This is a genomic window from Shimia ponticola, assembly GCF_007995215.1.
In the GTDB taxonomy this organism is placed as follows: Bacteria; Pseudomonadota; Alphaproteobacteria; order Rhodobacterales; family Rhodobacteraceae; genus Shimia_B; species Shimia_B ponticola.
This window is the reverse complement of the sequence record NZ_VCDK01000003.1, coordinates 1,024,722-1,080,100: the sequence shown is the minus strand read 5'-3', so window position 1 is coordinate 1,080,100 and position 55,379 is coordinate 1,024,722. Positions and strand designations below refer to the sequence as shown.

Here is a 55,379-nt window from a genome sequence, read left to right as displayed (position 1 = left end):
AAAATCGGCGCCTTTTTGTTGTGCCGCAGCTGATTGCTGGGCTGCGTGACCTGATCGCCGAACACAAGGGCGAAGTCACAGCCGAGGTCGTGTCCGCGAAAGCGTTGACCAAGACCCAGGCCGACAAGCTTGCCAAGGCGCTGAAGGCGCAAATTGGCAAAGACGTAAACGTAGACGCATCCGTTGATGAAAGCCTCATCGGCGGGATGATTGTGAAGGTGGGCTCCAAGATGATCGACACGTCGGTCAAGTCGAAGCTCGCTGCGCTCCAGAACACCATGAAAGAGGTCGGATAATATGGCGATCCAAGCTGCAGAAATCTCTGCGATCCTAAAGGACCAGATCAAGAACTTTGGCCAAGAGGCCGAGGTTGCCGAGGTCGGTCGTGTGCTGAGCGTCGGGGACGGTATCGCGCGCATCTATGGTCTGGACAGCGTTCAGGCCGGTGAGATGGTCGAATTCCCAGGCGGCATTCAGGGCATGGCCCTGAACCTGGAAAACGACAACGTCGGTGTCGTTATCTTCGGGTCCGACCGTGACATTAAAGAAGGTGACACCGTCAAGCGCACGAACTCGATCGTGGACGTTCCGGCCGGTGACGAGCTGCTGGGTCGCGTTGTTGACGGTCTGGGTAACCCGCTGGACGGCAAAGGTCCGATCAAAGCATCGGGTCGTCGCGTTGCAGACGTCAAAGCGCCGGGCATCATCCCGCGTAAATCGGTTCACGAACCAATGGCGACCGGCCTGAAAGCCGTTGACGCCATGATCCCAATCGGCCGTGGCCAGCGTGAGCTGATCATTGGTGACCGCCAGACCGGTAAAACTGCCGTGGCTCTGGACGCGATCCTGAACCAGAAGTCGTACAACGACGCTGCTGGCGACGACGAGTCGAAGAAGCTGTACTGCATCTACGTTGCGGTCGGTCAGAAGCGTTCGACTGTTGCCCAGCTGGTGAAGAAGCTGGAAGAGTCTGGTGCGATTGACTACTCGATCGTTGTTGCCGCGACCGCATCCGACCCGGCTCCAATGCAGTTCCTGGCGCCTTATGCCGCGACCGCGATGGCCGAGCACTTCCGTGACAACGGCCGCCACGCTCTGATCATCTATGATGACCTGTCCAAGCAGGCTGTGTCCTATCGTCAGATGTCGCTGCTGCTGCGCCGCCCACCAGGGCGCGAAGCGTATCCAGGTGACGTTTTCTACCTTCACTCGCGTCTGCTGGAGCGTTCGGCCAAGCTGAACGAAGACAACGGCGCAGGCTCGCTGACGGCTCTGCCGATCATCGAAACCCAAGGTGGCGACGTTTCGGCGTTTATCCCAACCAACGTGATTTCGATCACCGACGGTCAGATCTTCCTTGAAACGGAACTGTTCTACCAAGGTATCCGCCCAGCAGTGAACACCGGTCTGTCGGTTTCGCGTGTGGGTTCGTCGGCGCAAACAGACGCGATGTCGTCGGTTGCGGGTCCGGTGAAACTGTCGCTGGCTCAGTACCGTGAAATGGCTGCGTTCGCGCAGTTTGGTTCCGACCTTGATGCCGCAACTCAGCAGCTGCTGAACCGTGGCGCGCGTCTTACCGAGCTCATGAAGCAACCACAGTATGCGCCTCTGACCAACGCAGAAATCGTCTGTGTGATCTTTGCGGGTACGAACGGTTACCTCGACAACATCGAAGTCAGCGAAGTTGGCAAATTCGAAGCCGGCCTTCTGGCGTTCCTGCGCAACCAGAAAGCAGACTTCCTGAAGTGGATTGCTGACGAAGACCCCAAATTCAAAAAGGGTGAAAACGTCGACAAGATGAAGGCCGTTCTCGACGAGTTCGCTGCGACCTTCGCGTAAGGGGTTCGGGATATGCCAAACCTCAAGGACCTAAAAAACAGGATCGAGTCGGTCAAATCGACCCGCAAGATCACGAAGGCCATGCAGATGGTGGCCGCCGCAAAGCTGCGGCGGGCACAGGAAGCAGCCGAACAGTCGCGTCCCTATGCCGAGCGGTTCAATGCCGTGATGGCGGGTCTGGCTTCGGCGGCTGGTGGATCCGATAGTGCGCCCAAACTGCTGAGCGGTACGGGCAGCGATCAGGTGCACCTGTTGGTCGTGATGACGGCGGAGCGCGGGCTGTGCGGTGGTTTCAACACCAACATCGCAAAGCTGGCCAAGTCCAAAGCAACCGAACTGGTTGCTGCGGGCAAGACCGTGAAAATCTTGACCGTGGGTAAAAAAGGCCGCGATCAGTTGAAGCGTGACTTTGGCGATCATTTCGTCGGCCACGTGGACCTGACCGAGGTCAAGCGGATCGGCTACTCAGATGCGCAAGGTATTGCCAAGGATGTTCTTGGTCGCTTTGACGCCGGCGAGTTCGACGTTGCGACGATCTTCTTCTCGAAGTTCCAGAACGTCGTGACACAGATTCCGACGGCCCAACAAATCATTCCGTTTGCGGTCCCTGAAGGGTTCGAGGCGGACGAAACGCTCTATGACTATGAGCCAGACGAAGAAGCCATCTTGATGGACCTGCTGCCGCGTGCGGTTGCAACGGCCATCTTCTCGGGGCTGCTGGAGAACGGCGCATCCGAGCAAGGCGCACGGATGTCGGCCATGGACAACGCGACACGCAACGCAGGCGAAATGATCGACAAACTTACGATCGAATTCAACCGCTCGCGTCAGGCCGTGATCACGAACGAGCTGATCGAAATTATTTCCGGCGCGGAAGCGCTGTAAGAAAACCGGAGACGAAACATGGCGAATGCTAAAGGGAAAATTACCCAGGTGATCGGGGCCGTCGTTGACGTGCAATTCGACGACCACCTGCCGGAAATTCTGAACGCGCTGGAAACCGACAACAACGGCAACAAGCTGGTGTTGGAAGTTGCTCAGCACTTGGGTGAAAGCACTGTCCGCACGATCGCGATGGACTCGACCGAAGGTCTGGTTCGCGGTCAGGAAGTGTCGGACACCGACGGTCCAATCATGGTTCCAGTGGGGTCCAAAACACTGGGCCGTATCCTGAACGTGGTTGGTGAGCCAGTGGACGAAGGCGGCCCTGTCGAGGCCGAAGAAAAGCGCGCAATTCACGCACCAGCGCCTGAGTTCGCGGAACAGTCGACCGAGTCGGAAATCCTCGTGACAGGCATCAAGGTCGTTGACCTTCTGGCGCCTTACTCGAAGGGTGGTAAAATTGGCCTCTTCGGCGGTGCCGGCGTGGGCAAGACCGTTTTGATCATGGAACTGATCAACAACATCGCAAAAGTGCACTCGGGTTACTCGGTGTTCGCGGGCGTTGGTGAACGGACCCGTGAAGGTAACGACCTGTATCACGAGATGATCGAATCCAACGTGATCAAGCCAGACAACCTCGAGGAGTCGCAGGTGGCTCTGGTTTACGGTCAGATGAACGAACCTCCAGGGGCGCGTGCACGTGTTGCTCTGACGGGTCTGACGCTGGCGGAACAGTTCCGCGACGCATCGGGTACCGACGTTCTGTTCTTCGTCGACAACATCTTCCGCTTTACGCAGGCGGGTTCCGAGGTGTCGGCGCTTCTGGGTCGTATTCCTTCGGCGGTGGGTTACCAGCCAACACTAGCCACCGACATGGGCGCGATGCAGGAACGTATTACGTCGACCAAATCGGGTTCGATTACGTCGATCCAAGCGGTCTACGTCCCTGCGGACGACCTTACCGACCCCGCACCGGCAACCACCTTTGCGCACCTTGACGCCACGACCGTTCTGTCGCGTGCGATCTCGGAACTGGGTATCTACCCAGCTGTGGACCCGCTCGACTCTTCGTCGCGTCTGATGGACCCACAGATTGTGGGCGAAGAGCACTACCAAGTGGCTTCGGACGTTCAGCAAATCCTTCAGCGCTACAAGTCGCTGCAAGACATCATCGCCATTCTCGGGATGGACGAACTGTCGGAAGAGGACAAACTGACCGTGGCACGTGCGCGGAAAATCCAGCGCTTCCTGTCGCAGCCGTTTGACGTGGCGAAGGTCTTTACCGGTTCTGACGGTGTTCAGGTTCCGCTGGAAGACACCATCGCGTCGTTCAAGGCCGTTGTTGCCGGCGAATACGACCACCTGCCAGAAGGCGCCTTCTACATGGTTGGCGGCATCAATGAGGTGATCGCCAAAGCCGAGAAGATGGCAGCTGAGGCAGCGTAACGATGGCCAACGCAATGCAATTTGACCTGGTCAGCCCCGAACGCCTTTTGGCGTCATTCGAGGCGACCGAGGTCCAGATCCCAGGCGCGGATGGCGACCTGACGGCGATGGCGGACCACGCCCCCGTCATCACCGCTCTTCGCCCCGGTGTTCTGGTGGTCAAGGCAGGCGACGGTGACCACAGCTATGCGGTCACCGGCGGCTTTGCCGAGATCACACCTGCAGGCACATCCGTTCTTGCAGAGCGCGCAATGCCAATTGCAGACGTCACCGCATCTGACATGGATGCGATGATTTCCGAAGCGTCGGACGCAGCATCTGCTGCTTCGGGCGACGCCAAGGACGCAGCCGACAAGCTGGTTGCTGATCTGCAGGCCCTGAAAGCGGCCGCTGGCGTCTAAGCCGTGCGCGCCACAATCAGGCAGGAATAGGGCCCCACGCGGGCCCTTTTTCATTTTGTCGGTAAATTCTTGCCATGCTTGGGGTTTATTGATCTGTCCCGATACGGAACAAGACAGCATGAAGCGATTACGAAACCATCTTATCGGTGTGGATCAGGGAGATTTAATCCTGTTCTCCGATTTCGAGAATGGCGGACCCATGTGGACCGGCAGCGGGCCTCGTGTGTCGCGCACCTCTGTCACGTTTTCAGAGTCGTTTCGCACTGTTCCCAATGTGCAGGTTGGTCTGTCGATGTGGGATTTGGACGGTGCATCCAACGTGCGCACCGACATCAGCGCAGAAGACATCACGACAACTGGATTCGAAATCGTGTTTCGAACGTGGGGTGACAGCCGTGTGGCGCGTGTGCGGGCCAATTGGATGGCTATTGGAGAGTTGCGCGACTCCGATGAGTGGGACCTTTATTGATTGTTCCGCTTGTGTGGTGGTCGTCCCCACTGCGCGGTGTGCGCTGCCGCACTGACAAATCCGGCACCTTAGATCAGCCTGATCGCGGTATCAGGAGGGTTTCGCATGTCTTTGGCGCATTTGATTGTCACCGGCACACCTGTGCAAGCTACGGCCGTCGATGACAGCGCTGTTGGCGACGGTGGTAAAGAGATCACCGATATCAAAGCGGTTTTGACCGCGTTCGGCGTTGATCCGACGCAGGCGAAATCCAATCTGCCTACAGTGGTCAAAGGCTCTGTCAGCCATGCGCCCTCTGGCGCAGTGCAAGACCCGGCTGGAAGCGCCGTAGGTGCCAAAGGGTTTGGGGCAGGCGGCGGATCGCGTGCGATCTATGACCATTTCAACAATCTTCCCAACAAGGTCGATCATCTGGAGTTCATTCCGCAGATGGATTTTGGGCAGTCTGTGCAAAATGACAGCCAAGGTGAAGGGAAACGGGTCATCCATACCCATTCGCCAATGCTGGGCGGCAAACCTGACATTGACCTGAACAGGGGACGGCAATTGGCGGCGATTGCCAACGGCTATTTCACTGCCATGGAGGCCTTTAACGCGGCTGATGGATCGGCAGGGGATGTTCTCAACCTTGTCCCGATTTCCTCGGTGATTTTTGCAGGCGAGTTTCGGACGCGGAAGCCGGGTTACCCGGGCAATGGACACTTGCATCCAAGTTATAGCCTAACAGCCATTCTGTTGGCGGCTGACGCCATGGTTCAGGCTGGGGCGACCACACCACCCATGACCATTTACTACTTTGATGCAGGCCCTGCTGCAGACGCGCAGGCGATTGCGGCTGCGTTCTAGGCCCGGTCGCCGACAGACAAGACGTGTCGCTAACCTGACGCCACCTTGCTCGGGGAAGGTGCCGATCAGGGAGGCTGCGCCAATGTCTGACTATGTTGATGACGCCGAAGCGGAGCGTTGGAACCATCACCCGGGCATGGTGAGCTTGAACCCGCTGTTTGCGTGGCCACCCGATCCGATGGCTGTGGTCCGCTGGTATCGCGGTGCGTGGTTTCAAATCACGGCGGTGTCCATTCCGTTTCTTTTGGCGGTCATTGTCTGGTGGGCGCTAATTCCGCCACTGGCCGCGATGGAGACCTTTGCCGTTGGATGGATGGCGCAGGTTTGGCTAGCCAATCTGCTGCCACAGGTCCTCGTCGCGGGTGGGCTGCACTGGTGGCTGTACAGTCGCAAAGGGCAGGGGCAGGTCAAGAAATTCGACAGCCGCGATTTGGCCTATAGCAACGGCACCTTCACCTTCGGCAATCAGCTTTGGGACAACGTGTTCTGGACGCTTGCGTCGGCGATTACCGTCGCGACGGTGTACCAATGGGTGATCTTCTGGGTGATGGCCAATGGCTGGGTGCCGGTGGTGACGTTTGCAGAAAACCCGATCTGGTGTGTGTTTTGGCTTGCGCTGATCCCGCTTTGGTCAGGGCTGCATTACTACTGGGCGCATCGTCTGGAGCATCATCCGATGCTTTATGCCCGCGTGCATGCGTTGCACCATCGCAACGTGAACATCGGACCTTGGTCCGGCATCTCGAACCACTGGTACGAGAACATCCTGTATTTCTCGGGCTATTTCATCCACCTGGTGATCCCGTCGCATCCGTTCCACGTGATGTTCCACGCCATGTTTCAGCAAGTCAGCCCGGTCATGAGCCATTCGGGATTCGAAAAAATCATGGCAGGCGACACCGAGGCCGCGAAGGCGGGGGATTTCTTTCACCAGCTTCACCATCGCTATTTCGAGTGCAACTATGGCACGTCCGAGCTGCCGTTCGATAAATGGTTTGGGACGTTCCATGATGGATCGGCCGAGGCAACGACCCGGACCCGTACGCACAAAAAACAGATGTACACACGGTAAGAAAAGGTGGCGATCGCCATGAAATTGTATTGAGATGTGATGCAAGCTGGCACCCAAGGCCGTTCGCTATGGAGGCTGCGGACAGAAACCGATTTGGAAAGGTACTAGAATGCAGTCGAATTCAATTGCCGCCGCAGCGCTCGCCTGCGCCTTAACGACTGCGCTAGCGCTCCCTGTGGAGGCTGCGCGTGAAAAGAGTTTCGTCGGATCTTGGACGTGTCAGGTCAAGGGTTCAAATGGCACCGCGAATAGTCGATTAGAGGTTTTTGAGGATGGAACCGTTGCGGGATTAACAACGGTGACCATGGTCTCCGCCATAACAGAGACGGAAGTTGTCATTCGCTATCAAACGTCTTGGAGTGTGGATGGAGACACGTTCCTGGAAACGCTTACCCATGCGAATGTGCAAAAAGTGACGGTCGCTGGTGTCAACGCCACGGCAGAGCGCTATGCTCAATTTCGGTCGAGTGTTAAGGAACAGATCGGTGTCCGCGATGTCTACGCCATCAACTCAGTCACCCGTACATCCTATCAACTCACAAACAAGCTGAACGGGAATTCATCAATCTGCACGCGCGCCTGACCAGCTTGGGCTCCGCCCGTTCGCACCTCAAAAGGTCCAATGGACCTTTTGTCAGCAAAGCGGATCCGGTGCTCACTCCCAGTCGTAGAGGCCTTCGTAGATTGGGCCGAGCGTGCTCAGGTCAAAGAGCGAGGAAACCGACGTGCCGTTCCAGATGTTCAGGATGCCCTGAGCAAAGATCGGAGCGGTGGGAACGATGCGGATCTTTTTGCAATTCTTGACCGGCTCGGGGGCCTCGATGGTGTCGGTGATGACCAGAGATTTCATGACCGAATTTGTGATCCGTTCGACGGCGGGACCAGAGAGGACGCCGTGTGTGATGTAGGAATGCACCTCGGTTGCACCGTGCTCCATAAGAACTTCAGCTGCCTTGCAGAGCGTGCCTGCGGTGTCGGCAATGTCGTCCACGATCAGGCATTTCTTGCCTTTTACGTCACCAATCACGGTCATCTCGGCGACTTCGCCGGGCTTGTTACGGCGTTTGTCGACGATGGACAGCCCCGCACCGATGCGTTGCGCCAATTCGCGCGCACGTGCTACGCCGCCGACGTCCGGTGACACGACCATGACGTCGTCCATGTTCTTGAAGTTGTTTTTGACGTCGAGCGCAAAGATTGGCGAGGCATAGAGGTTGTCGACCGGAATATCGAAGAAGCCCTGAATCTGCGCTGCGTGGAGGTCCATGGTCAGGACCCGCTCTACGCCAGCTTCCACCAGCATGTTCGCCACAAGCTTTGCCGTAATCGGCGTGCGTGCCTTGGTCCGGCGGTCCTGACGGGCATAGCCGAAATAGGGGATCACTGCCGTGATCCGCTGAGCCGATGACCGCCGCAAAGCGTCGGCCATGATCAGCAATTCCATCAGGTTGTCATTGGCCGGGTTCGATGTCGGCTGGATGATGAACATGTCTTCGCCACGGACGTTTTCGTAGACCTCGATGAAGATCTCACCATCGTTGAAGCGTTCGACACGTGCATCGAGGAGGCCGATGCCCATGCCCCGATGCATCGACATGCGCCGCGCAACCGCGCGGGCCAGTGTCATGTTTGCGTTGCCGGAAATCAGCTTTGGTTCGACTGATGTCGCCATGTCCCAGGTGTCCTGTTTTGTCCCATGCCAGATGTGACCCGTCATGTCCCCTGAGTCGCTGGCGTTGACACCCCCTAGCACGGGGCTAGGCTCCGCTCCAAGGACACAAAAGGTGCCCCGTTAATTCAGGGAAAACAGCCACCATGGCGCATATCGACTACTACTTCTCGACAATCTCACCCTACACCTACCTCGCAGGCACCCGGATGGAGGAGGTGGCCGCCAAACACGGCGCGACGATCGCTTACAAGCCGCTGGATATCATCGCCTTGTTTTCGCGCACGGGGGGCACGCCGCCAAAGGATCGTCACCCATCGCGGCAGGAATATCGCGCGCAAGAGCTTGTCCGTCAGGCCAAGAAAGTTGGGATGCCGTTTAACCTGAAGCCTGCACATTGGCCGACGAATCCAGCACCGTCCTGCTACGCGTTCATCGCAGCCGCAAAGACCGGCGAAGGCGATCTGGGCGCGCTGGTGGCGTCATTTACGTCCGCCTGCTGGGCCGAAGAGAAGGACATCGCGCAGGATGATGTGATCAAGGACTGTCTGACGCGGGCAGGCTTTGATCCGGGGTTGGCCGACAGTGGGTTGCTCGCTGGGGCTGAGGAATACGCGCGCAATCTGGAAGATGCGGTGAGCGCCGGGGCCTATGGAGCGCCGTTTTATATCACGGATGATGATCAGCGGTTCTGGGGGCAAGATCGCATTGAGGATCTGGACCTCTATCTGTCAGGCAAGCTGTGACGCCAAACCATGTGCGGCGGGGTGATGGGCCGCCGATCCTCTTGATCCATTGCGCTTTGGCGCATCTTGGCGCGTGGGCTGGCGTGATGGCTGGGCTGCGCGATCATCAGGTATTGGCCTATGACCTGCCGGGGCATGGTGGATCACCGGCATGGGACAGGGCGCTGGATTATCAGGCGCAATCTGTGGACTGGGCCGCGTCTTTGCTAAGCGGTCCGTCTCACGTGGTCGGTCATTCCTTTGGAGGAACTGTAGCGCTGAGGTTAGCCGTCGAGAGACCGGATATGGTGGAACGGCTGACCCTGATTGAACCGGTCTACTTTGCAGCAGTGCGGGATCACGATGCAGACGCCTTTTCTGCGCACGAAGCGTCGTTTGAGCCGGTAGTCGCAGCGTATGAAGCTGGTGATCTGCGCGAGATGGCGCGGGCCTTCACCGCGCTTTGGGGGACCGGCAAGCCGCCCTCTGAGGCGGAACTGGATCAGTTGTCCGGGCAAATGCCGATGATCATCGCGCAGGGTGACGGGATCACGGGGGATAGTGGCCGTGTCTTTGCGCCGGGTGTGTTGGAGCAGTTAGACTGCCCGGTCCATCTGGTGCGCGGGTCTGACACGCAGCCGATTGTGCCAGCAATCCACAGCGCGATCATGGCGCGGTTGCCGCAGGCGTTTGAGACCGTGGTTCAGGGCGCAGGGCACATGGCCCCAATTACCCATGCCCGAGATGTGGTGGCCGCTATCCGGCGGTCATGAGCGCGAGGAAGGCGTCGACATCTTCGTCTGTTTTCGACCAATCGCAGACGAGACGGCATAACACCTGTTCGTCGTCTGGCCCATCGGCATCGCCGAAAAGGTAATAGCGTGCGCCAGCGGCATGGAGACGGGTGTGTATCGCGCGCGGGAAACGCGCGAAAAGCAGGTTTGAGCCGGACGTGTAGTCGAGCGATGTGTCAGGGTGATCCGTGATCCCGGCGGCGAGCCGTGCGGCTGCGCCGTTGGCACTCTGCGCCATGTCGATCCAAAGCCCATCGCTCATGTAGGCATCCATCTGGGCGCTGAGAAACCGGTGTTTGGACCAAAGATGCGCGCCGCGTTTTCGGCGCAGCTCGAACTCCCACGCGTGTTTCGGGTCAAAGAAGATTGCGGCCTCGACACCAAGACACCCGTTCTTGGTGCCGCCGAAAGACACCGTGTCGATACCTGATTTCCAGGTCATCTCGGCCGCGGTGCAGTCGAGATGGACCATCGCGTTGGTAAAGCGCGCGCCATCCATATGCGTGGACAGACCGTGGTCATGGGCGACCTGCGTCAGCGCGCGGATTTCCCCTAGCGTGTGTGCGGTGCCTTTTTCGGTGGCTTGCGTGATTGAGACAGGGCCGCGTTGTGCCGTGTGAACGTCCCCACCCGGGCTTTGTGCGATAGCGGCACGCAGGGCCTCTGGCGTCATTTTGCCATCCGGGCCATCGACAAGGCGCAGTTTCGCGCCGCCTGCGTAGAATTCGGGCGCGTTGCATTCGTCGTCTTCGATATGGGATGTCCGGTGTCCGTAGATGGCGTCCCAAGGGTTTGCCAGCGTCGCGAGGATCAGGGCATTGGCTGCGGTGCCAGTCGCGACGAAATAGACGGCGGCGTCTGGGGCCTCGAACACCTCACGGATGCGGGTCACGGCACGGGCGTTCAGCTCATCGGCGCCATAGGGCATGGCAGGGCCTGTATTGGCATCAACCACGGCTTGCATGATGCGCGTGTGGGCTGGTCCGGTGTTGTCAGAGGCGAAGGTGAGGTTTGGCATGAGGCGCATTGAAAGCGGTGGGCGGCGATTGTCAAATGTACTGAGGGGAGCACATCGACCAGCCGTTAAAGATGCTGTTCCGCTCTAGACCCTAAGTTAAGACCAGCGGGTCACTCATCCGGGATAATGTGATCTTCCCATTCTTCTTCAGGAACCTCAAACTCTGGCACCGTCCACCCCTGCACGGAGATGCCGGCGTCATGCACCGTCTGTGCGGTGCCACTGATCAGCGGGTGCCAATCGTGGAGCTCGCCTCCGTAAAACAAAATCCTGTAGGCACAGGTTTTGGGTAGCCAATAGGCGTGCTGTTCAATCGTGGCGGGGGTCATGCGAATGCATTCGGGCACGAATTGGTGGCGGATGTCGTATTGCGCGCAGCGGCAGGTTTCCCCGTCCAGCAGGCGGCAAGCGACGCGTGTCAGGGCGACCTCGCCAGTATCGGGATCTTCCAATTTGTTGAGGCAGCAGCGTCCGCAGCCATCGCAGAGTGCTTCCCACTCCTTAGGCGTCATGTTTTTCAGCGGGACGCGTTCCCAATAGCGGTCGCGCAGCCCCGCGCGGTCGATGGGGTCGCTCATAGCGCGCTCAGAATATCTCGGGCGGAGTCGCAATCGGCGGACATCTGGGTGATCAGTGCGTCGAGGCTGTCGAATTTCTCTTCGCCGCGGAGATAGGACACAAGACCGACCGATAGGTTTGCACCGTAAAGGTCACCTTTGAAATCGAAGATAAAGGTTTCGCAGTTCGGGATGTTTTCGCCAAACATGGGGCGCACTCCGATAGAGGCGGCTCCGTGATAAGTGCCCGCATGGGTGCCATCCAACACATCAACGACCACAGCATAGACGCCAAAGGCCGGTGGGTGCAGGCCCGCAATGGACATGTTGGCCGTGGGATATCCCAGCTCTCGTCCGCGTTTTTCGCCGTGGATAACCGGGCCTACGATCCGGTGCCAGTGGCCCAACATCTTGGCCGCATCCGCCGGGCGTCCTTCGCCAAGTGCCTTGCGGATGTTGGTGCTGCTGACCTCAGTTTCACCAAGCCCGACAAGAGGGGCAACGGTGACGTCGATGCCTGCGGCCCTGCCAAGTTCGACAAGGGTGTCGGCGTTGCCCGCACGGTTTTTTCCAAAGAAAAAGTCCTGACCGACCACAACATGGCGCGCCCCGATGCCGTCGAGCAGGATGTCGTTTACAAAGGCCTCGGGCGTCAGCGCGGCAAGATTGGCGGTGAAGGGCATCTCGAACAACAGATCGACGCCCAGTTTCTCGAGCCGGTTTGCGCGGGCTTGTGCATCTGTCAGACGAAAAGGCGGCAAATCCATTTGCCGATGCTCGGCAAAAAACTGGCGCGGGTGGGGTTCGAACGTGACCACGCCCAGCGGCGCATCCGGCTGGCGCGCGATGTCGATGACCGCTTGGTGGCCCAGATGCACACCGTCAAAGTTGCCCACGGCGACACTCGCGCCACGGGCATCTGATGGGATCGAAGAAAGGCTTGTATAGCGCTGCATCACCGGTGACGTATCCCGCCGCATCGGGCGGGACAAGACCGGGAAGCGGTTTGGTTAGTCGAACTTGCGCGACGGGGCCAGAACGGTGGCTTCCCCCTTGAGGACCTTCTTGCCGTCCACCTCGCAATAGGTGTCCATGGTGACTCGGCGCTTGGCATAGTCGATGGCGGTCACTTCGACCTCTGCCTTGACCAAATCGCCTGGGCGCACCGGTGCCATGAATTTAAGCGTCTGGCCCAAATAAACGGTGCCGTGTCCTGGCAACTGTTCTCCGATCACAGCGCTGATCAGACCGGCGGTCAGCATTCCGTGGGCAATGCGGCCCTCAAAAATGGTGTCATGCGCATAGTCATCATCGAGGTGGACCGGATTGTGGTCTGTCGAGACCTCGGCAAACATCTCGATATCTTTATCGGAGACGATCTTGTGCAGGTGGCGTTTCATGCCGACCTCAAGGTCTTCGATAACGATGGTCCCGCGGGGCATGTTGTCCAGCATCTGTTGATTCCTACACGTAACAAAAAGTCAGTGAGGAACGTATAGGCGAAATATTATTACTTTGCAAACGCAGAAAAACGTCTTGCGACTATCGTAGGTAGCCAATTGAGTAAGTTGGCGCGAAACCTGTGTCGGAAAGGTAACGGTTCAGGGCTTCGGTATCCGGCTGTGTACCGGTTTTCGTTTCCTTGGCGGCCAATCCGCCTGTGATAAACAGGCTGTCGAGGTCTTCACCCACCGCGCCCTGCACATCGGTATTGATTCCATCGCCGATGCAGAGCGTTAGTCCGTCGGAGATATCCTTGCCCATTGCTGCGGTGCGGCGTCGCGCCAGATCATAGATCGGTGGGTGCGGTTTTCCAAAATACAGGCTCTCACCGCCCATCTTGGTGTAAAGCCGCGCTAGAGCCCCCGCGCACCATTCCCGGCTTTCGCCACGGTCTACAACGATATCCGGATTGGCGCAGAGCAATTTCATCCCCTTTTGCTTAGCGTAAAGAAAATCGGCACGGTTCACCTCGGGGTCCGCGTGCGGGTCGAACGGACCGCAGCACACGATCCCTTCAGCCTCATCCAACGGGACCTGCGTAATGGTGACCGGGTTCTCTTCGAGTGCGAGTGGCTCGAAAAACGCCTGATCATGGTCTTCGCCAATGAAATAGACCTTTTCGCCGACGGCCCCTCGGAACATCGCCGAACGGGCGCTGTCGCCAGAGGTGGCGATGTCATCATAGCTGTCACGCGGCAGGCCCATGCGGTCGAGCTGTTTTTGAACAGACCCGCGTGGACGCGGGGCGTTCGTCACCAATATCACGGTTCCGCCTTTTGCACGAAACGCCTGAAGCGCGGCCACGGCATCGGGGAAAGGTTCGTAGCCGTTATGGACACATCCCCAGAGGTCGCAAAACAACAGGTCATAGCGGTCTGACACTTCGGACAGGTTTGTGATGATCTGCGTCATGGGTTGGCCTCACGTTGTCTATGCAATGGGTAGACCCAATCCCTGCCAAAGGCGCAAGGGTGCAAGGCGGCACAAAAAAAGGGCGCTGAAATCAGCGCCCTTGATCTTGTTGACGTTGATCTGCCGATCAGACTGCCAGGTTCGGGATGATCTGCTTCTTGCGGCTCATGACACCGGGAAGGACGACGGTGTCGCCATCGACGGTTGCGTCGAACGATTTCTCGGCAACGGTCTTGGTCAGGTCGTTCGGGATCAGCATGGTCGCTTCTTCGTTCAGGATATCCACGACGAAAAGAAGAACCTGATCAACGCCGTCCTCGGACGCGACGGTTTTCATCGATTCCATCAGGCTGTCTTTGCGGTCCAGCACCATTTTCGGCGCGGTGGTTTCCAGAACCGAAACACGGAATTTGGTGTCGCCCACGGCGTATTCCTTAGAGTCCATGCGCAACAGTTCCGCATCGGAAAACGCACTGACGTCGGATTTGGCTTCGAACATCTCTGACGCGTATTCGGAAATCTCGACGCCCAGATCCTGAGCCAGGTCCCATGCAATGGCTTTGTCTTCTTGCGTCGTGGTGGGCGAGCGGAATTCGAGCGTGTCGGACAGGATGCAGGACAGCATCGCGCCTTTGATCTCGGTTGGCATTTGCGCCATGTCCTTGCCGATCATCTTCCACATGATCGTGGCCGTGCAGGCAACGGGCTCGATGCGGATTTCGATAGGGCCCTTGGTTTCAATTCCGCCAACCAATTTGTGGTGGTCGATGATGCCCTGAATGTCGGCGCCATTGATATTCGCAGGCAACTCAGCAGGGTTGTTCGTATCGACGATGACAACTGCTTCGTCGTCGGCCACGTCTTCGATGATTTCTGGCTTATCAAGGTTCCAACGCTTCAGCATGAATGCGGCTTCGGTGTTGGGTTCACCCAAAAGAACTGGCTTGGCTTCGGTGCCTTTGATCTGGTTGAGGTACCACGCCCAAATGATAGGCGAGCCAGTCGAGTCCGTGTCAGGCGATTTGTGGCCGAAAACTTTGATGGTCATGGGGATGAGTCCGTCGAGTTGGGAGAAATATTGAAATCGCGTGCCTCATAGCCCCAGCGTTCAAAGATGTCACGAGGGGGCGCGGTGAGGGCGCGGGATTGACGCATTCCGACAATGATCCTAGGCTGCATGCACCTTAGAGGAGTGCTCTGCACATGGACAAGCTGGCCTGAGACCGCCCAATCCTGAAGCCGCGTGATCGCGGCGTCCCCTCTGAAGGAGTGCCTGGCAATGGACCTGCATCGCTGACCGCAATGCCCGGGGTTTTCTGATCCCATTTCAATTCTGTCCAAGAGGCCAATCATGCCTGATACATCTAATAGAACCGCCAAGGCGGACCAATCCTATGTTGCGCAACGCCCGTTGCCAGACGTCCTGAAGCGCAAATCCGAGCGTCCACGTTTTGATCCGCGGGTCTTGCCGCGCGGCAAGGGCGATCCGGCTGGCAAGCAACGCGGTGGGCGTCCGCCGCGCTTTCCCGGACGGACGGGCGGGCGGTAAAACCGCTTGAAACAGGGTTGCGCGTGGGGTTCCCTTGCGCAGCCCCATTGTGACGGATCACGCATGCGCGAAGCTGACCTTTACCCACCGATCAAGGCCTACCTGCAAAGGCAGGGCTATGAGGTGAAAGGAGAGGTGGGTGCCGCGGATATCGTGGCGCTGCGCGGGGGTGAGCCGCCGGTCATCGTTGAGCTCAAGATCGGGTTTTCGCTGACCCTGTTTCATCAGGCGATTGCACGGTTGGCGGTGTCGGATCAGGTCTATATCGGCGTGCCGCGACCCAAAGGGCGCAAGGCGCTTCGAGACAATCTCGGGCTATGCCGCAGACTTGGTCTGGGGCTTTTGACCGTGCGCGATGACGGGATGGTCGAAGTGCAGGCCGACCCGGGTCCTTATGCGCCCCGCAAAAACAAAAAGAAGTCGGCGCGTTTACTCCGCGAATTTGCCCGACTGGAAGGTGACCCTAACGCCGGGGGTGCAACGCGACACGGCATTGTCACGGGCTATCGGCAAGATGCGGTGAAATGCGCGGCCTATCTCGCGAATACCGGACCAGAGAAAGGCGCAATCGTCGCCAAGGCCACGGGCGTTAAGCAAGCCACAACGCTGATGCGGGATAACCACTATGGTTGGTTCTCCAAGGTCGAAACCGGCGTTTATGCCCTGACCGATGCGGGCCAAAAGGGGCTTGCTGATTGGGGGGATGTGCTGCCGTCCGAGGATTGAAGTGCATTGATTTCAAGAGCTTGCCGTGGCCTTGGAAATCCGTGCTAGGCGTTTTGCATGGTATTTGTTAGACTTACGAAAAAATGGGCAAAAAGCCCGCATAACAATTGAGGCGGACAGAAAATGCATGATTATTCCTCGATGTTCGAGGCCCATGATAAGGGCCGCGAACGCCGAACCCGCGTGGCACGGAACCTTGCTTCGCTTTTGATCAAATATCACCAACCCAAGAGCGTTATCGACCTTGGCTGCGGCATGGGGTTCTTTCTGTCGGCGATGAAGGTGCATGGTGCCGATATTCACGGTGTCGACGGACCTTGGGTGGCGGATCTGGACTGTGCTGTCGACGACAGCGTGTACACCATTCATGATCTGAACGCGCCATACCGCACGGAAAAGCGGTACGAGATGGCCAGCTCGCTCGAGGTGGCGGAGCATCTGAACGCAGAACGGTCAGACGACTTTGTGGCGGAGCTTACCGCGTTGTCAGATTACGTGCTGTTTTCCGCTGCAATCCCGGGTCAAAAGGGCGCTGGCCACATCAACTGCCAATGGCAGGGAAACTGGGCGGAACGCTTTGCCTCTCACGGGTATCGCTGTTTTGATCCGTTCCGCCGTCAGCTTTTTGCGATGGAAGAAATGGCGATCTGGTTCAAACAAAACCTGCTCTTCTTCGTGAAAGACGGCGCTCCAGTCAGTGATCTGCTTGCGGAACATGAGATCATGCCAGAGGCGGCCACCTATGTGCTTCCCAAATTCTACAACAAACGTGTGAACCATCTGGTCAAACAACTGGCCCGCACGCGTGGCGAATTGCGAACTACCCAAAAGGCATTGTCAGAGGCTGAGGACAGGCTTGCCGAACAGGGACCTCTAAGCAAAGGCATTGCCGCCGAATAGCGCGTTAGCGAAACGCCGCAGAAAACAGCGATAGATCAAAGAGCGGCGCAGTGCGCGCTGCGCCGACCGCGTAGCGAAAGGTGATACCCGCCGACGCACTGTCTTCACCTGCGCCGATAAACGCATGCGCTGTGCGCCCTGCAGAAAGCGAATAATCCGCCCCAACACGCAATTCATTCGTGTGGCCGTATTGGTCATCATGCGTCAGCGCAGCGCTGAGGGCCCAGTTGGGCGAATAGGAATGCCTCAGACCAATTTGCGCACTCTCACGGTCAAGGTCTGCGCCATCTATATGATCAACGGCGGCAAAGAAGTCTGTGTCAGGCATGCCGGCCAAAGGAGTGGTCGTGGTCAACCCCAGATAGGTTGCGGTGTCGATGGGGGACTCGAAAGCCTCTGCAATCGCTTCGACCCGCGTGGCGCTGTCGTCCCACAAAAAATGCAGGCCAAGGCTGTCGGTCTCTTCGCGTTCGATCTTGATGTAGCTCGCGGATGCGCCCAGCGTCAGGTCTGGCGACATGCGGACGGCAGTCAGCAAGCGCAGGTTCTTGAACCCGTCTGTGTCATCGACGCCGTCAATGCGATCATCGTTCCCGAAAAAGCCCCAGTCGAATTGAAGCGACACGCCCCGTCCGAAATCAAACGCGGAAGCACCGCGCAATTCGACGATGGATGCGCTGTTGTCGCCCACGTCGGCAACGGTTGTCCCGAAGGTTAATTGTGTTCCCGAAAGCCCCTGTGGATGGGCGTCAAAGCCATGGGCCAATACCTGAAAGGGAAGAGCGGAGAATATAAGGGGAAGGATAAGTCTGTTCATTGGGTCGCAACCTTGGGTAGTCGAGATCGACCTAGGTATGGAAGCAACATTGTGCAACTGCAGCATTTTCGCTGTTGATTGCGTCGGCGGGGAATGGCGCATGGGCGAAGGCGCGCGTCTGGGTGGGACTGCTGCAGCGAAAAGCAAGAATTCTTCCTAGAAGTTTGCAGGCAGATGTTGACTCACCGCTGCGTGATCCATACTTCCCCGTCCGTTAGCACTCACCATGAGGGAGTGCTAAAGGGAGAAACTTTGATCTAAGGAGCATCAAAGATGGCATTGAAGCCGCTTCACGATCGCGTTCTGGTGGAACGTGTTGAGAGCGAGGAAAAGACCGCTGGTGGTCTGATCATCCCCGATACCGCGAAAGAAAAGCCTGCTGAAGGCCTGATCGTCGCTGCTGGCGAAGGCGCTCGCAAAGACTCGGGTGAACTGATCCCGATGTCTGTCAAAGAAGGCGACAAGGTTCTGTTCGGCAAATGGTCGGGCACCGAGGTCACCGTCGACGGCAAAGAGCTGCTGATCATGAAAGAAAGCGACATCCTGGGCATCCTGTCGTAATCGACAGTCCATCCCCAACGCTTTCCCGAAAACTCAAATTCATAGGAGCTGAATAATGGCTGCTAAAGACGTCAAATTTGACACCGCCGCCCGCGATAAGATGCTGAAAGGCGTCAACATCCTGGCCGACGCTGTCAAGGTCACGCTGGGCCCGAAAGGCCGCAACGTGGTTCTGGACAAATCCTTCGGCGCACCACGCATCACCAAAGACGGTGTGTCGGTTGCCAAGGAAATCGAACTCGAAGACAAGTTCGAAAACATGGGCGCACAGATGGTGAAGGAAGTTGCTTCCCGCACCAACGACGAGGCGGGTGACGGTACAACGACCGCAACCGTTCTGGCGCAAGCGCTGGTCAAAGAAGGCATGAAGTCGGTTGCGGCTGGCATGAACCCGATGGACCTGAAGCGTGGCATGGACATGGCGACCGCCGCCGTTGTCGAAGCCATCAAAGGCGCAGCACGTGAAGTCAAAGATTCTGACGAAGTTGCACAGGTCGGCACCATCTCGGCCAACGGCGAAGCTGAAATCGGTCAGCAAATCGCTGGCGCGATGCAGAAAGTCGGCAACGAAGGCGTGATCACCGTAGAAGAGAACAAAGGTCTGGAAACCGAGACCGATGTCGTCGAAGGCATGCAGTTCGACCGTGGCTACCTCTCGCCATACTTCGTGACCAACCCGGACAAGATGACTGCAGATCTCGAAGACTGCATGATCCTGCTGCACGAAAAGAAACTGTCGTCGCTGCAGCCAATGGTTCCACTGCTGGAAGCCGTGATCCAGTCGGGCAAGCCTCTGCTGATCATCGCAGAAGACGTCGAAGGCGAAGCGCTGGCGACCCTCGTGGTCAACAAACTGCGCGGCGGCCTGAAAATCGCAGCTGTCAAAGCACCTGGTTTCGGCGACCGCCGCAAAGCCATGCTGCAAGACATCGCGATCCTGACCGGTGGCCAGGTGATCTCGGACGATCTGGGCATGAAGCTTGAGAACGTCACGATGGACATGCTGGGTAACGCCAAGCGCGTCGGCATCACCAAAGACGAGACAACCATCGTCGACGGTGCAGGCGAAAAAGCCGAGATCGAAGCACGCGTGACGCAAATCCGTCAGCAAGCTGAAGAAACCACTTCGGATTACGACAAAGAAAAGCTGCAAGAGCGTGTTGCGAAACTCGCCGGCGGCGTTGCAGTCATCCGCGTTGGCGGCATGACCGAAGTCGAAGTGAAAGAGCGTAAAGACCGCGTTGATGACGCACTGAACGCAACCCGCGCAGCCGTCCAAGAGGGCGTTGTTGTGGGCGGTGGTGTTGCTCTGGTCCAAGGTGCAAAAGCACTGGACGGCATGGAAGGCGCCAACAGCGACCAGAACGTCGGCATCAGCATCGTGCGCCGCGCGATCGAAGCGCCTCTGCGTCAGATCGCCGAAAACTCGGGCGTCGACGGTGCAGTCGTGGCGGGCAAAATCCGCGAGAGCGACGATGTGACCTTCGGCTTCAACGCGCAAACCGAAGAGTACGGCAACATGTTCGACTTCGGTGTCATCGACCCCGCGAAAGTGGTCCGCACCGCGCTGCAAGACGCAGCATCGGTTGCAGGTCTGCTGATCACCACCGAGGCGATGGTTGCTGACAAGCCAGCCAAAGAAGGCGCAGCTGCCGGTGGCGGCATGCCCGACATGGGCGGCATGGGCGGCATGATGTAAGACGGTTTTTCGCAGTCGCGAAAAACCTGTGTGTTGGTGACAGGCGATTTTGTTCGCAAAATCGGCCAAGAACCACACCGTCAGTCAAAAAAGAGGGCCTCGCGGAAACGCGGGGCCCTTTTCGTTTGATGTGGTCGCCTCGGCGATTTGTTTGGCTTAGGACCAGCGCGACCTGAAAGGGGATGCCATGCCACGCGATTCTGTTTTTCCTGCCGGTATCGAAGGTTTTCTAAGCCAGTTCGATGGGTTTCAGGTGCGCCCCGGAATTGTTGACCTGCATGGTGACGGTTTCGAACGTCACCTCGCCCCCAGACGCGGCGCATTAAAGGATCTGCGACAAGGGTTTTATGCCTTGGACGCAGAGCTTGCCGCGTCCGGGGTGACGACCGCCTATCTTGCCCAATTCTGGTCCTGGGAAGGCGGTATGAGGGGGCCTGATTTCGCCAAGCGCATGATCGCGACGCTGGCAGACATCCGAGATGAATTGCGAACAGACATGCGCATCCAATTGCGCGTGGAAATCAGTCTGATTGACCAGTTTGATGACATCCTAAATTTGGTCGAGTCCGCGGGGATTGGCTATGTCGTGTTGAACGATCATTTGCCGCACAACGCCTTGGCGAAAGGGAAACGCCCACCGCGCCTGACAGGGCAGGCTCTGAAATCCGGCCGCTCACCCGAGGCGCATCTGGCGCTTTTGCAAGACCTGCATGCGCGGCAGGCGTCGGTTCCAGATGCGGTAAAGCAGTTTGTGTCCGACCTGCGCGCGCGCCGTGTTCGCGTAGGCAGCCATGATGATGCAAGCGCAACGGCGCGGGCGTGGTATGCTGATGCTGGGGCAGATATCGCCGAGTTTCCAGTGACGTCAGAGGCTGTCGATGCGGCGCGTGACGGCAACGCCCCAGTGATCTTGGGCGCGCCCAATATCGTGCGGGGCGGCAGCCATGGTGGCGGTTTGGTCGCGCGGGACCATGTCATCCGCGGTGCCTGCGATGTGTTGGTTTCTGATTATCATTATCCGGCCTTGGCCAACGCCGCGCTGGCCTTGGACGCGGACATGCCGTCTGGGCGCGCGTGGGACCTGATCTCGGCAAAGCCTGCGGCCGTCATGGGATTGGCGGATCGCGGCGTGATTGCCCCCGGCTACCGCGCCGATATCGTCGTAATGACCCCAGATAACCGGATTGTCGGCACCATGGTCGCGGGGCGGTGGAGTTTCATTGCCGGCGAATTGGCTGATCACCTTGGAGTGTGATAGCTTTTCATTTCCCGCGCGCCGCGTCATGCAGGACGCATGAAGGTCTTTTTGCTGACAGCGGTGACGATGGTCGCATTCGCCTCGAATTCTGTTCTGGGGCGGGTTGGATTGATTGACGGCGAGACCGGGCCAATTGCCTTTGCCGCGATCCGGATCGCCGCGGGGGCGTTGATGCTCTCTGTTTTGATGACCCTCCGTGGGCAATCACAAAGACGGTCGGTTGAGGCGCGCGCAAAGGGGGCAGGGTCACTCCTGCTTTACGTGCTGGCGTTTTCTCTGGCTTACGTGACTTTGCCCGCCGGTCTGGGGGCGCTGATCCTGTTTGGTGTCGTGCAGCTAACCATGTTTGCAGGTGCGCTTTATACCCGCGAGGTGATCCCTTTGGCCCGCTGGTTGGGAATGGCGATGGCCTTTGGTGGGTTGGTTCTCTTGTTGTGGCCTTCGGGCGGAGGTGCGCCTGATCTGGTTGGGTCGCTCCTTATGGCAGTATCCGGTATTGGATGGGGGCTTTATTCCCTGTTTGGGCGGGGGCAGTCTGATCCGCTTGGTGCGACGGCTGGAAACTTTCTGTGGACAGTGCCTGCGACGCTGTTGGCGTGGGCGCTTGTGCAGGATGGGGTTACGCCAATGGGCGCGGTCTGGGCGATCATCTCGGGGGCGATCACTTCGGCGCTGGGCTATGCGCTGTGGTACACTGTCTTGCCGCAGTTGAAATCAACCAGCGCAGCGGTGGCGCAACTGACTGTCCCCGTTATCGCCACAGCGGGCGGGGTTCTGTTTCTGGGCGAAGACCTGACCCTTCGATTCATGATCGCGACACTGATCGTTTTGGGCGGCATCGCGGTTGCGTTGACGGCCTCGGCCAAGCGTGCGTGACGTAACGGTGTGTTTTGGGTCCAAGCGGGTGATGTCTACATGAGTTTTATGAAACGACTATTGCTGAGTTTTTGGGTTTTGATCGCTCCTGCCGCTGCGGCGGCGGATTGCGTGGTGTTGTTGCATGGCCTCGCGCGGACGGACGCATCGCTCTGGGTCATGGATATGGCGCTGAGCCGTGACGGTTATGAGACCGTGCGCCCAACCTATCCATCGACCGAACGCCCGATTGAAGACTTGATCTCGGCCGTCCCACAAGCGGCTGCGATGTGTCAGAGCACGCCCGTGCATTTCGTGACCCATTCCATGGGCGGCATTCTTGTTCGCGCGTGGCTTGCCCAAGGCCCGCATGAGAACGTCGGACGGATCGTGATGCTGGCCCCGCCGCACCAAGGATCGGAACTGGTGGATGAACTGGGTGAGATCGCCCTTTTTGACTGGATCAACGGTCCAGCGGGACAACAACTTGGGACCGGTGATGGGTCTGTGCCAAACCAACTGCCGCCACTCGCTGGCGAGGTGGGGATCATTGCGGGCAATCGCTCTGCCAACCCGGTCTATTCAGGCCTGATTGATGGGCCTGACGATGGCAAGGTGTCTGTGTCATCGACCCGGATTGCCGGGATGGATGATCACATCGTTTTGCCCGTCACGCATACCTACATGATGGTGAACCCGCTAGTGATTGATCAGGTCGAGGCGTTCCTTGAAACCGGGCAATTTGATCGAACACTGACCTATTCCGAGGCTTTGTTCGGCCAATGAGCCGGTGGCTTAACCAGCCGGGCCAGTGATGAAATTCACATGAGCCATCTTGCGGCCGGGGCGGGCCTCGGCCTTGCCATACAGGTGCAGTGCAGCCCCTTTGGCGGCAAGATCAGGAACGCGGTCGATATCGTCGCCGATCAGGTTTTCCATCCTTACATTCGAATGCCGTGAGCCGTCGCCGAGCGGCCACCCTGCGATGGCGCGAATGTGCTGCTCGAACTGGTCGATGGCGCATCCGTTTTGGGTCCAGTGGCCCGAATTGTGGACCCGGGGCGCGATTTCATTGACCACCAACCCTGATGGCGTGACGAAGAATTCGACCCCGATCACGCCGACATAATCCAGCGCGTTCAAGATGCGCCCAGCGGTCAGAACAGCGTCCGATTTCAACCGATTAGGCACATTGGCCGGGACCGTGGTTGTATCTAGAATGCCGTCCTTGTGCACATTCTCGCCCGGGTCAAAGGCTGCAACCGCGCCGTCGGTGGCACGGGCAGCGATGACCGATATTTCGGACATCAGTGGCACCATGCCTTCGAGAATAGCAGGCGCGCCGTTTAGTTGGGCAAAGGCCTCTTCGGCCTCGTCCGCGGTCTTTAGCCGGACCTGTCCTTTGCCGTCATAGCCAAAGCGGCGGGTTTTCAGGATGCCAGCGGTTCCCATGTCCGCCATGGCGGTGCGAATATCGTCGGCGCTGGTGATATCTGCGTAAGGCGCGACGTGAAGCCCAAGGCCGGACAGGAACTCTTTCTCTGTCAGCCGATCCTGAGATGTCGCAAGCGCCTTGCGTCCCGGGTGGATCGGGCAGGCGCCTTCGATGGCGTCGAGCGCAGCGGTTGGGATGTTTTCAAATTCATAGGTGACGACGGCGCAGCCTTGGGCAAAGGCGGTCAGGGCGGCGATGTCGTCATACGGCGCGGCGGTGTGCGCATCAGAGACCTGCGCAGCGGGGGCATCTACCGCCGGGTCATAGGTATGGCATTTCAAGCCAAGCCGTGCCGCCGCAAGGGCCAGCATGCGGCCCAATTGACCGCCCCCGAGGATACCTATCGTTGCACCGGGTGCGAGCGGTTTAGTCATCTGTTGGGACCTCTGGGATGCTGGCGGCGAGGTCGCTGCGCCAAGTGTCGAGGCGCTCGCCCAAGTCCGGGTCATGCGTCGCAAGGATACCGGCGGCCATCAAACCAGCATTGGCCGCGCCTGCCTCGCCGATTGCCATGGTTGCAACGGGAAAGCCGCGTGGCATTTGCACGATGGAATAAAGGCTATCGACGCCAGAGAGCGCGCGCGTCTGAATGGGAACGCCGACTACCGGAACACGTGTCTTGGACGCCATCATGCCGGGCAGGTGGGCGGCACCGCCCGCGCCCGCGATGATCACTTTCAATCCACGTTCTACGGCTGTCTTGCCGTAGTCCCAAAGCCGGTCCGGGGTCCGGTGGGCAGAGACGATGCGCGTTTCATAGTCGATCCCCAAGGCGTCCAAGATCTCTGCCGCTTTCTTCATCGTGGGCCAGTCTGACTGGCTTCCCATGATGATCCCAACCTGTGCCATCGGTCCCTCCGCACGCCGGTTTTTGTAAGCGGCGGACTATAGCCAAGCGCGCGGGTAGCGCAATTCGGCTTAGGCGATAATGTCGGGAGTAATCTTGTCTTCGAGACGCGCAATGCGGTCTTTGAGATGCAATTTCTGCTTTTTCAGGCGCCTCAGGGTCAGTTGGTCTGATGTTGCCTTCTCTTCCAGAGCCTGAATCGCGTCGTCCAGATCGCGGTGTTCGCGCCGCAGAACTTCGAGTTCCACGCGCATGACCTCTTTTGGGTCCATTTCAGGCGATGTCATCGGCGGTCCTTGCGAAGTGAGGCTGAGACTGATGTCCTTTCTTTACCAGACCTTTGGCCCAGGGTGCAAAGACTTGCAGCCAGGGAAAGGCCACACCATATTCATATCAAAGGTTGCTGCACGGGCAGGGCCTTACTGACGGCTTGTCGCTTGGTTGAAAGGACATGGAGCCATGACAAAACTGACGCTTGGCGCGCATCCCTACCTGTTGGGGTTTGATCAGCTGGAACGTCTGGTTGAGCGCACCGCGAAGAGCGGAAACGACGGATATCCGCCGTACAACATTGAACAGACATCTGAGCATTCCTATCGGATCACACTCGCGCTTGCGGGGTTTGCGGAACAGGATCTGTCGATCACCGTTGAAGATCAGCAGTTGATGATCCGTGGTCGACAATCTGATGACGGAGACGGACGCATCTTTCTGCATCGCGGGATCGCGGCGCGGCAATTCCAACGGTCATTCGTATTGGCCGATGGGGTCGAAGTTGGCGATGCGACGATGGAAAACGGTCTGCTGCATGTGGATCTGACGCGTGCCGTGCCAGACCGTGTGGTGCAGACAATCCAGATCAAGAAAGGCTAAGCGATGAATACGAAATATGCATTTCCCGAAAGCGCACAGGCCCTGGTCTATGTGAAGGCTGTGAATGTCTCTGACTTGCCCCAAGAGGTGCAGGAAGAGGCTGATGGCCGGGACCAGTTGTTTGCCGTGCACAATGCCGATGGTGAACAACTCGCATTGGTCGCGGATCGGCGGATGGCCTTTGTCTTGGCCCGTCAAAATGATCTGAGCCCGGTTACGGTTCACTGATGGGCACCTATGCCGTCGATTGGGTCGATGCGTTCACGGATCGACCCTTTGGCGGCAACGGCTGTGCGGTTGTGCATGACGCCGCCGGCTTGGACGACGCCACTTGCATGGCGTTTGTCAAAGAGACGTCTTTGGTCGAATGCACCTTTGTTGAAGCCTCGGACATCGCGGACGTCAAAGTCCGCTATTTCATCGCCAGCAAGGAAATCCCATTTGCCGGTCATCCGACCGTTGCAACCGCTGCGGCGTTGCGCTCACGCGGTGTTCTGACCGGGCCGAAAATGCGGTTCGAAACGAAAGCCGGAGTTATCCACATTGACGTGATCGAAGCCGACGGCGGTCCGACCTATACAATGACACAGGCCCCGCCGGACTTTGGCGCGCAGAGTGACCCGGCATCGATTGCCGCTATCTATGGATTGCGGGCTTCGGACGTCGTTGGAACGCCGCAGTTCGTGTCCACTGGGTTGGGGTTTACCATTACTGTGCTGGCGTCACAGGACGCGCTGCGCAGGGCGGTCTTGGACTCTGACTTACTTAGACAACACTGTGCCACCCTTGGCGCGCCCGATGGGCATATGGCTGAACCCTACCTCGTGACACTGAGGGGTGCGACCAAGGTCGGCAGCACCTTTGCGCGGCTCTTGATGCTTCCACCATCGCCGCCCGAAGATCCCTTTACTGGCTCGGCCACGGGGGCGACGGCGGCGTATCTCTGGAAACACAAACTGATCGACACGCCCCGCTATGTTGCTGAGCAAGGCCACGACATGGGCCGCCCGGGTCAGGCACAGGTCGAGATCACGGGGCCGCATGGCGCGCCCGAGCGCATCCGCGTCGGCGGTCAGGCGCACGTGCTGATGTCTGGCACTCTGGCATTGTAACATCGCTTGTACCCCGCAGGTTGCCTGCTGCGCCGGAACAGGCGTAGCGTCTGGCCAGTCCTGTCTTGGGGGTGCGTATGGCGCGGGTTTTGTTCGTTACCTATGGGTCACTGGGCGATACGTTGCCCTTTGTCGCAATTGCAGAGGTGCTCCGCGCACGGGGTGTGACCTGCGATTTTGTCACCAACACGCGCAATGCCGACGCCGTGCGCGCGCGCGGATTTCAATGCCTGAGCCTGACAACCGACGCCTCGGTCCTGTACGAACGGGCGGGCTATGACGCCGAGGCAGCGGTGAAGGCCACGCGTGATAACGTGGACATCTTTTGGAAACTGGTGATGCCCGAATACGGGGGCTATTGCGCAGAGCTTGAGGCCCACGCTGCAGGTGCGGATGTGATCGTCTCGACGCCTTGGGCCTTTAATGCGCAGTCGGTCGCGGAGAAGACCGGCACAGCCTATGTCGGGGCGCATCTATGGCCCTTGGGGCTTATGCTGCCCCACGATCCGCCGGTCGTGCCGCAATTGCCGATATTGGTGAAGGCGCCGACGTCGCAGCTTGCGATCTGGTGGAACGCCCTTTTGGTGAAGGCGGCACATGCCAAGATGCGGTACGCCTATGCCCGTATTCTGAACGCGCCGCGCCTCGAATGCGGTCTTCCACCGCTCAGCCGAACGCCTGTCTTGAATTTTCTGACGCAGCCCATAGCCGAAATGGCGCTTTATTCACCGTCTTTTGCATCGGCTACACCGCATGAACGATCAGTGACGATGACCGGGTTTCCGGTTCCAAAAACGGACGCGGCAAATGAAGATGCTGAACTGACAGCGATTCTGCAGGACGAACCCATCGTGTTTTCTTTGGGAAGCATTCTTTCGCAGACCCCCGGTCAGTTTTACGTACAGTCGGTGGCCGCAGCGCGGGCTGTTGGCCGCAAAGCGCTGCTACTGACGCAGGATACCCACGGTATTCCCCACGGGTCAGATGTGCTGGTTCGGGGATTTGTGCCGCATGGTGACGTGTTTCCCCACGCTTCGGTGATTGTGCATCACGGAGGGATCGGAACGACAGGGCAGGCGCTGATGGCAGGCAAGCCGCAGCTTGTGGTGCCACATTTCGGGGATCAACCCGACAACGCAGCGCGGCTCGTCAGGCTGGGCGTCGCGCGCTCGCTATCATCGACCAAATATAGCGACCAATCCGCAGGGCGGGCGTTGAAAGAGCTTTTGGGATCACCTTCGTTCGCAATCACAGCACGTGACCTTGCCGATCAGATCCATCGCGAAGACGGCGCAGCCACCGGTGCGGACGTGATCGAACGGGTTCTTGCCGAGCAGCACAGCCCAAATTGAAAAAGCCCCGCGCTGGGCGGGGCCTTTTTAAGTTCAGTTGGCGTAGGCGACACTCGGTAGCCATGTGGTCAGCCATGGGAATTCAAAAACGATGAACAGACCCAAAAGCTGCAACATCACGAACGGGATAATGCCGCGATAGATGTGCCCCAAGGTGACACCCGGCGGGCAAACACCCTTGAGGTAAAAGAGCGCGAAGCCAACCGGTGGTGTCAGGAACGAGGTTTGCAAGGTCACCGCCACGAGGATTGCGAACCACACCACCTGCGCGTCTTGGATCGTCCCGTAATCCGGTACGGCCAGTGTCAGACCCTGAATGATCGGCAGCATCAGCGGCATGATGATCAGCGTGATTTCGATCCAATCGAGCAGGAAGCCCAACAGGAACACGATGAACAGGATGAACGCCACAATGAGGTAAGGATTCTCAAAGATACCAGCGACCATGTGTTCGACAACCTCGTCGCCGCCGTAAAGGCGCAGGACATATGCAAAGAAGTTGGCCGCGAGGAAGATACCCAGGATGTAGCCTGCGGTGTTCAACGTTGACCGCGAGACCTCGCGCAGAACTTTCCAGCTGAACTTACCGTAGGCAACAGCGAGCAGCGTGGCGCCCAATGCGCCGAGGCCGGACGCCTCTGTTGGTGTTGCAAGGCCTGCAAAGATCGAGCCGAGAACGAGCAGGATCAGCAGCATGGGCGGCAGGACCGAGAGGATCACCTCTTTGACGACAGGCCAGCCAACCTCTTCTGTCCGTTCCGGTGCCGGCATCGCGGATGGGTTGATGATGCCGTAGATCACGATGAACACGATATAAAGCGCGCCAAGGATCAGGCCGGGGAAGAGCGCCCCCATGAACAGGTCACCCAGAGAGATCGCCAACTGGTCCGACATGATCACAAGCATGATCGACGGCGGGATCAGAATGCCCAATGTGCCCGACGCCGCGATGGTGCCGGTCGCGATGGGTTTGGAATAATTCTGCGCCATCATCGCCGGAAGCGCCATCACACCGAGAAGCGTGACCGATGCACCGATCACACCGGTGGACGCAGCAAGGATGATACCGATCAAAAGAACGGTCAGGGACAAACCGCCCTTGAGGCCGCCGAACAGACGCTGCATCGATTGCATCATGCGCTGAGCGACGCCCGATTGATCCAGCATCAGGCCCATGAAGATGAACATCGGCAGGGCCACAAGAACCGGGTTCTGGACGATCGATCCAAAGAGACGCGAGGGCAGGGTGCCCAGTTTTCTCCAATCTACACCGATGCGGTCGAATTCGATGACATCTCGGAATTCGCTCCGAAACGGATCAAGGAAGATCAACGCAAAGATGTAGAAAATCAGCGCGACACCAACCAACGCCATGGCAACGGGTACACCGCGGAACAAAAGCACGATGAACGTGCCAAAGATCACCGCGACAAGCAGTTCGTTCAGGGTCAGAATTTGCCCGATTGCTTCGAGGATAAACATCAGCGCTCTCTCCGAACGTAAAGGACAGCGCCAAGAATGGCGGTCAGGACAAGAGCCACGATGACAGTCAATTTAGTCTCGTAAGGCCCGTATTCGATTTCAGCCATCAGCAGGCCGTTGCGCCCGATTGAGCGGGGATTCATCTCGGGGTCGGTGATACGCGTCAGCCACCATGCCGCGTAGAACACGATCAGGTTCAGCGCCAACGCGACGGAGGGCAGCGTCCAAACGAACTTGGCCCATCCGCTGGTATCACCCTGCTGTTCCAACAGGCGGAAGAGCCGTGAGACGATGGCGAATGCCAGAACAATCAGACAGACATTCACCAGACATTTCAGGATCCAGAGATTGTGCAATCCGTTGGGGCTGGACGATCCCTCCCATGCGACGACAGAGGTCACCGCATAGTGGAATGTTACGTCCCATGTCAGAAGCGAGAAGGGCAGGAACAGCCAGCCCAACGCGAACATATCAACGCGCCGCTGCTTGGGCTTTGGGTAGTTGTCGTAAAGGATATCGACACGGACGTGGCTGTTCGTGGTGACCGCATAGGCAATCCCCACAAGGCAGGCGATGCCATAAAGCCACCACTGCATGTCATCAAGCCAAGCTTGGTTGCCGGGGCCAATGTCTGCGCGACCAAAGTTGCGCAGGAAAACCTGTGCAACGATCACCAGCATCAGGGTCGGAAACAGCCAGGCAATCAGATTGCCCAGACCGATGATGGCCCGGTCGCCCGAATTGTGCGTGTCACGGTCAATCTCTCCGGGGTCGGATACTGAATTGACCTGCCCTAACTCTTGGACGGGGTCTTGCATGGCCCTCTCCTTTTGGCTGGTTGGCGCTTTGATTTGGCTAAAGCGCGCGGTGTGATGCGCTTGAGGCAAACCAAGTCTGTTGGGGTGTCTTGAAAAAACCGGGGCGACATCAGGCGCCCCGGTTTGATCTCAGCTTCTGTCAGCCGCGCTTATTTGCGTGGGCGTGGCAGATAGATGTTCGAGTTCCAGACGTTGTAACCTTCGCGGAATTCCTGAAGGTCGGCCCATGTTTTTGCGAACATTTCGTCTTCGGCTGCCAATTCAGCGGCAACTTCGTTCCAGGTGGATTCGAAGACGTCCAGTTGCTCTGGGGTCCAGTTTTTGATGATCACGCCGTTTTGCTCGGTGTTCTCGACCATCGCCTGGAAGTTGGTGCCTTCACCCTCTGCGAGGTTGGTGGTCACGTTGGCAAGGCAGGCGACTTCGATCTGCTTCTGAGCGCGCTCGTCCAGATCGTCCCAGCGATCTTTGTTGATCAGCAGTTCGAACATGGTCGCAGGCTGGTGCCAACCTGGGAAGTAGTTGTACGAAGCGATCTTGTAGAAGCCCAGACGCGCGTCGATGCGGGGCATCGAGAATTCAGTCGCGTCGATTGCGCCACGCTCAAGCGCTGGGAAGATGTCGCCACCGGCCAGAAGCGAAGTCGACACGCCCAGACGCTGCATGACTTCGGCACCCAGACCGAAGAAGCGCATGTTCAGACCCTGCAGGTCTTCCAGCGAGGTGATTTCTTCTTTGAACCAGCCCGAGGTTTCAGGCGCGATGATACCGCATGGCATGACGTGCACGTTGAAGCCGTTTTCTTCGTACATCTCACGCATCAGCGTCAGGCCGTCATCATAGAGCATCCACGCCATGAATTCGCCAGCTTCTGGGCCGAATGGCACGGCAGCAAACAGCGATGCGGCGGTCATTTTACCCTGCCAGTAGCCCGACGTGGTGTAGGCCGCGTCAACAGACCCGTTCGAGACAGCGTCCAGCGCTTCAAGCGTTGGGACCAGTTCACCGGGATCGAAGTGTTCGAATTCGACCTCGGTCGAGATGCCGTTGATCTTTTCGACAAAGTCGGTCGCAGCCGTACCAAGGATCGGCAGGTTCTTACCGAACGCCGAAGTCATCTCCAGCGTTTCTTGTGCTTGCGCAGCACCCGATGTCAGCGCGGCAACAGCCAGCGCGGCGAATGTCTTTTTCATGGTGTCCTCCCATAGTCGTGTTTTGGTCAACAAATGTTACCAAAATCATGCGCAGAATGACGCACCATCCTGCGCTGGGCAACAGCAAACACCGGAAAAAAGCATATTGCAACAATGTATACGTTAACGCGTGCGTTAGCGTATGTGTTAAGTCCGTTTCGCACCCATGTTAGCGCTTAGCCTACCACCTTTGGTGGAGTCCTGCGGGTTAGTGGGTATGGCAATATGCGCGCCGGAAACTCAGCGGGTCGGTATGCACAGGTGTGCGAATCTGTCCTGAGCGTCGATTATTGCGCTGCGAGCGCCTGATCGATTTCGGATCGCGTGGGCATGGATGCGGCGGCTCCGGGCCGTGTGACGGACAGCCCGGCCGTTGCGCAGCCAAATTTCACGGCGTCCTCGATGGGCTGGCCTTGCGCGAGGGCAGTGGCAAAGCCACCGTTGAAGGCATCGCCAGCCCCTGTTGTTTCGACCACGTCACCCAAGGCCATCGCCGGGACATGTAGCGACCGGGTGTCATCGACCAACAAGGCACCGCGCTCACCAAGTGTGAGGATGACCGTACCGATCCCTTTCTTCCTCAGGATTGCGGCAGCCTTCTCCGCGTCTTCAAGGGTTTTGACGGATTGGCCCGTGAGCATTTCCGCCTCGGTTTCGTTCGGCGTGATGATATCGCAGAGGGCCAGCATTTCGTCGGGCAGATCCGCTGCAGGGGCCGGGTTCAAAAGCGTCGTGACACCCGCCTCTTTGGCAAGTTTCAGACCGCACATCGCGGCGTCCAGCGGTTGTTCCAATTGGGTCATGAAGATATCGGCCCCAGCGATCAGGTCGCGCCGCGCGTCGATATCTGCCGGGGTGATCGTGCCTGAGGCGCCGGGTGTGATGATGATCGCATTATCGCCCGTGGCATCGTCGATGAAAATAAAGGCACAGCCGGTTGCCTCGGTCTCCATCCGGGTGACGGCAGGGGTGACACCGGAGCGATCCCACAGCGCCATGGCCATATCGCCAAAGGCATCCTCGCCAATTTTGGTGATCATGTGTGCATCGGCACCGGCCCGTCCAGCGGCGACCGCTTGATTGGAGCCTTTGCCCCCTGGCCCTAGGGCAAAGGATTTCCCTAGGAGTGTTTCGCCCATGCGTGGCATACGATCAGCCCGGTGCGTCGTGTCCGCAACGAAAACACCAAGGACGACAATCTTACCCTGACCCGGCATCGCATACCCCCTTCTGCCATTGGCTCAGGGCTAGCACGCGATCAGGCGCGGCCCAAGCGGGGAATGCGAGCTGGTCTCAGAGGCCAAGAAACGCGCGCGTTTCTTCTGGCGTCGGGGGATTGCACCCGGCGCGGGTGCAGTTCACCGCAGCAGCCCCCATCGAGAACGTCAGGAGTTCCTTGATCGTGTCGGCATCCAACGCCGCGACCGAGGCTTTATCAGTCAGACCGCGCGCTGCGAGTTGCGCCAACAGGGTGCCGGTGACCGTATCGCCTGCACCCACCGCATCAACGATGTCGATGCGGTGTCCTTCGACCGTTGCCCGCGCGTTTTGCGAACGTCCGATTGCGCCATCGGGGCCTTGGGTCATGACAACGAGGCCGACGCCAAGGCCGAGGATTTCTTCGGCAAAGTCATCAAAGTCGCGCCCCGGAGCCAATTCGGCAAGGTCTTCATCGCTGAGTTTTACGACACCTGCCAAGTTGATCAGTCGCATAACACGTGCGCGCCAATCGGCTGGGTCGTGTGTCACGACAGGACGTGCGTTAGGGTCGACGGACAAAAGCGCGTGATTTGCCTGAGCCATCGCATAACGCTCGGTATTGTCCGCGCCGGGTTGGTCAACCAGCCCCAATGAACCGACATGAAGGATATCACCAGCGGCTAGGTTCTGTACCGGATCGACCATCCGCGCGGCAGTGCCTTCGGAATAAAACGCATATCGCGGTTCGCCGTTTTCCAGCTGAACGAATGCCAACATCGTCGGGTTGTCGAGCCGTGGCGTGGCAGATGTATCGACACCTTCCGCATCGAGTTCCGACCAAAGCCGTTCACCGAACATGTCCATGGACAACGCTCCGAGAAAGCCGACCTCAGAGCCCTGCCGACGCGCTGCCTTGGCTGCATTGAAAGGCGAACCGCCGTTAACCGGATGAAACGGAGCGTCGGCTCCATCCTCACGCTGGACAAAATCAATGAGCGCTTCGCCCAGAACCCAAATTTTCGCCATTGTCTGTCCCTCTCGCTGGCTGCGGTAGGGAGCTTATACCGATTTCTTTACGCGCGAAAAGATAGCGCTAACAAAATCTAGGCGTAATGCTTGTGTTTCGACATCTTGCCGATGCCAGGGTTCAGCGAGTTGGTGGGATCGCAGCACTTGTAGAACTCGGCCTGCTCTTCACCAGCCTTATAAAGATGGCCGACGTTATGCTCAGCAGGGTATTTGGCTCCGCGTTGCTCAAGGATATCGAGCATCTTGGCCTTGATCTCTTTTGGATCATGTCCAGCCTTCACCACGTAGTCCTGATGCAGAACATGGCAGAAGAAGTGGCCGTAATAGAGTTTGTGGCTGATCGCCGAGTCGATTTCCGGTGGCAGGACCTCAAACCAGTCTTCGTCATTGCGCCGCAACGCAATGTCGAGCGCGAGGATATCCGCGACCTTGCCTTCGTTGACGGCCATATACCGGACAGCGGCCCCAGCGGCCGCAAAACGGTGCAGACCAGCGATTTTGCCTTCGCGCGATGTACAAGCAAACCAATCGCCGCTTTCGCCGTCGAGCGCTGATTTCAGGTAGGCTTCCACCTCTTCAATCCCGCCGTCACGCGTTTTGAGGATCAGATGGTGGTCAAAGCGTTTGCGAAACGCCTCCATCCGTTTTGGCAGAGCGTTGGGCCAGACGGTCGCCAGCACCTGCATGAAACGGTCCGTCATGTTCTTGGGCAGAAGCGGCAGCTTGTTCAGGCGCGCGTCGACCCAGCCTTTGAGCGCAAAGATCGCAGGTAGCCGGTCGGTGCCCAGTTTGTCGATCATGACCAGCGTGTCTTTGCCGTAGCGTTTCGAGATGTCGTAGCAGTCGGCATGCATGTATTCGGCGGATACGGGCAGCGTTGTGAAATCGCGCAGCATGTCGCGGCGCAGTTTCGTTAAGACATCAGTGTTCTTCGTGCCGATATAGAAAACCTGCTCGCGGTCGTTCTTCGGGTAGGTATCGAGACGGACGGCAAAAACAGCCAACTTGCCTGCGCAGCCGGACGCCTCGTGCAGGCGGCGGGGATCGGCATTGAAACGGGCAGGCGTGTCGGCGTCTACATCGCGGACGCGTTGAATATAGTCTGTGTCAGATGCCTTGGCGTTGGTCGGCTCCATGTCGGTGGCAGTGAAGTCGCCCGTTTCCAGACGCGTCAGTATGGTTTCGGGATCATCGCCCAAGTCGATGCCCAGATGGTTCACGAGGTGCAGGTGTCCGTCGGCATCAATCTGCGCGAATACAGACAGCTCTGTGTAGGACGGCCCGCGTTCGATCAGCGACCCGCCTGAATTGTTGCAGACCCCGCCCATGACGGATGCGCCGATGCAGGACGAACCGATCACCGAATGGGGCAGGCGGCCCAAAGGCTCTAGCATCTTTTCCAGTTTGAACAGGGTGGAGCCCGGAAAACTTATGACCTGCTTGCCGCCGTCCAAGAGCTGGATGTCATCCATGCGATTGGTGCTGAGGACCACGCATTCGCGGTCATAGGTGCCGTTCGGAGTCGAGCCTTCGGTCAGGCCGGTATTGGCGGCCTGCATGATGACGATTTTATCCGCAGCCACGCAGGCCTGAAGAACTTTCCACTGTTCCAGCAGGGTGCCGGGACGGACGACGGCGATGGCTTTGCCTTCCCCTGACCGGTAACCCTTGCAGAACCTTTCCATGGATTTCTGGTTGGTGATCACGTGGCGCGCTCCAACGATAGAGCGGAAGGTGTCGATAAGGGCAGTTTGGGTCATTCTGGGCCGTCGTCCTTTTGGCCGGATTTATAGTGTTTACGCCGCTTTGGTGCGGTACCGCAGGTTGTCGCGCGACAGTTGGTCAAGCTTGGTGATCCCCATCAGCTTCATGTCGCGTTCGATTTCGGTGCGGAAGTTGCCGAGGGACCGTTCAACGCCCGCCTGACCCGCAGCCGCGAGAGCATAAAGATAGAGACGTCCGCCGCTGACCGCTTTGGCACCAACCGACAGAGCCTTGAGCACGTGGGTCCCGCGCTGCACGCCGCCTTCGCAGATGACGTCGATCTTGTCGCCGACTGCATCGCAGATCTCAGCCAATTGGTCGAATGGCGCGCGCGAGCCATCAAGCTGGCGACCGCCATGGTTCGACACCATGATGCCGGTGCAGCCGATATCGACGGCGCGTTTGGCGTCTTCAACGCTCATGATGCCTTTGAGCGCAAACTGGCCGTTCCACTGGGCACAGAGCTTTTCTGCGTCTTTCCAGTTCATGGACTGGTCCAGCATGGTCGAGAAATAGTCGCCGACCGACACGGCCAGGTTTGTGCCTGCCTGCACGTGGCCTGACAGGTGCGGCATGTCGAACTTTTCCTTGGTCAGGAAATTCCACGCCCACATCGGGTGGGTGGCAAAGGACATAAGCGAAGATGGCGTCAGTTTTGGTGGCGATGTGAAACCGGTGCGCAGGTCACGTTCACGGTTGCCGCCGGTGATCGTGTCCACCGTCAGCGCCATGACGTTGAAGTTGGCCGCGCGCGCGCGTTCCAGCAGCGCGTCGTTCAGCCCGCGATCCTTGTGGAAATAGAATTGGAACATCTTGGGGCCGGGGGCGAGCTTTTCGATCTCTTCGACCGTGACAGTTGCCAAAGACGACACACCAAACATCGTTCCGTATTTCGTCGCGGCCTTCGCCACTGCACGTTCACCTTCGTGGTGGAACAGGCGCTGCAATGCGGTCGGTGCGCAATAGAGCGGCATGTCGAGCTTTTGGCCCATGACCTCAACGCTCATGTCGACCTCTTCCACGCCAGCTAGGACGTTGGGCACCAGATCTACATCGTCAAAAGAGGACGTGTTGCGGGCATAGGTGATTTCGTCATCCGCCGCGCCGTCGATATAGTGAAAGATCGGACCGGGCAGACGGCGCTTGGCCAGTTTCCGGAAGTCCTGAAAGTTATGGCAGTTCGCAAGTCCCATCGTGTCCTCCGACTCACATTGGTCATTTTGGTAAGATTTCTTTACCAATTTTGCGATTAATTGCGGGAAAGCGTCTATCAAGTCAAGCGGACAGTCACCAAACGCCAAAAAACCCGCGCAACGCACAGGCTAAGCCACTGTGAACAGTAGTTAACTTTAGATTTTCAAGATGAAGTGGCTGGGATGGTAGGATTCGAACCTACGGTACACTGTACCAAAAACAGTTGCCTTACCACTTGGCTACATCCCAACGTGGGCGACTAGGTACGGCGAACGCGGGCGGCTTTCAAGCCCCAAAAGCAGGGAAATTCACCCGACGTGCAGGAACGTGGCGTTGGGTGAATCCGCGTGCTCGTCAAGAACGCCGTATCGTCATTCATGGGGGGCTTCGGGCCGCAGAAGGTCAGGGTTTTCTGCGTCGTCACGTTCGTCTTCGATCATCTTATCGAGCGCACCCGGCGCGCTGGAGGTAACAGTGTCATCTGACGTAAGCCCTTCTACGACGGCGTTTGCGGTGCCATCCGTGGGCGCAGAAGGGCGGGGTGCCGGAAGGACGGCATCATCTGACTCGGAGCCCTGCAACAGCTGCACACGGTACGTCGTGTCTGGCACCTCGACGCCAGCGGCTTCGATAGCTGCCTTAACCTTTCGCAAAGCTTCGCCGCGCGCCAAGACCAACGTCGTGTCGTTTTGGTTGATCCAGCCTGTCACCGTCAGAAACACAGCGCCATCGCCGATATCCTTGGTCCAGACCATCGGCGCCGGGTTGGCCAGTGTGAAGGGAAGGCCAGATACCACCTCTTCTGCCAGACGGCGCATTTGGGCGAGGTCGGCATCCGGGGCAATGCCGATATCAAACATGAACCTGCGTTCGGGATTCGTTGAATAGTTGACGATCCGGCTTTTGAACACGGTCGCATTGGGGATGCGGATATGGTTGCCATCAAAGCTCAGCAGGATCGTCGCCCGCGATGTCAAGCGGATCACCTTGCCTTCGTCACCGTTGATCTCGACTGCATCATTGGGTCGAAACGGTTGCCGGATGGACAACATGACTGACGCGATAAAGTTCTCGACCGTGTCGCGGACGGCAAAACCAACCGCCAGACCGATCAGACCCGCCGCCCCAAGGATCGTCGACAAAAGCGCAGTCGCATCCAGAATATCCAGCGCGAGAACGATCCCGATCACCAAAAAGGCAAGCCGGATCAGCATCCGGTAGATGTCAGAGATAAAGGCGTTCGGCGCCAGCCGCGACCACATCGGCAATCGGGCCACCAGCCAGCCAACCGACCAAACAACCGCAAACACGATGCCAGCAATCGCCAACAAGGGTGTCAGCGTCCAAAGCTGTGACACCCGTGCGGCAATCCGGTCCCGGATCGGATCAAGACGGCGCACGACATCCGATGTTGCTGTGGCTTCGTTTTGGATTGCGACCACACCCTCGACGCGGCCCGCGATTTCATCGAGCCTTTGGACATCCGCCTCGCCCAGCGTGGTCCCGCGCAACGTCACGATGCCAGAGGAAACCGTTACGGTGATGTCGTCAAAGCCGCCCAATTCGCCCAGGATCGCGCGTAGGCGCTCGGCGATGGCTGCGTCTTGAGACGCGCTGTCTTCAACAGCAATCGCTCCGGTTGGTTGGTCACTTTGGGCCAGCAAGGGGGAGGCGGACACCACCAGGCTGTGCAAGGCCAGCAGGGCCACAACGAATAGAACGCGCATGCAAATCTCCAAACCAATGGAGGCAGGATAGGCCGTGCTGCGCGGTTGGAAAAGCCGTTAGAGCGTGACCGGGTGAGCCTTAGCAACATGATCCAGCGCCATCAGCACCTCGATCGTGGCTGCCATGTCATCAAGACGGATCATGTTTGGCCCATCTGAGGGGGCGTTGTCCGGATCCTGATGGCTTTCAAGAAAGACGCCCGCGATGCCCGTTGCAACGGCTGCCCGCGCCAGAACCGGCGCGAATTCCCGCTGCCCGCCCGATGACCCGCCAAGCCCGCCCGGTTGGGCCACGGCATGGGTCGCATCCATGATAACCGGGTATCCGGTCTTGGCCATTTCGGGCAGGGACCGCATGTCAGCCACAAGCGCGTTATAGCCGAATGACACGCCCCGTTCCGTCAGCAGGATGTTTTCATTGCCCGTGCTGGCCACCTTTTCGGCCACATTCGACATATCCCATGGCGCAAGGAACTGCCCCTTTTTCACGTTGATCACCGCACCTGTCTCGCCCGCAGCGAGCAAGAGGTCCGTCTGGCGGCAAAGGAACGCGGGAATTTGAAGTATATCGCAGACTTCTGCGACAGGGGCGCATTGTTCCGGGCTGTGAACGTCGGTCAGAACGGGAATGCCGGACTTCCGGATTTCGGCATGGATGGCGAGACCTTCGTCCATCCCCAACCCGCGCTTACCCTTGAGGCTGGTGCGGTTGGCTTTGTCATAGCTGCCTTTGAACACGAATTGCGCACCGAACTTGGCACAGACCTCAGCCATATGACCGGCGATCATCTGAGCGTGATCGAGGCTTTCCAATTGGCAAGGACCCGCAATCACCGTGAGTGGTGCAGCGTTCGAGACGGCAAGCGACCCGATAGAGACAGTTTTCATCAGCTTGAGACCTGTTCGCGAAGGATGGACGCAGTAAGCGAGATCATCAGGTAAATGCCAGCGAAGATCAGGAAGGCCAAGACCGTGTTTTCAAACACCTTCGGATAGCTTGGTTTGTCCGGCGCGGTTGGCGGAGTGGCAATCGCAACGTAGCGCACCTGGCGTTCGGCTGAAATGCGTGCCGTTTCCATGGCCTGCAGAGCCTGTTGCAGCATCGCGTCGCGCGTCTGCAAGTCAATTTGGGCGATGTTGATCTGGGCCTGTACGGCGGCCAGTGAGTCGCCCGTTTCAGACGCCTGCGTCAGACGCTCTTTCTGCTGTTCGATCGACGATGTGAGATTGCGAATTTCACTGCGCAAGCCATCGACGCGCGCCTGATTGGGGCGGCGGTTGGCCAGTTGGGCATCAAGCTCCAACCGCTTTTCTTCGAGGATCGTTTCAAATTGCGCGATCCGCGCCTGAGCGGCGGCAACTTCGCCCTGCGGGTCAACGGTACCCAGCTGCGTTTGCAGCTCGACCAGCCGGCGAGCGGCCTCGGTGCGTTTGGCTTCGGCGTCGGCAAAGCTCTCGCGTGCGCCGCGCATCTGGTCCGTCCGCAGACGTTGTGACAGGTCGCCCACCTGTTCCTCTGCATAGGAAATCAGCGCTGATGCAAAGGCGGCAGAAGCCTCTGGATTGGCGGCGATCACCTCCATGTTGATGATGCCTTCGGTGGGGTCGTAGCCAATTTTCACGTTTCGCTTGTAGACCTTGTAGGCGTCTTCATTCGTGGCATCCGGATCAAGCCGCGTGATGGCATCGAGGGTGTCGTCCTGAAAATGGCTCTTGAAGCCTTCTTCTTCTTCCAGACGGATCATCGCTTCGCGTGATGTGAGATAACCCTGAACGGCAATCGAGTCCTGCACTGTGGCGAGTTGGTTGTTGCCAAATGCAGAGGCCAGACCACCGGCAGCCGAGCTGGACGCCTCGGCCTGTTGAATAAGAAAGGCCGTGTGGGTCGAATACATCGGCGTCGCGATGAACGCGAAATAGTATCCCATGGCCAATGTCGGCAGGCCGACAAACACGGCAAGGCGTGCAAACAAGAGCGTCAGCTTCCGGCGACGCCGCGAGGCGATGTCCTCTTGGATGCGGCGGATTTCCATGGCCCGCTGTTCGGCCATGTTTACCTCTTTTGACGGCAGGTTCTTGCCCGGTTTCTCCTGCGGGACCGTTTGCGGCAGCTTCACCTCTTCGGTCTTGGCGAGTTGCTGCTTGTTCGCGCGTGGGTCTACCAGCTCAAGCGCGTTTGAGCGTTCGAACGGATCAATGCCGCGTTCGCGCAAAAGCTTGACCGCTTCGAAATCAGATGTTGCTGCGATGCCGTTCTTTTGCGCCACGCGGCGCGCCATGCGCAATTGACGCCCTGTCAGGCCTTCTTTGCGGATAGCGTCGATATCGGTTTCGCCGCGGACTTGGGCGGCGCTGGCAACCTGACCCTGAGCAGGTGGCCTTGCGGCGGCTTGACGTGGAGGCTCGTCTGGTTCCTGCAGCATGGTTGGACGCGTCGGATCGGGCAAGGGTGTGTCTTCGACGGCGGGTTGCGGGGCAGGGCGGCGCTGTTGCGAGGGCGCGGGTTTGGCTGCCGCGCTGTTACCGGCACCTTCTGCATTCAGTTTCAGAGGCACCGGGCGACGCACGACCTGTGGCGCGTTTTTGGCAGGCTGCACCTGCCGCGGTGCCTGATCCGCGCCAGCCGCTGGCACGCTGTCCTGACCGGTCGCGGCAGAACCTTCCTGACCGGGTGTGCGCCGGATGCGGAATTTCTTAGCTCTTGGTTTGGTAGTCATAGAGCTGCTTAGCCTCTTCCAGGGTGTCAAACAGGCGGAACTGACCGTCCACAAGGACGGCTGCCTGCCGAACAAATTTCTCAAGAACTTCTGCTTGGTGCGACACGATGATGACCGTTGTCGTTTGCAGTCGTTCCTTCAGGATGGCGCCCGCCTTGCGGTTGAATTCGACATCCGTTGTTTGCGGCATGCCCTCATCGATCAGATAAAAATCGAAATCGAGCGCCAAAAGCAGGGCAAAGGTAAAGCGTGCCTTCATCCCCTGCGAATAGGTGCCGACGGGCATGTCAAAATACTCTTCAATCCCGCACAGCCACCGGCAGAACGCCTCAACGTAGTCGGGATCCAGACCGTAGAGCCGCGCGATGTAGCGGCTGTTTTCCATGGCCGAGTGTTTGTTCACAACACCGCCCATAAAACCCAGCGGGAACGAAATCTTGGCGTTCCGATTGATGACGCCCTCATCCGGTTTCTCAAGTCCCGCCATCATGTTGATGACAGTGGTCTTGCCAGTGCCATTTGGGGCCAGAATTCCGAGAGACTGACCCAGTTCGACGCGGAACGAGGCGCGATCAAGGATCACCTTGCGCTGTTTGCCAGTCCAAAAGGACTTGCTGACGTTCACGAACTCAATCACCCGTTCAGCCTCTGGTTTGCTCTAGTGCCCATACCGGCACCGCTGCCCCGTCTTAGCGCGGGATCATTAATGCGTGTTCAACCCTTAAGAGGACAAACCGCCGCCAAAAGTATAGTTAACAGCGAAATGTGGCAAAACCAAGTTTCGCGGCCTCACGCGGCCGCGAAAACGTGGTGATACGGGTCTGATTGCGCCTACAACGTTGCGTTCGCGATGAACCCGGCAATCATCGCGCCGATGACGCCAAAGCCGATATAGGCGGTGAACACCCGCAGTTTCACCAGTGGCCAGACAGCAACCGCCGCCGGAATACAGCTGACGCCACCTGCAATGATGAACGACATCGCAGCTCCGACGGCCATGCCCTGGTTCATCAATTCGCCCACCAGCGGGACAGCGGCATAGCCGTTCAGATAGGCCGGGCCACCGATCAGCGCGCCAAGGATCACCGGGCCTGCGCCGTCGCCACCAAGCAGCGTTGCGATGCTTTCAGCCGGGACATAGGCCAGCATCACGCTTTCCAGCACATAGGCCAGCGTCAACCACTTGAAGAGGAAAAGCGCGTTTTCAATCGCGGTGCTTCGGAACGTGTCGACGCGCTTGGAGTCGCTCCAGAACTGCCAGACGGGTTTGCCGGAAAATGGTGCCGGTCCGCAGCCGCATCCACCAACCGCAGTGTTTGGACGTAGCGGGTCGTCAAAGACGGCGCTGGCGCGGAACGCCATGGTGGCGTAGCCGCCCATCAGCCCCAGACCCACGGCAAAGACCGCCTTTGCCACCGCAAATTCCCAAGAAATCGCACCCGCCGTGATGGCAAACATCATCGGGTCCATCAGCGGGGACGACAGCCAAAATGCCATAACAGCCGAAAGCGGCGCGCCAACGGCCAAGAGGCCTGCGATGAACGGAATGACCTCGCACGAGCAGAAGGGCGATAGACCGCCCGCCAGAGCCGCAAGCGCAACCATCTGCACTTGGTTGCCCTCGAACACCTTGGCCAGCATCGATTCAGCGCCGGACGCCTTGATATAGGCCACGGCAATCACGGCGAAGGCAATGAAGGGTGCGGTCCCGATCAACGCGTCTGCGGTGAAGACCAACGTTTCAGGCAGTTGCTGTGTGTCAAAGATCGCAAGCAAGGCAAGGATAAGCAGCGAGGCCAGCCAACCCTTGGGGATGGATTTCAACGTGGCAGGCAGGTTCTGCGTCAGGTCAGTCATGGGGACGGTCCGTATGCGGGAATGCTGCATCGGCGCAGCATTCGGAAAGAAGAAATCTGGACAGGCTTTCGACCTGATCATAGGCAACAGCGGCGCAGATGATCGAGCGTCCCTGTCGCTGTTGCTGAACAAGGCCTGCTTGTGTCAGGATTTTCATGTGATGCGTGAGCGTTGAACCCGTCACACCCGCCCGCGCGCCCAACTCACCGATCGTCAGGCCATCATTGCCCGCGCGGACAAGAGTGCGTAGCACGCTCAATCGTTGCTCGGACCCTAAGGCGGCAAATGTGGACGCAGCGTGTGCGAGTGAGTCGTCATCTGAATGCGGCTTCATATTTTTATATTTCTAGAAATGTAGAAATAAAGTCAAGCGCCGCGATCCATGCTTGTCAGTCGGGGCGCAGCCGATACATCCGCTGCATGGATGACCTTCACGACTACGGTGAAACATATGATGCGCTGTCGGCCTGCCGTATTTGTGCCGACCGGTTTGCCGCCACAGCTACGCGCCATCGTCCGCGACCGGTGACATGGTTTCGCCCCGGCGCGCGGGTCCTGATCGCCAGTCAGGCTCCGGGCATGCGCGCCCACAAGGCCGAGCGCCCCTTTACCGATCCCTCCGGCGTCCGGCTGCGGTCGTGGATGAACCTGGGCGAGGACGTGTTTTACGATCAGTCCAAGATCGCGATCGTGCCGATGGCGTTTTGCTTTCCGGGCTATGACCCCAAAGGCAGTGACTTGCCTCCGCCGCCTGTTTGCGCGCGAACATGGCGAGATCGGGTGTTGCGCCTGTTTCCGGATGTGGCGGTCACCTTGCTGATCGGGGGCTATTCGCAGGAATGGCATCTGGGCAAAGGCAAGGTGACAGAGCGCGTCTTGGGGTGGCGCGACCATGCGCCGTCGGTCTTTCCCTTGCCGCACCCGTCATGGCGCAATAACGCTTGGATCGCGCGCAACCCTTGGTTTGAGGCCGATCTGATCCCGGCCCTGCGTGCCAGACTGAGCGAGGTACTATGACGCCACTCGACACGGCCCACGCCGCGATGGAGGCTGCTCCGGAAGATGATGCTGCGCGCCTGCGCTTTTACGAGCGGCTGGCAGATGCAGAGCTTTTCCTGCTTTTGGGCAAAGAGGCGACCGCCGAGAGCATCGAACCGAATGTGTTCCGGACCGACGACGGCGACTTTGTCCTGGTCTTTGATCTGGAAGAGCGGCTGGCTGAATTTGTAGGAGATCAAGCCCCATATGCGGCCCTGTCAGGGCGCGCGCTGATCCATATGCTGCAAGGTCAGAACCTTGGTCTTGGCGTGAACCTTGAAGTTGCTCCTTCGGCCTACCTGATGGATGCGCAGGCCGTGGATTGGTTGGCAGGAACGCTGAGCGAAGCGCCGCAAGAGGCGCAAGCACGACCCAAAGTGATCGAGCGCCCTGGTGGCTTGCCGGAACTGCTCTTGTCAGCGCTCGACGCCAAACTTGCGTTGATGGGCGCGGCCGCGCGTACGGCGTATTTGGCGTTGGTCACATATGAAGATGGCTCCAAGGGCCACATGCTTGCCTTTATCGATGCGGCACCGGGCGCAGAGCGCGCCTTGTCGCAAGCCGCGAATGAGGCACTGACTTTTTCCGGCATTGATGCCGGACAGTTGGACGTGGCGTTTTTTGCGGCCTCCGATGGCGTGTCGGCCAAATTGTCCAAGGTGGGTCTTCGGTTTGATCTGCCAGAACCAACAGCGCCTGCAGCCACGGGACCTTCCGCACCGGGTATGAACCCGGACAAGCCACCCAAGCTGCGCTAGTCAAACGCAGCGCTGTCTCCGACGGAAGATTGCCTCCGGCGGAAGTATTTTTGGCAAGAAGATTGAGACGGGCTAGTAGCCCGCTTCGCGATCCACGAGACCGATAAGCGGTTCGCCGTTTTCGCTGCGTTGAATGTTTGCGGCGATCTGTCGAGAAGCGGTTTTCGGGCGCGTGAACGAGGCGACATGCGGTGTCACCGTCACGCGTGGGTCGTTCCAGAACGGGTGATTGGGCGGCAGCGGTTCTTCGCGGAACACATCCAAGGTCGCATGTGAAATCTGGCAGTCATCCAGCGCATTCAGCAAGGCATCATCGTCGATCAATGGACCGCGCCCCGGATTGATGATCACCGCGCCCTCCGCCAGCAGCGAGAGAGCATTCGCGTCGATGATGTTTTCCGTGTCGTCGGTCAAAGGCGTGAGAAGGACGAGGATTTCTGTCCCCGGCAGCGCCTCTGCCAGACCTGGCCCCGCCGAAAAGGTTGCCACGCCGTCGATTGACTTCTGGGACCGGCTCCAGCCACGGACCTGAAAGCCAAGGCTGGCCAAGGTCGTTGCACAGGCCCCACCAAGTGCGCCAAGGCCAAGGATGGTCACCACCCGATCCTCTGCCAGCTTGGGCATCTTCGGTTCCCAGAGCGGCTCGGTCAGTTTGATATAGCGATCAAGATCAAGATGATGGCGCATGACATGTGCGGTGACATATTCGACCATGCCTGCCGTCATGCCGGGATCAACCATGCGCGCCAGTGGCTGTGTCAGGCTCTCGTTGCCGACAACGTTTTCGACGCCAGCCCAAAGATTCAAGACAGCCTTGCAGGAGGTGTAAAGCGTGAAATCCTGAAGTTCGGAGTCAGGCGCATAGATGATGTAGTCGACGGTGTCGGGCTCGGCCTCGAGCACGAGGTCGGCATTCAGTTCCGCCTCTGAAAACGCTGCTGTCAGCGCGGCTTCATAGACCGACCAGCTCTCGGACTTGGCGGCGAACAAAACGGTCAGGGTCATGTGGCGGTCACCTTCGTCATATCGGCAAACCCCTTCAACTCGATCGGGTTCCCGCAGGGGTCGTGGAAAAACATGGTCCATTGCTCGCCGGGTTCACCGGCAAAGCGTTGGGTCGGTGGAAGGACAAAGTCGATCCCAGCTTGCTCCAGACGTCTTGCCGTTTCCTGCCATGCAGTCAGGGGAAGAACCGCGCCGAAATGCGGCATCGGGACCATGTGATCGCCGACTTTACCAGTCGGGGCATGCGGCAAGGGCGGTCCGAGATGGAGCGAAAGCTGATGCCCGAAAAAGTCGAAGTCGACCCAAGTGTCGGTGCTGCGCCCCTCCGGGCAATCCAGAATGCCGCCGTAAAAAGCGCGCGCCTTATCAAGATCGGTGACGTTGATGGCCAGATGAAACATGGATCCTCCGCTTCGCGGTGACCCTAGCCCTATGAACGCGGGCGTAAAGCGGAAAGGTCAGGCCTGACGCGGCCGATGGACATGCGCGCTCTGCACCAGACCAAAGGCAATCAGCAGCACCAACATGGCCGAGCCACCATAGCTGACCAGCGGCAGCGGCACACCGACAACCGGTGCAAGACCCATCACCATCGCCATGTTCACGGCAAAGAAGAAAAAGAAGGTCGCGGCGATCCCGAAGGTCAAAAGTGAGGCAAAGCGATCCTTGTTCGACAAGGCCGAGACGACGCAGAAAAAGATCACAAGCGCATAAAGTATCAAAAGTGAGAACGCGCCGATGAACCCGAACTCTTCGGCCAGTGTCGTGAAGATGAAGTCAGTATGTTTTTCGGGTAGGAAGTTCAGGCGAGATTGAGTGCCTTGCATGAAGCCGCGACCGCTCCAACCGCCAGAGCCCAGAGCGATCTTGGCCTGCGTGATGTGGTAGCCTGCACCAAGCGGATCCTGCGACGGATCAAGGAACGTATCGATGCGTCTGTACTGATAGTCCTTGAGCAACTGCCAATCCTGTCCGCGCGACTGGAACACGGCGACAACAGCGGCCACGGCTGTGCCGATGACGGTCGCAAAGTAGGCCCAATGCACGCCTGCGATGAACATGATGGTCCCGCCGCCAGCCATCAACAGGATGGAGGTCCCAAGGTCCGGTTGTCTCAAGACAAGCAAGACCGGCAGCATGATCAGGATCACAGGAACAAGCACCCAGACCGGGCGCGACGTTTTCTCGATCGGTAGCCAGTCGTAATAGGCCGCCAGAAACATGACCATTGTGATCTTCATCAACTCAGACGGCTGCAGCCGCATGAAGCCAAGATCAATCCAGCGCTGCGCGCCCATGCCCGTGGCACCAGCGAATTCGACATAGACCAACAGCAAAAGGGTCAGGACGTAACCGACTGTGGACATGTTGCGCCAGAACCAGATGGGCACCATCGCCACGACAAAGAGAAGAAACATCCCCATGGCAAAGCGTTTCATCTGCGGCTCGGCCCAGACAGACAGGCTGCCACCGGCCACGGAGTACAGCATCAGGAACCCAACCGACGCGATGGCGCAGATCAGAAGGATCAACGGCCAGTTCAGATGCAGAACCTTTCGCAGCCCCGTCGGAACGGTTTGCAGGCGATATTCAAGATAGCTCATGGATCACGCCTGCGTCGGGGATTTCGGCGTGGCCTCGGACCACTGGGGAAAGGTTTCCTGCCGTTGCCGGATCAGTTCGCGATCCTTGGCCGGATAAGCATCCAGCGGAGGGGTGTCGCCATAAAGCGCCTGAAGCGTGATGTCGCGCGCAATTGGCGCGGCAGCGCGGCTGCCCGATCCGCCATGTTCGACGACCACTGCGACAGCAATCCTTGGATTGTCGAAGGGGGCAAAGTTCACAAAGAGCGCGTGGTCGCGGTGCTCCCACTTGCGGTCTTCGTTCTTGGTGATACCCGCTGCGCGCTCTTCTGCCGTGATCCGACGCACCTGCGTGGTACCGGTTTTGCCCGCCATGCGGAAATCTTCGGCGATGATGCGGCTGCCATAGGCTGTGCCTTTGCGCGCGTTGGTTGCCGAATACATCGCCTTGCGGATGCGTCGCAGGATGTTTTCGTTCAGGCCCAAGTCTTCGCCTGCGCCGGACGGTTCCGCCACCCCATTGCGGCGCGCGACCAGACGCGGCGTGACCGAACGGCCCGTTGCCAGACGCGCCGACATGACGGCAAGCTGAAGCGGCGATGCGAGCACGTAACCCTGTCCGATCGAGGCGTTTACGGTGTCACCGATGCGCCAGTCCGCGTCACGAACACGCCGTTTCCATTCCTTGTCAGGAGCCAGACCAGACGCGACCGCCGACATCGGCAGGTCATATTTGATACCCAACCCAAGTTTGCGCGCCGTCTCCGCTATGCGGTCAATGCCGACGCGCTGGGCGATGTCGTAGTAATAGATATCGCAAGATTCAGTCAGTGACTTGTGGAGGTCGGTATGTCCGTGCCCGCCGCGTTTCCAACAGTGAAAACGGTTCCCGGCAATATCTGAGTGCCCACCGCACCAAACCGTCTCTTCGCTGTCGACGACGCCAGCCTCAAGCGCGGCAATGGCCGTGACCATCTTGAAGGTCGAACCAGGCGGGTAGGCCCCCTGTGCCGCCTTGTTCCGAAGCGGCCGGTATTTGTTTTCGGTCAGCGCGCTGTAGTCGCTTACGGAAATCCCGCGCACAAAGAGATTGGGATCAAAGCTGGGCGCTGAGCCGATCGCGAGAAGATCACCGGTTTCACAGTCGATCACGACGGCGCTTGCGCTTTCACCGCCCAACCGGGTCTGCACATAGTTCTGCAGCTTGCTGTCGATGGTCAGTTGGATGTCATCGCCCGGCAGGCCTTCTTCTCGGTCTAACTCGCGCATGACACGGCCGACGGCATTTACCTCGATCCGGCGGATCCCGGCAGAGCCGCGCAGGCTGCGCTCAAGCTTGTTCTCGACGCCGGTCTTGCCGATCTGAAACTTGGGGATCTGCAAGAGCGGATCCTGATCGTCGATCCGGCTCAGGTCATAGTCGCTGACCGGGCCGACATAGCCCAGGATATGTGCTGTATCCTGGGCGCGGGGGTAATAACGGCTCAGGCCCACCTCGGCGCTGATGCCGGGCAGGGCAGGCGCGTTGGCTGACACGCGCGCGATGGCATCCCATGACAGGCGGTCGGCCACAGTGACCGGCACAAAAGAGCGATGCTTGAAGATGTCTTCGCGGGCGCGCTCCAACCGCTCGGGCGGCATATCGATCAGCTGCGCCAGATATGACAGAACGGCATCTACATCGCCTGCGTCTTCGCGCACGATCACAATGCGATAGTTCTGCTCATTCTCGGCCAGAGGCCGGCCTTGGCGGTCAAAAACCAGACCGCGTGAGGGTGGCAGCAAGCGGATGTTGATACGGTTTTCTTCGGCCAGAAGCCGGAATTCTTCGGCCTGCTCCAATTGCAGGGCGCGCATGCGGTATCCCAGAATGCCAAGCACGCCCACTTGCGCCGCGCCAAAGATAAGCGCCCGGCGGCTGAATTTCGCATGCCCGTCTGCCAATGTCTTTGGGTTCTGCTTCATAGCCTGCGCCCCCTGTCATCGACTTCGCCCTGCGCGGCGATCTTGATGCCGAATATGGCCTGCGACAGCCCCACAACCAAGGGGTATACCAAAATTGTGAGCAACGCCTGCATCAGCAAAAGGCCGGTCGCCACTGGGATCGGAGACACGATTCCGGTCACGATCAGATAGAGCAAGAAGACCGCTGTGATCAGAGCCGTTGCCGTGAACCATTCGGCAGCAAAGACGGTTTCGCGGACGTCGTCATGGCGCGCGCGCGCAACCTCGGACGCGACGACCACGAGCGCTGTATACAGACCGGGCGGGCGTTGCAGAAGAAAGTCAGCCAACAGGAAAACAGCGGCAACCAAGGCGACCGGCACGATGTCTGGTCGGCGCAAGGTCCATGCCAGCGTAAACGCCAGCAACAGGTCAGGTGCCACCCAACGCCGCGGCGTGGTCTCAAGCGGCAACAGCTGTGCCAGAAGGATGAACACAGTGATTGCTGCGAAAACACCCCGCATTGTCCATATATAGGCGGGTCCGGCGCTACCCATCGGCCTGATCCTGAACCAAGGCTGCGGGACCTACCGGTGACAGCGGTGGCGTGACCAGCGTTCCGGGGTCTTCGATCACTTCGATCTCTCGCGCGCGGATCACGCGCAAGAATTCAAGCCTCTCATAATCAGCGGCAAGCCGTAGGCGCAGCCTTCGATCCGTGCTCTGAGTGACCTCACCGACAAGAATGCCTGCCGGAAATACTGAGCCATCGCCCGAGCTAAAGACGCGGTCACCGGGGCGCACGCTGTCAGGATCATCCAAGAGTTCGATCAGCGGGCGCGCGGTGTTTGTCCCGGCCAAAATGGCCCGTTGCCCGGACGGTTGGATTACGATCGGCACGCGCGACGAAGTATCCGTCAGCAGGATAACGCGTGAGGTTTCACGTCCCACGCCAGAAATGCGCCCGACAAGCCCGATGCCGTCCATCGTGGCCCAGCCATCCTTGACCCCGTCGCGCGCGCCGACATTCAAAAGCACCGATTGTCGGAACGGGCTTCCGCTATCGGCCATGACCACGCCGGTGATATGCGTGAACTTCGGATCGAGACGCACTTTGTTCAGGTCGAGCAAGCGCGCGTTCTCCTGCTCAAGCTGCAACGCGGCTTCCTTCCACGCCTTCATCTGCTGCAACTCGCGCTTCAGCTCCTGATTTTGGTCATAGATGCGCTGATAGCTGCGGAAATCGGCCACGATATGCGCCAACCCGGTAACGGGCGCAGATACCCACGAAAACGACGGTACGACCCGGTCCGTGATCTCGGCACGGAGGCGCTCGACACGCGGGCTGTCGATCCGCCACAAAAGAAAGACAGCGAACAGCACAAGCACAAGCAGCGCCACCAAAAGGCGGCGCAGCGGCGCGGCATAGTCAATCTGTGGCGTCCGGTCTTTGGCCAATGCGGTCCCTCAACTGGAACGGTTGGCTGCGTGTGAGCGGCGGCGTTTAGCTGTCGTAGTCGATCACGTGCAGCAGTTGTTTTTCGAATTCTAGCGCTTTTCCGGTGCCCAAGGCCACACAGTTGAGGCTTTCATCTGCGACCGACACGGCAAGGCCGGTCTGTTCACGCAAAGCGAGGTCCAGATCACCCAAAAGCGCGCCGCCGCCGGTCAGCATCACACCGCGGTCTACGATGTCGGCTGCCAAATCGGGTGGCGTCGCCTCTAGTGCGGTCATCACCGAGTCGCAGATTTGCTGAACCGGCTCGGCCAGCGCCTCGGCCACCTGGGCCTGCGTGATCTCGGTTTCTTTGGGCACGCCGTTCAAAAGATCGCGTCCCCGGATCGGCAAGGCTGTGCCGCGCCCATCATCAGGCATACGAGCCGTGCCGATAGATGTCTTGATACGCTCGGCGGTCGCCTCACCAATCAGCAGGTTATGCTGACGGCGCAGGTAGCTGATAATCGCTTCGTCCATGCGGTCGCCGCCCACGCGCACCGAACGGGCGTACACGATGTCGGCCAGCGACAGAACCGCAACCTCGGTCGTTCCGCCGCCGATATCGACAACCATCGACCCGGTTGGATCGGTGATCGGCATACCTGCGCCAATTGCTGCTGCAATGGGTTCTGCAATCAGGCCCGCACGACGCGCGCCCGCCGACAGAACCGACTGACGGATCGCACGCTTTTCAACGGGTGTCGCGCCATGGGGAACGCAGACAATGATCTTGGGCTTGGTAAAGGTCGTGCGCTTGTGGACCTTGCGGATGAAGTGTTTGATCATCTCTTCGGCGACGTCAAAGTCGGCAATCACACCGTCACGCATCGGACGGATGGCGCTGATCGTGCCGGGGGTCCGACCGAGCATCAGCTTTGCGTCCTCGCCAAAGGCCAGCGCTTTCTTGACGCCGTCTTTGATCTGATAGGCCACAACGGATGGCTCGTTCAGGATCACACCCTTGCCTTTGACGTAGACAAGCGTGTTTGCCGTGCCGAGGTCGATCGCCATATCCGACGAAAACAGACCACCAAATCCTGCCATGTAACCAAGCCCCATAGTCTTATGGCCCCGCGACTCTCACGGTCCGAGGCTGGCCTTCTATACGCCTGCCGCCAAAGGTGTGAAAGGGCGCTTTTGCATTGTGATCGGCAGGGTCTTGCGCAGTCTGGAAGAAGCTCGCTTTTAAACGTGCTGGCCGCACGTGTCCGCTGGGCGCCGATGCGCATTGACCTTGGCCGCTTATCCGCGCTTGGCTGTTCGCGTGGCGCATTTGGGCATTGGTGGTGCACGCAGCGCTCGCTGTTCGTCCAAAGTCATTTTCGGAGAATTCATCATGGCCCTATTTGACCGGCTGTTATTTGCGACTGTGAATTGGGTCTTTTGGCGCAGAAATGGACGTTTGCGCCGTTGGACCGCGAAGCGCGCAAAAGAGTTTCCTGTGCGCCCACATGTGGGTTTGCCCAGGTCGGCCAATGACAAGATGACATGGCGCAAGGCTTTTGATCGCGACCCGTGCTTCGTTACCTTGTCTGACAAGATTGCCCTGCGCGACTGGTTGAGCGAACAGGACCTTGATCTGAATTGTCCGGAACTTGTCTGGCAGGGTTCTCAGGTGTCCGAGATTCCTGATTGGGTCTGGGACGGCGATCACGTGATCAAGACGAACCACGCCAGCGGCACCAACGTCTACACCAAGGATCCCGGTCTTGATCGGGCGGCGAGCGAAGAGATGCTGGGCGCAGCCTTGGCCACGACCTATGGCGCGCACAAAATGGAATGGGGCTATCAGGACATCGTTCCCAAGGTTTTCGCAGAAGTTTGCTTGCCGCGTGAGCCCCTTGAGGAAATCAAGATCTACACATTTGGCGCGACCTGCTGGCGGATCTATCGCACCCGTTTGGTGGATGGCGCTTTGGCGGCCCAGATATGGGAACTGCAGCCCAACGGACAGATTGAATTTGAACCCGATACCGAGGCCTCGGCAACATCGAGGGGCTTCGATGATCCGCCGCTGCCAAGTTGGGAGCGTATCCAGCGGATCGCGTCCCGGATCGGGTCAGAGTTCGACCATGTGCGCGTGGACTTTCTGGCCCATGACGAAAACATCTGGCTCAGCGAGCTGACGTTTTACAATCAAGGCGGCTACATCGCCCGATCTGGTCACAAGACCAGCGGTATGCCGACCGAGCTTTGGGACCTGTCCCAAAGCCACGCGATGCGTCATCCGCCCACCTTTGGGTGGAGGGCCTTCTACTTGAAACGTCTCAGGCGTTACGTCTGAACGGTCGCAGATGATTGGTTTTGATCGCGCGCCGATAGTGGCGCGCGAAATCCTGAAGACCAAAAGAGTTGGCTTAATTGTCGATCGGATCGCCTGCGAGCATGCCGTCAATCCGAGCCTTGGTTTCGGGCGTCTTGGCCAGCCTCAGGAAGGCCGCCCGCTCCCGGTCCATCATGTCCTGTTCGGTCACGGTCAGCGGTTTGTCCTCGTCGGTGTTCACGACGATCGTGGCGATTTCCATCGCTGCGGTTTTGTTGTGCTGGGTAAACCAGCCTTTGGACAGGCCCTGATCCATGAACTCTTCCATCTGGGTCAGGATGCCCCGGCCCGGCAGGGTAAAGGACGGCTTTGCTGGCGGCGTATAGGTGCCCCAATCCCGGATGCGCTGGGTCGCAGTTGCGACCAGCTTGTCCCGGTTCATCACGCTTTGGTCGCGTTCCGGCAGGAAGTACTTGAGCGGCTCGGCCTGTTCGGGGCTTGGCCCCGTCTTGCCGTAGCCGACTTGCATCCACGTTTCCCAAGCGGCCTTTTCGGCGTCGCCTGTGGCCGTGAACCAGCGGTTGTAGGTCTCCTTCACTCCGCCTCCGGATGGGACAAGGCCAACGCCTGCCTCCACCAGTCCCAGAACAGAGTTAGCATGGGTGACAAGCGCATCACAGTGAAGCAGCACCTCGTAGCCGCCGCCGAGCGCGAGGCCTGATGGCGCGCCAATGACGGGGACGGGGCTGTATTTCAGCTTCATCACCGCCTGTTGGAAATCATCGAGGAAGGCATCCATGCCGTCCCAATCGCCGGCCTCAATGAACGCCTGAAAGCGGTTGAGGTCGACACCCGCTGAATAATGCTGCGCGTCGTTGTGGATCAGGATACCTTGGCCCGGGTCTTCGGCTGCGGCGTGGACGATGGCCATGCTGTCGCCGGTCAATGCGTTGGCCTTGGAGTGGAATTCGACCAGTCGAATGCCGTCGAGGTCCCAGAGGCTCGCTGCCTTGTTCGTGGCCATTGGCGACAGCGTCTTGCGTGTGAGCGAGAAGCGGATGGTGCCTTCTGGCAATTGGACCGGCTGATACCCTTCGGTCGTGCGGACCTGCAGCACGTCACCCGGTTTGTAGAACGGGTCCGTGTTTTCCAGTGCGGGTGGCACCTCTGCGCCAGCTTCGCGTGCCAGCGTCGCGACTGTTTCGATGCCTAGGGCATCTATCATCTCGAACGGGCCACGGATCCAGTTGAAGCCCATCTTCATCGCGTCGTCGATGTCCTGCGGGGTCTTGGTGACGTCTGGCAGCAGATGCGCGGCATAGGCCAGCACGCGACCGAGGAAGTTGCGCGCGAACCGGGTAGCGGCGTCATCCCCCTCAATCAGGGTTGTCAGGGTCTCTTCGCTGTTGGCCAGTTGGTCGGCAGCGACCTGCGCCTTAAGCGGCAGGGTTGTAACGCGTGGGCGCAAGGTGCCGTCGAGGTTCGAGGCCATATCATCGCGGTAGAATCCACCTTTACCGGATTTCTCACCGGTGAAGCCGTCCGCGATCATCTGGTTGATCAAACCATTCGCCGGGTTGTTCGACCGGCCCACGGCGTGGAACGCATCGCCGTCCGGTAGGATATCACCCAGCGTGTCGACGACGTCAGACATCAGGTCGACGCCGATCAGGTCATAAAGGCCGAAGACGCCGGTTTTCGGAATGCCCATCGGGCGGCCCATGATGGCGTCTGCCTCTTCAATGGTCAGGCCCTGTTTGAACGCCTCGTCCATGCCGACCTGCAGGGCGAAGACACCGACGCGGTTGCCGAGGAACCCGGGTGTGTCGTTGCAGGGCACCACGCCTTTACCGAGAATGCGGTCATTATAATCCGCCAGCCTGTCCATGATGTCAGGGCGTGTATGTTCACCGCGCACCAATTCCAGCAAGCGCATGTAACGGACCGGGTTGAAGTAGTGCGTGATCGCAAAGCGTTCCTGAAATGCCTTGGAGCGGCCTTCAACCAAGAGGCTGATCGGGATCGTGGATGTGTTCGAGGTGACAACGCAGTCCGGCTTGGTCGTTTCCTCAAGCCGCGCATAGAGGTCACGTTTGAGGTCAAGACGTTCGACAATGGCCTCAACGATCCAG

Annotated in this window: 58 protein-coding genes and 1 tRNA gene (2 of these 59 cut by a window edge); 26 read left to right on the top strand and 33 right to left on the bottom strand. The window is 58.7% G+C overall.

All coding sequences use genetic code 11. The features are described from left to right. The 9 genes from FE702_RS08695 to FE702_RS18775 all read left to right on the top strand — a co-directional run. A protein-coding gene (locus tag FE702_RS08695) for a F0F1 ATP synthase subunit delta (RefSeq protein WP_147125850.1) crosses the window boundary here: on the top strand, positions 1-296 show its 3' portion. The gene continues 265 nt to the left of window position 1, outside the view; 296 of the gene's 561 nt are visible here — the last part of the coding sequence; its start codon lies off the left edge, out of view; its stop codon occupies positions 294-296. Between the two features lies 1 nt (position 297). Next, positions 298-1,839, top strand: a complete 1,542-nt coding sequence (atpA, locus tag FE702_RS08690) for a F0F1 ATP synthase subunit alpha (RefSeq protein ID WP_147125849.1) — start codon at positions 298-300, stop codon at positions 1,837-1,839. A 12-nt stretch (positions 1,840-1,851) separates the two neighbouring features. Beyond that, positions 1,852-2,724, top strand: a complete 873-nt coding sequence (locus FE702_RS08685) for a F0F1 ATP synthase subunit gamma (protein WP_147125848.1) — start codon at positions 1,852-1,854, stop codon at positions 2,722-2,724. An 18-nt stretch (positions 2,725-2,742) separates the two neighbouring features. Then, a complete protein-coding gene (atpD, locus tag FE702_RS08680; protein ID WP_147125847.1) occupies positions 2,743-4,167 on the top strand; it encodes a F0F1 ATP synthase subunit beta in 1,425 nt (474 codons plus the stop codon). Positions 4,168-4,169: 2 nt separating this feature from the next. Beyond that, on the top strand, positions 4,170-4,568 hold the full coding sequence (locus FE702_RS08675; RefSeq protein WP_147125846.1) for a F0F1 ATP synthase subunit epsilon: 399 nt from the start codon (positions 4,170-4,172) through the stop codon (positions 4,566-4,568). Between the two features lie 118 nt (positions 4,569-4,686). Continuing rightward, complete coding sequence (locus FE702_RS08670) at positions 4,687-5,037, top strand: H-type lectin domain-containing protein (RefSeq protein ID WP_147125845.1); 351 nt, start codon at positions 4,687-4,689, stop codon at positions 5,035-5,037. 105 nt (positions 5,038-5,142) lie between these two features. Beyond that, entirely contained in the window at positions 5,143-5,883 is a 741-nt protein-coding gene (locus FE702_RS08665) for a hypothetical protein (RefSeq protein WP_147125844.1), read from the top strand. 82 nt (positions 5,884-5,965) lie between these two features. Further along, positions 5,966-6,955, top strand: coding sequence for a sterol desaturase family protein (locus FE702_RS08660; protein WP_147125843.1), 990 nt, complete (start codon positions 5,966-5,968; stop codon positions 6,953-6,955). A 298-nt stretch (positions 6,956-7,253) separates the two neighbouring features. Further along, a complete protein-coding gene (locus FE702_RS18775) occupies positions 7,254-7,538 on the top strand; it encodes a hypothetical protein (RefSeq protein ID WP_222611794.1) in 285 nt (94 codons plus the stop codon). 72 nt (positions 7,539-7,610) lie between these two features. On the opposite strand, the gene FE702_RS08650 is transcribed toward FE702_RS18775, so the two are convergent. After that, positions 7,611-8,627 carry a ribose-phosphate pyrophosphokinase gene (locus FE702_RS08650; protein WP_147125841.1) on the bottom strand — a complete coding sequence of 339 codons (1,017 nt, stop codon included), beginning with the start codon at positions 8,625-8,627 and terminating at the stop codon, positions 7,611-7,613. 143 nt (positions 8,628-8,770) lie between these two features. Between FE702_RS08650 and FE702_RS08645 the strand changes: the two genes are divergently transcribed. Then, the gene (locus tag FE702_RS08645) at positions 8,771-9,370 is read left to right on the top strand and encodes a 2-hydroxychromene-2-carboxylate isomerase (RefSeq protein ID WP_147125840.1); all 600 of its coding nucleotides are present in this window, start codon (positions 8,771-8,773) and stop codon (positions 9,368-9,370) included. Then, complete coding sequence (locus tag FE702_RS08640) at positions 9,367-10,122, top strand: alpha/beta fold hydrolase (RefSeq protein ID WP_147125839.1); 756 nt, start codon at positions 9,367-9,369, stop codon at positions 10,120-10,122. Before FE702_RS08645 ends, FE702_RS08640 begins: the two co-directional genes overlap by 4 nt. On the opposite strand, the gene FE702_RS08635 is transcribed toward FE702_RS08640, so the two are convergent. The 6 genes from FE702_RS08635 to FE702_RS08610 form a co-directional block, all read right to left on the bottom strand. Next, positions 10,106-11,161: a threonine aldolase family protein gene (locus FE702_RS08635; RefSeq protein WP_147125838.1), complete on the bottom strand. Its 1,056-nt coding sequence runs from the start codon at positions 11,159-11,161 to the stop codon at positions 10,106-10,108. The genes FE702_RS08640 and FE702_RS08635 overlap by 17 nt on opposite strands. A 110-nt stretch (positions 11,162-11,271) precedes the next feature. Further along, positions 11,272-11,739, bottom strand: a complete 468-nt coding sequence (locus FE702_RS08630) for a YcgN family cysteine cluster protein (RefSeq protein ID WP_147125837.1) — start codon at positions 11,737-11,739, stop codon at positions 11,272-11,274. Next, positions 11,736-12,674 carry a bifunctional riboflavin kinase/FAD synthetase gene (locus FE702_RS08625; protein WP_147125836.1) on the bottom strand — a complete coding sequence of 313 codons (939 nt, stop codon included), beginning with the start codon at positions 12,672-12,674 and terminating at the stop codon, positions 11,736-11,738. The genes FE702_RS08630 and FE702_RS08625 overlap by 4 nt, the downstream gene beginning before the upstream one ends. A gap of 54 nt (positions 12,675-12,728) precedes the next feature. Continuing rightward, entirely contained in the window at positions 12,729-13,172 is a 444-nt protein-coding gene (locus FE702_RS08620) for a MaoC family dehydratase (protein WP_147125835.1), read from the bottom strand. Positions 13,173-13,260: 88 nt separating this feature from the next. Beyond that, complete coding sequence (locus FE702_RS08615; RefSeq protein ID WP_147125834.1) at positions 13,261-14,133, bottom strand: TIGR01459 family HAD-type hydrolase; 873 nt, start codon at positions 14,131-14,133, stop codon at positions 13,261-13,263. A 127-nt stretch (positions 14,134-14,260) separates the two neighbouring features. Beyond that, complete coding sequence (locus FE702_RS08610; protein ID WP_147125833.1) at positions 14,261-15,181, bottom strand: manganese-dependent inorganic pyrophosphatase; 921 nt, start codon at positions 15,179-15,181, stop codon at positions 14,261-14,263. 303 nt (positions 15,182-15,484) lie between these two features. Here FE702_RS08610 and FE702_RS08605 point away from each other — a divergent pair, with 303 nt between their 5' ends. The 3 genes from FE702_RS08605 (at position 15,485) to FE702_RS08595 (ending at position 17,308) form a co-directional block, all read left to right on the top strand. After that, complete coding sequence (locus tag FE702_RS08605; protein ID WP_147125832.1) at positions 15,485-15,682, top strand: hypothetical protein; 198 nt, start codon at positions 15,485-15,487, stop codon at positions 15,680-15,682. 63 nt (positions 15,683-15,745) lie between these two features. Beyond that, positions 15,746-16,408 (top strand): DUF2161 domain-containing phosphodiesterase, encoded by a 663-nt coding sequence (locus FE702_RS08600; protein ID WP_147125831.1) that lies wholly within the window; start codon positions 15,746-15,748, stop codon positions 16,406-16,408. 123 nt (positions 16,409-16,531) lie between these two features. Beyond that, positions 16,532-17,308: a methyltransferase domain-containing protein gene (locus tag FE702_RS08595; RefSeq protein WP_147125830.1), complete on the top strand. Its 777-nt coding sequence runs from the start codon at positions 16,532-16,534 to the stop codon at positions 17,306-17,308. A gap of 4 nt (positions 17,309-17,312) precedes the next feature. Here FE702_RS08595 and FE702_RS08590 read toward each other — a convergent pair whose 3' ends face one another. After that, positions 17,313-18,125: a hypothetical protein gene (locus FE702_RS08590; protein ID WP_147125829.1), complete on the bottom strand. Its 813-nt coding sequence runs from the start codon at positions 18,123-18,125 to the stop codon at positions 17,313-17,315. Between the two features lie 273 nt (positions 18,126-18,398). Here FE702_RS08590 and groES point away from each other — a divergent pair, with 273 nt between their 5' ends. From groES to FE702_RS08565, 5 genes are all read left to right on the top strand, one after another. Continuing rightward, complete coding sequence (groES, locus tag FE702_RS08585) at positions 18,399-18,686, top strand: co-chaperone GroES (protein WP_147125828.1); 288 nt, start codon at positions 18,399-18,401, stop codon at positions 18,684-18,686. A gap of 55 nt (positions 18,687-18,741) precedes the next feature. After that, positions 18,742-20,385: a chaperonin GroEL gene (gene groL, locus FE702_RS08580; protein WP_147125827.1), complete on the top strand. Its 1,644-nt coding sequence runs from the start codon at positions 18,742-18,744 to the stop codon at positions 20,383-20,385. Positions 20,386-20,572: 187 nt separating this feature from the next. Then, on the top strand, positions 20,573-21,640 hold the full coding sequence (locus FE702_RS08575; protein WP_147125826.1) for an alpha-D-ribose 1-methylphosphonate 5-triphosphate diphosphatase: 1,068 nt from the start codon (positions 20,573-20,575) through the stop codon (positions 21,638-21,640). A gap of 39 nt (positions 21,641-21,679) precedes the next feature. After that, positions 21,680-22,519: a DMT family transporter gene (locus tag FE702_RS08570; RefSeq protein ID WP_147125825.1), complete on the top strand. Its 840-nt coding sequence runs from the start codon at positions 21,680-21,682 to the stop codon at positions 22,517-22,519. Positions 22,520-22,558: 39 nt separating this feature from the next. After that, positions 22,559-23,284: an esterase/lipase family protein gene (locus FE702_RS08565; RefSeq protein WP_147125824.1), complete on the top strand. Its 726-nt coding sequence runs from the start codon at positions 22,559-22,561 to the stop codon at positions 23,282-23,284. Positions 23,285-23,293: 9 nt separating this feature from the next. Here the strand turns inward: FE702_RS08565 and FE702_RS08560 are convergent, their stop codons facing one another. From FE702_RS08560 to FE702_RS08550, 3 genes are all read right to left on the bottom strand, one after another. After that, positions 23,294-24,367: a 5-(carboxyamino)imidazole ribonucleotide synthase gene (locus FE702_RS08560; RefSeq protein ID WP_147125823.1), complete on the bottom strand. Its 1,074-nt coding sequence runs from the start codon at positions 24,365-24,367 to the stop codon at positions 23,294-23,296. Beyond that, complete coding sequence (purE, locus tag FE702_RS08555; protein ID WP_147125822.1) at positions 24,360-24,842, bottom strand: 5-(carboxyamino)imidazole ribonucleotide mutase; 483 nt, start codon at positions 24,840-24,842, stop codon at positions 24,360-24,362. The genes FE702_RS08560 and purE overlap by 8 nt, the downstream gene beginning before the upstream one ends. A gap of 69 nt (positions 24,843-24,911) precedes the next feature. Then, the gene (locus tag FE702_RS08550; RefSeq protein ID WP_147125821.1) at positions 24,912-25,127 is read right to left on the bottom strand and encodes a YdcH family protein; all 216 of its coding nucleotides are present in this window, start codon (positions 25,125-25,127) and stop codon (positions 24,912-24,914) included. A 172-nt stretch (positions 25,128-25,299) separates the two neighbouring features. Here FE702_RS08550 and FE702_RS08545 point away from each other — a divergent pair, with 172 nt between their 5' ends. The 4 genes from FE702_RS08545 to FE702_RS08530 all read left to right on the top strand — a co-directional run bounded on the left by FE702_RS08545 (position 25,300) and on the right by FE702_RS08530 (position 28,177). Beyond that, positions 25,300-25,713, top strand: coding sequence for an Hsp20 family protein (locus tag FE702_RS08545; RefSeq protein WP_147125820.1), 414 nt, complete (start codon positions 25,300-25,302; stop codon positions 25,711-25,713). A gap of 3 nt (positions 25,714-25,716) precedes the next feature. Next, entirely contained in the window at positions 25,717-25,941 is a 225-nt protein-coding gene (locus FE702_RS08540) for a DUF1150 family protein (protein WP_147125819.1), read from the top strand. Next, complete coding sequence (locus FE702_RS08535; RefSeq protein ID WP_147125818.1) at positions 25,941-26,825, top strand: PhzF family phenazine biosynthesis protein; 885 nt, start codon at positions 25,941-25,943, stop codon at positions 26,823-26,825. Before FE702_RS08540 ends, FE702_RS08535 begins: the two co-directional genes overlap by 1 nt. 77 nt (positions 26,826-26,902) lie before the next feature. Then, complete coding sequence (locus FE702_RS08530; protein ID WP_147125817.1) at positions 26,903-28,177, top strand: glycosyltransferase; 1,275 nt, start codon at positions 26,903-26,905, stop codon at positions 28,175-28,177. Positions 28,178-28,210: 33 nt separating this feature from the next. On the opposite strand, the gene FE702_RS08525 is transcribed toward FE702_RS08530, so the two are convergent. The 14 genes from FE702_RS08525 to FE702_RS08460 all read right to left on the bottom strand — a co-directional run bounded on the left by FE702_RS08525 (position 28,211) and on the right by FE702_RS08460 (position 43,492). After that, the gene (locus FE702_RS08525; protein ID WP_147125816.1) at positions 28,211-29,659 is read right to left on the bottom strand and encodes a TRAP transporter large permease; all 1,449 of its coding nucleotides are present in this window, start codon (positions 29,657-29,659) and stop codon (positions 28,211-28,213) included. Next, positions 29,659-30,477, bottom strand: coding sequence for a TRAP transporter small permease subunit (locus tag FE702_RS08520; RefSeq protein WP_147125815.1), 819 nt, complete (start codon positions 30,475-30,477; stop codon positions 29,659-29,661). The genes FE702_RS08525 and FE702_RS08520 overlap by 1 nt, the downstream gene beginning before the upstream one ends. A gap of 149 nt (positions 30,478-30,626) precedes the next feature. Next, positions 30,627-31,670, bottom strand: a complete 1,044-nt coding sequence (locus FE702_RS08515) for a TRAP transporter substrate-binding protein (RefSeq protein ID WP_147125814.1) — start codon at positions 31,668-31,670, stop codon at positions 30,627-30,629. Positions 31,671-31,957: 287 nt separating this feature from the next. Next, a complete protein-coding gene (rbsK, locus tag FE702_RS08510) occupies positions 31,958-32,887 on the bottom strand; it encodes a ribokinase (RefSeq protein ID WP_147125813.1) in 930 nt (309 codons plus the stop codon). 76 nt (positions 32,888-32,963) lie between these two features. After that, entirely contained in the window at positions 32,964-33,896 is a 933-nt protein-coding gene (locus FE702_RS08505; protein WP_147125812.1) for a carbohydrate kinase family protein, read from the bottom strand. A 77-nt stretch (positions 33,897-33,973) separates the two neighbouring features. Further along, the gene (dld, locus tag FE702_RS08500) at positions 33,974-35,659 is read right to left on the bottom strand and encodes a D-lactate dehydrogenase (RefSeq protein ID WP_147125811.1); all 1,686 of its coding nucleotides are present in this window, start codon (positions 35,657-35,659) and stop codon (positions 33,974-33,976) included. A 36-nt stretch (positions 35,660-35,695) separates the two neighbouring features. Next, on the bottom strand, positions 35,696-36,856 hold the full coding sequence (locus FE702_RS08495; RefSeq protein ID WP_147125810.1) for an alpha-hydroxy acid oxidase: 1,161 nt from the start codon (positions 36,854-36,856) through the stop codon (positions 35,696-35,698). A 175-nt stretch (positions 36,857-37,031) separates the two neighbouring features. Continuing rightward, a tRNA-Gln gene (locus tag FE702_RS08490) sits at positions 37,032-37,106 on the bottom strand. 122 nt (positions 37,107-37,228) lie between these two features. Beyond that, a complete protein-coding gene (locus FE702_RS08485; RefSeq protein ID WP_147125809.1) occupies positions 37,229-38,584 on the bottom strand; it encodes a mechanosensitive ion channel family protein in 1,356 nt (451 codons plus the stop codon). A gap of 57 nt (positions 38,585-38,641) precedes the next feature. Next, positions 38,642-39,472: a 3-deoxy-8-phosphooctulonate synthase gene (gene kdsA, locus FE702_RS08480; RefSeq protein WP_147125808.1), complete on the bottom strand. Its 831-nt coding sequence runs from the start codon at positions 39,470-39,472 to the stop codon at positions 38,642-38,644. Next, positions 39,472-41,301: a KpsE/RkpR family capsule polysaccharide export protein gene (locus tag FE702_RS08475; RefSeq protein ID WP_147125807.1), complete on the bottom strand. Its 1,830-nt coding sequence runs from the start codon at positions 41,299-41,301 to the stop codon at positions 39,472-39,474. Before FE702_RS08475 ends, kdsA begins: the two co-directional genes overlap by 1 nt. Further along, positions 41,279-41,938: an ABC transporter ATP-binding protein gene (locus FE702_RS08470; protein WP_147125806.1), complete on the bottom strand. Its 660-nt coding sequence runs from the start codon at positions 41,936-41,938 to the stop codon at positions 41,279-41,281. The genes FE702_RS08475 and FE702_RS08470 overlap by 23 nt, the downstream gene beginning before the upstream one ends. A 194-nt stretch (positions 41,939-42,132) precedes the next feature. Further along, a complete protein-coding gene (locus tag FE702_RS08465) occupies positions 42,133-43,158 on the bottom strand; it encodes a permease (protein WP_147125805.1) in 1,026 nt (341 codons plus the stop codon). Next, on the bottom strand, positions 43,151-43,492 hold the full coding sequence (locus FE702_RS08460; RefSeq protein WP_147125804.1) for an ArsR/SmtB family transcription factor: 342 nt from the start codon (positions 43,490-43,492) through the stop codon (positions 43,151-43,153). Before FE702_RS08460 ends, FE702_RS08465 begins: the two co-directional genes overlap by 8 nt. A gap of 86 nt (positions 43,493-43,578) precedes the next feature. Here FE702_RS08460 and FE702_RS08455 point away from each other — a divergent pair, with 86 nt between their 5' ends. Both FE702_RS08455 and FE702_RS08450 read left to right on the top strand, forming a co-directional pair. Beyond that, positions 43,579-44,175 (top strand): uracil-DNA glycosylase family protein, encoded by a 597-nt coding sequence (locus FE702_RS08455; RefSeq protein ID WP_147125803.1) that lies wholly within the window; start codon positions 43,579-43,581, stop codon positions 44,173-44,175. Further along, a complete protein-coding gene (locus tag FE702_RS08450) occupies positions 44,172-44,954 on the top strand; it encodes an SseB family protein (protein ID WP_147125802.1) in 783 nt (260 codons plus the stop codon). The genes FE702_RS08455 and FE702_RS08450 overlap by 4 nt, the downstream gene beginning before the upstream one ends. 72 nt (positions 44,955-45,026) lie before the next feature. On the opposite strand, the gene FE702_RS08445 is transcribed toward FE702_RS08450, so the two are convergent. Genes FE702_RS08445 through FE702_RS08415 form a run of 7 tightly spaced genes read right to left on the bottom strand, consistent with a single transcriptional unit; the run spans position 45,027 to position 52,028 of the window. Further along, positions 45,027-45,959, bottom strand: a complete 933-nt coding sequence (locus FE702_RS08445; protein WP_147125801.1) for a 2-hydroxyacid dehydrogenase — start codon at positions 45,957-45,959, stop codon at positions 45,027-45,029. Then, positions 45,956-46,360, bottom strand: a complete 405-nt coding sequence (locus FE702_RS08440; protein WP_147125800.1) for a VOC family protein — start codon at positions 46,358-46,360, stop codon at positions 45,956-45,958. The genes FE702_RS08445 and FE702_RS08440 overlap by 4 nt, the downstream gene beginning before the upstream one ends. Positions 46,361-46,417: 57 nt before the next feature. Continuing rightward, positions 46,418-47,563 carry a rod shape-determining protein RodA gene (rodA, locus tag FE702_RS08435; protein ID WP_147125799.1) on the bottom strand — a complete coding sequence of 382 codons (1,146 nt, stop codon included), beginning with the start codon at positions 47,561-47,563 and terminating at the stop codon, positions 46,418-46,420. A 3-nt stretch (positions 47,564-47,566) separates the two neighbouring features. Beyond that, complete coding sequence (gene mrdA, locus FE702_RS08430; protein ID WP_147125798.1) at positions 47,567-49,507, bottom strand: penicillin-binding protein 2; 1,941 nt, start codon at positions 49,505-49,507, stop codon at positions 47,567-47,569. Further along, a complete protein-coding gene (locus FE702_RS08425; protein ID WP_147125797.1) occupies positions 49,504-50,043 on the bottom strand; it encodes a rod shape-determining protein MreD in 540 nt (179 codons plus the stop codon). Before FE702_RS08425 ends, mrdA begins: the two co-directional genes overlap by 4 nt. Further along, complete coding sequence (gene mreC / locus FE702_RS08420) at positions 50,036-50,944, bottom strand: rod shape-determining protein MreC (protein WP_147125796.1); 909 nt, start codon at positions 50,942-50,944, stop codon at positions 50,036-50,038. The genes FE702_RS08425 and mreC overlap by 8 nt, the downstream gene beginning before the upstream one ends. Before the next feature lie 46 nt (positions 50,945-50,990). Next, positions 50,991-52,028 carry a rod shape-determining protein gene (locus tag FE702_RS08415; protein WP_147125795.1) on the bottom strand — a complete coding sequence of 346 codons (1,038 nt, stop codon included), beginning with the start codon at positions 52,026-52,028 and terminating at the stop codon, positions 50,991-50,993. Between the two features lie 292 nt (positions 52,029-52,320). On the opposite strand from FE702_RS08415, the gene FE702_RS08410 reads away from it, so the two are divergent. Then, on the top strand, positions 52,321-53,268 hold the full coding sequence (locus tag FE702_RS08410; protein WP_147125794.1) for an ATP-grasp fold amidoligase family protein: 948 nt from the start codon (positions 52,321-52,323) through the stop codon (positions 53,266-53,268). Between the two features lie 73 nt (positions 53,269-53,341). On the opposite strand, the gene FE702_RS08405 is transcribed toward FE702_RS08410, so the two are convergent. Then, positions 53,342-55,379, bottom strand: partial view of a 3-hydroxyacyl-CoA dehydrogenase NAD-binding domain-containing protein gene (locus tag FE702_RS08405; protein ID WP_147125793.1) — the 3' portion only. The gene runs 236 nt beyond the window's last position; 2,038 of the gene's 2,274 nt are visible here — the last part of the coding sequence; its start codon lies off the right edge, out of view; its stop codon occupies positions 53,342-53,344.

Excerpts from the sequence above, each read along its gene's own strand:
- FE702_RS08455 (WP_147125803.1), top strand. The coding sequence starts at position 43,579 with ATGGATGACCTTCACGACTACGGTGAAACATATGATGCGCTGTCGGCC.
- FE702_RS08570 (WP_147125825.1), top strand. The coding sequence starts at position 21,680 with ATGAAGGTCTTTTTGCTGACAGCGGTGACGATGGTCGCATTCGCCTCG.
- FE702_RS08465 (WP_147125805.1), bottom strand. The coding sequence starts at position 43,158 with ATGACTGACCTGACGCAGAACCTGCCTGCCACGTTGAAATCCATCCCC.
- FE702_RS08675 (WP_147125846.1), top strand. The coding sequence starts at position 4,170 with ATGGCCAACGCAATGCAATTTGACCTGGTCAGCCCCGAACGCCTTTTG.
- FE702_RS08600 (WP_147125831.1), top strand. The coding sequence starts at position 15,746 with ATGCGCGAAGCTGACCTTTACCCACCGATCAAGGCCTACCTGCAAAGG.
- FE702_RS08605 (WP_147125832.1), top strand. The coding sequence starts at position 15,485 with ATGCCTGATACATCTAATAGAACCGCCAAGGCGGACCAATCCTATGTT.
- mrdA (WP_147125798.1), bottom strand. The coding sequence starts at position 49,507 with ATGAAGCAGAACCCAAAGACATTGGCAGACGGGCATGCGAAATTCAGC.
- FE702_RS08495 (WP_147125810.1), bottom strand. The coding sequence starts at position 36,856 with ATGGGACTTGCGAACTGCCATAACTTTCAGGACTTCCGGAAACTGGCC.
- FE702_RS08620 (WP_147125835.1), bottom strand. The coding sequence starts at position 13,172 with ATGCTGGACAACATGCCCCGCGGGACCATCGTTATCGAAGACCTTGAG.
- FE702_RS08590 (WP_147125829.1), bottom strand. The coding sequence starts at position 18,125 with ATGAACAGACTTATCCTTCCCCTTATATTCTCCGCTCTTCCCTTTCAG.
- FE702_RS08595 (WP_147125830.1), top strand. The coding sequence starts at position 16,532 with ATGCATGATTATTCCTCGATGTTCGAGGCCCATGATAAGGGCCGCGAA.
- FE702_RS08460 (WP_147125804.1), bottom strand. The coding sequence starts at position 43,492 with ATGAAGCCGCATTCAGATGACGACTCACTCGCACACGCTGCGTCCACA.
- FE702_RS08550 (WP_147125821.1), bottom strand. The coding sequence starts at position 25,127 with ATGACATCGCCTGAAATGGACCCAAAAGAGGTCATGCGCGTGGAACTC.
- rbsK (WP_147125813.1), bottom strand. The coding sequence starts at position 32,887 with ATGCCGGGTCAGGGTAAGATTGTCGTCCTTGGTGTTTTCGTTGCGGAC.
- groL (WP_147125827.1), top strand. The coding sequence starts at position 18,742 with ATGGCTGCTAAAGACGTCAAATTTGACACCGCCGCCCGCGATAAGATG.
- FE702_RS08540 (WP_147125819.1), top strand. The coding sequence starts at position 25,717 with ATGAATACGAAATATGCATTTCCCGAAAGCGCACAGGCCCTGGTCTAT.
- FE702_RS08440 (WP_147125800.1), bottom strand. The coding sequence starts at position 46,360 with ATGTTTCATCTGGCCATCAACGTCACCGATCTTGATAAGGCGCGCGCT.
- FE702_RS08560 (WP_147125823.1), bottom strand. The coding sequence starts at position 24,367 with ATGACTAAACCGCTCGCACCCGGTGCAACGATAGGTATCCTCGGGGGC.
- FE702_RS08530 (WP_147125817.1), top strand. The coding sequence starts at position 26,903 with ATGGCGCGGGTTTTGTTCGTTACCTATGGGTCACTGGGCGATACGTTG.
- FE702_RS08545 (WP_147125820.1), top strand. The coding sequence starts at position 25,300 with ATGACAAAACTGACGCTTGGCGCGCATCCCTACCTGTTGGGGTTTGAT.
- FE702_RS08410 (WP_147125794.1), top strand. The coding sequence starts at position 52,321 with ATGGCCCTATTTGACCGGCTGTTATTTGCGACTGTGAATTGGGTCTTT.
- FE702_RS08520 (WP_147125815.1), bottom strand. The coding sequence starts at position 30,477 with ATGCAAGACCCCGTCCAAGAGTTAGGGCAGGTCAATTCAGTATCCGAC.
- FE702_RS08635 (WP_147125838.1), bottom strand. The coding sequence starts at position 11,161 with ATGCCAAACCTCACCTTCGCCTCTGACAACACCGGACCAGCCCACACG.
- FE702_RS08575 (WP_147125826.1), top strand. The coding sequence starts at position 20,573 with ATGCCACGCGATTCTGTTTTTCCTGCCGGTATCGAAGGTTTTCTAAGC.
- FE702_RS08670 (WP_147125845.1), top strand. The coding sequence starts at position 4,687 with ATGAAGCGATTACGAAACCATCTTATCGGTGTGGATCAGGGAGATTTA.
- FE702_RS08660 (WP_147125843.1), top strand. The coding sequence starts at position 5,966 with ATGTCTGACTATGTTGATGACGCCGAAGCGGAGCGTTGGAACCATCAC.
- FE702_RS08665 (WP_147125844.1), top strand. The coding sequence starts at position 5,143 with ATGTCTTTGGCGCATTTGATTGTCACCGGCACACCTGTGCAAGCTACG.
- FE702_RS08505 (WP_147125812.1), bottom strand. The coding sequence starts at position 33,896 with ATGGCGAAAATTTGGGTTCTGGGCGAAGCGCTCATTGATTTTGTCCAG.
- rodA (WP_147125799.1), bottom strand. The coding sequence starts at position 47,563 with ATGAGCTATCTTGAATATCGCCTGCAAACCGTTCCGACGGGGCTGCGA.
- FE702_RS08515 (WP_147125814.1), bottom strand. The coding sequence starts at position 31,670 with ATGAAAAAGACATTCGCCGCGCTGGCTGTTGCCGCGCTGACATCGGGT.
- FE702_RS08475 (WP_147125807.1), bottom strand. The coding sequence starts at position 41,301 with ATGACTACCAAACCAAGAGCTAAGAAATTCCGCATCCGGCGCACACCC.
- FE702_RS08535 (WP_147125818.1), top strand. The coding sequence starts at position 25,941 with ATGGGCACCTATGCCGTCGATTGGGTCGATGCGTTCACGGATCGACCC.
- kdsA (WP_147125808.1), bottom strand. The coding sequence starts at position 39,472 with ATGAAAACTGTCTCTATCGGGTCGCTTGCCGTCTCGAACGCTGCACCA.
- FE702_RS08610 (WP_147125833.1), bottom strand. The coding sequence starts at position 15,181 with ATGACCATCAAAGTTTTCGGCCACAAATCGCCTGACACGGACTCGACT.
- FE702_RS08485 (WP_147125809.1), bottom strand. The coding sequence starts at position 38,584 with ATGCGCGTTCTATTCGTTGTGGCCCTGCTGGCCTTGCACAGCCTGGTG.
- FE702_RS08415 (WP_147125795.1), bottom strand. The coding sequence starts at position 52,028 with ATGGCAGGATTTGGTGGTCTGTTTTCGTCGGATATGGCGATCGACCTC.
- FE702_RS08630 (WP_147125837.1), bottom strand. The coding sequence starts at position 11,739 with ATGAGCGACCCCATCGACCGCGCGGGGCTGCGCGACCGCTATTGGGAA.
- dld (WP_147125811.1), bottom strand. The coding sequence starts at position 35,659 with ATGACCCAAACTGCCCTTATCGACACCTTCCGCTCTATCGTTGGAGCG.
- FE702_RS08625 (WP_147125836.1), bottom strand. The coding sequence starts at position 12,674 with ATGCAGCGCTATACAAGCCTTTCTTCGATCCCATCAGATGCCCGTGGC.
- atpA (WP_147125849.1), top strand. The coding sequence starts at position 298 with ATGGCGATCCAAGCTGCAGAAATCTCTGCGATCCTAAAGGACCAGATC.
- FE702_RS08650 (WP_147125841.1), bottom strand. The coding sequence starts at position 8,627 with ATGGCGACATCAGTCGAACCAAAGCTGATTTCCGGCAACGCAAACATG.
- FE702_RS08445 (WP_147125801.1), bottom strand. The coding sequence starts at position 45,959 with ATGACCCTGACCGTTTTGTTCGCCGCCAAGTCCGAGAGCTGGTCGGTC.
- purE (WP_147125822.1), bottom strand. The coding sequence starts at position 24,842 with ATGGCACAGGTTGGGATCATCATGGGAAGCCAGTCAGACTGGCCCACG.
- FE702_RS08685 (WP_147125848.1), top strand. The coding sequence starts at position 1,852 with ATGCCAAACCTCAAGGACCTAAAAAACAGGATCGAGTCGGTCAAATCG.
- groES (WP_147125828.1), top strand. The coding sequence starts at position 18,399 with ATGGCATTGAAGCCGCTTCACGATCGCGTTCTGGTGGAACGTGTTGAG.
- atpD (WP_147125847.1), top strand. The coding sequence starts at position 2,743 with ATGGCGAATGCTAAAGGGAAAATTACCCAGGTGATCGGGGCCGTCGTT.
- FE702_RS08425 (WP_147125797.1), bottom strand. The coding sequence starts at position 50,043 with ATGGGTAGCGCCGGACCCGCCTATATATGGACAATGCGGGGTGTTTTC.
- FE702_RS08645 (WP_147125840.1), top strand. The coding sequence starts at position 8,771 with ATGGCGCATATCGACTACTACTTCTCGACAATCTCACCCTACACCTAC.
- FE702_RS08525 (WP_147125816.1), bottom strand. The coding sequence starts at position 29,659 with ATGTTTATCCTCGAAGCAATCGGGCAAATTCTGACCCTGAACGAACTG.
- FE702_RS08450 (WP_147125802.1), top strand. The coding sequence starts at position 44,172 with ATGACGCCACTCGACACGGCCCACGCCGCGATGGAGGCTGCTCCGGAA.
- FE702_RS08615 (WP_147125834.1), bottom strand. The coding sequence starts at position 14,133 with ATGACGCAGATCATCACAAACCTGTCCGAAGTGTCAGACCGCTATGAC.
- FE702_RS08565 (WP_147125824.1), top strand. The coding sequence starts at position 22,559 with ATGAGTTTTATGAAACGACTATTGCTGAGTTTTTGGGTTTTGATCGCT.